Source organism: Pseudomonas nitroreducens TX1 (assembly GCF_000313755.1).
Classification (GTDB): Bacteria; Pseudomonadota; Gammaproteobacteria; order Pseudomonadales; family Pseudomonadaceae; genus Pseudomonas; species Pseudomonas nitroreducens_A.
In genome coordinates, this window is sequence record NZ_AMZB01000097.1 from 55,866 (window position 1) to 111,179 (window position 55,314).

General features: G+C 66.6%; 42 protein-coding genes and 1 pseudogene (1 of these 43 cut by a window edge). 22 read left to right on the forward strand and 21 right to left on the reverse strand.

From position 1 onward, the window contains the following. Nucleotides 1-975, forward strand: partial view of an acyl-CoA dehydrogenase family protein gene (locus C167_RS0108755; protein WP_017517894.1) — the 3' portion only. The gene continues 228 nt to the left of window position 1, outside the view; only the last 975 of its 1,203 coding nucleotides appear in the window; its start codon lies beyond the left edge, outside the window; the stop codon is at nt 973-975. 145 nt (nt 976-1,120) lie between these two features. Further along, entirely contained in the window at nt 1,121-2,332 is a 1,212-nt protein-coding gene (locus tag C167_RS0108760) for an MFS transporter (protein ID WP_037006069.1), read from the forward strand. Nucleotides 2,333-2,356: 24 nt separating this feature from the next. Here the strand turns inward: C167_RS0108760 and C167_RS0108765 are convergent, their stop codons facing one another. After that, nucleotides 2,357-3,304: a LysR family transcriptional regulator gene (locus C167_RS0108765; protein ID WP_017517896.1), complete on the reverse strand. Its 948-nt coding sequence runs from the start codon at nt 3,302-3,304 to the stop codon at nt 2,357-2,359. A gap of 315 nt (nt 3,305-3,619) precedes the next feature. On the opposite strand from C167_RS0108765, the gene C167_RS0108770 reads away from it, so the two are divergent. Genes C167_RS0108770 through C167_RS0108790 form a run of 5 tightly spaced genes read left to right on the forward strand, consistent with a single transcriptional unit; the run spans nt 3,620 to nt 8,434 of the window. Further along, entirely contained in the window at nt 3,620-5,449 is a 1,830-nt protein-coding gene (locus C167_RS0108770) for a DUF1302 domain-containing protein (RefSeq protein WP_416774862.1), read from the forward strand. Between the two features lie 14 nt (nt 5,450-5,463). Further along, nucleotides 5,464-6,816, forward strand: coding sequence for a DUF1329 domain-containing protein (locus C167_RS0108775; RefSeq protein WP_017517898.1), 1,353 nt, complete (start codon nt 5,464-5,466; stop codon nt 6,814-6,816). A gap of 13 nt (nt 6,817-6,829) precedes the next feature. Continuing rightward, nucleotides 6,830-7,195 carry a YidH family protein gene (locus tag C167_RS0108780; RefSeq protein ID WP_017517899.1) on the forward strand — a complete coding sequence of 122 codons (366 nt, stop codon included), beginning with the start codon at nt 6,830-6,832 and terminating at the stop codon, nt 7,193-7,195. 10 nt (nt 7,196-7,205) lie between these two features. Beyond that, nucleotides 7,206-7,523, forward strand: a complete 318-nt coding sequence (locus C167_RS32360) for a DUF202 domain-containing protein (protein WP_017517900.1) — start codon at nt 7,206-7,208, stop codon at nt 7,521-7,523. Nucleotides 7,524-7,525: 2 nt separating this feature from the next. Then, complete coding sequence (locus C167_RS0108790) at nt 7,526-8,434, forward strand: LysR family transcriptional regulator (RefSeq protein ID WP_017517901.1); 909 nt, start codon at nt 7,526-7,528, stop codon at nt 8,432-8,434. On the opposite strand, the gene C167_RS0108795 is transcribed toward C167_RS0108790, so the two are convergent. Next, nucleotides 8,420-9,991 carry a diguanylate cyclase gene (locus C167_RS0108795; protein ID WP_017517902.1) on the reverse strand — a complete coding sequence of 524 codons (1,572 nt, stop codon included), beginning with the start codon at nt 9,989-9,991 and terminating at the stop codon, nt 8,420-8,422. The genes C167_RS0108790 and C167_RS0108795 overlap by 15 nt on opposite strands. A 232-nt stretch (nt 9,992-10,223) precedes the next feature. On the opposite strand from C167_RS0108795, the gene C167_RS35460 reads away from it, so the two are divergent. Then, nucleotides 10,224-10,469 (forward strand): integrase core domain-containing protein, encoded by a 246-nt coding sequence (locus C167_RS35460; RefSeq protein ID WP_157791824.1) that lies wholly within the window; start codon nt 10,224-10,226, stop codon nt 10,467-10,469. 94 nt (nt 10,470-10,563) lie between these two features. On the opposite strand, the gene C167_RS0108800 is transcribed toward C167_RS35460, so the two are convergent. The 3 genes from C167_RS0108800 to C167_RS0108810 form a co-directional block, all read right to left on the reverse strand. Beyond that, nucleotides 10,564-11,388: a lytic transglycosylase domain-containing protein gene (locus C167_RS0108800; protein ID WP_026078906.1), complete on the reverse strand. Its 825-nt coding sequence runs from the start codon at nt 11,386-11,388 to the stop codon at nt 10,564-10,566. Nucleotides 11,389-11,920: 532 nt separating this feature from the next. Further along, nucleotides 11,921-12,280, reverse strand: a complete 360-nt coding sequence (locus C167_RS0108805) for a cupin domain-containing protein (protein WP_017517904.1) — start codon at nt 12,278-12,280, stop codon at nt 11,921-11,923. 11 nt (nt 12,281-12,291) lie between these two features. Next, nucleotides 12,292-13,677, reverse strand: coding sequence for an NAD(P)/FAD-dependent oxidoreductase (locus tag C167_RS0108810; protein WP_017517905.1), 1,386 nt, complete (start codon nt 13,675-13,677; stop codon nt 12,292-12,294). 153 nt (nt 13,678-13,830) lie between these two features. On the opposite strand from C167_RS0108810, the gene C167_RS0108815 reads away from it, so the two are divergent. Next, entirely contained in the window at nt 13,831-14,655 is an 825-nt protein-coding gene (locus C167_RS0108815; RefSeq protein ID WP_017517906.1) for a nuclear transport factor 2 family protein, read from the forward strand. A gap of 202 nt (nt 14,656-14,857) precedes the next feature. Next, complete coding sequence (locus C167_RS0108820) at nt 14,858-16,330, forward strand: aldehyde dehydrogenase family protein (protein WP_017517907.1); 1,473 nt, start codon at nt 14,858-14,860, stop codon at nt 16,328-16,330. Between the two features lie 529 nt (nt 16,331-16,859). Here C167_RS0108820 and C167_RS0108825 read toward each other — a convergent pair. Further along, complete coding sequence (locus tag C167_RS0108825; protein ID WP_017517908.1) at nt 16,860-17,774, reverse strand: LysR family transcriptional regulator; 915 nt, start codon at nt 17,772-17,774, stop codon at nt 16,860-16,862. Nucleotides 17,775-17,880: 106 nt separating this feature from the next. Between C167_RS0108825 and C167_RS0108830 the strand changes: the two genes are divergently transcribed. The 3 genes from C167_RS0108830 (at nt 17,881) to C167_RS0108840 (ending at nt 22,468) form a co-directional block, all read left to right on the forward strand. After that, nucleotides 17,881-19,617 carry an amidohydrolase gene (locus tag C167_RS0108830; RefSeq protein WP_026078908.1) on the forward strand — a complete coding sequence of 579 codons (1,737 nt, stop codon included), beginning with the start codon at nt 17,881-17,883 and terminating at the stop codon, nt 19,615-19,617. A gap of 93 nt (nt 19,618-19,710) precedes the next feature. Further along, nucleotides 19,711-20,790, forward strand: a complete 1,080-nt coding sequence (locus tag C167_RS0108835; RefSeq protein ID WP_017517910.1) for a C45 family autoproteolytic acyltransferase/hydolase — start codon at nt 19,711-19,713, stop codon at nt 20,788-20,790. Between the two features lie 340 nt (nt 20,791-21,130). Continuing rightward, nucleotides 21,131-22,468, forward strand: a complete 1,338-nt coding sequence (locus C167_RS0108840; RefSeq protein WP_017517911.1) for an MFS transporter — start codon at nt 21,131-21,133, stop codon at nt 22,466-22,468. On the opposite strand, the gene C167_RS0108845 is transcribed toward C167_RS0108840, so the two are convergent. After that, nucleotides 22,461-23,345 carry a DMT family transporter gene (locus C167_RS0108845; RefSeq protein ID WP_017517912.1) on the reverse strand — a complete coding sequence of 295 codons (885 nt, stop codon included), beginning with the start codon at nt 23,343-23,345 and terminating at the stop codon, nt 22,461-22,463. The two genes, C167_RS0108840 and C167_RS0108845, sit on opposite strands and share 8 nt — an antisense overlap. Before the next feature lie 330 nt (nt 23,346-23,675). Between C167_RS0108845 and C167_RS0108850 the strand changes: the two genes are divergently transcribed. Next, on the forward strand, nt 23,676-24,602 hold the full coding sequence (locus C167_RS0108850) for a cation diffusion facilitator family transporter (protein ID WP_017517913.1): 927 nt from the start codon (nt 23,676-23,678) through the stop codon (nt 24,600-24,602). A gap of 92 nt (nt 24,603-24,694) precedes the next feature. On the opposite strand, the gene C167_RS0108855 is transcribed toward C167_RS0108850, so the two are convergent. Then, entirely contained in the window at nt 24,695-25,213 is a 519-nt protein-coding gene (locus C167_RS0108855) for a ProQ/FinO family protein (protein WP_026078909.1), read from the reverse strand. A gap of 204 nt (nt 25,214-25,417) precedes the next feature. Further along, nucleotides 25,418-25,837: a group II truncated hemoglobin gene (locus C167_RS0108860; RefSeq protein WP_017517915.1), complete on the reverse strand. Its 420-nt coding sequence runs from the start codon at nt 25,835-25,837 to the stop codon at nt 25,418-25,420. Between the two features lie 170 nt (nt 25,838-26,007). Between C167_RS0108860 and C167_RS0108865 the strand changes: the two genes are divergently transcribed. Genes C167_RS0108865 through C167_RS0108875 form a run of 3 tightly spaced genes read left to right on the forward strand, consistent with a single transcriptional unit; the run spans nt 26,008 to nt 36,137 of the window. Next, nucleotides 26,008-26,832, forward strand: a complete 825-nt coding sequence (locus C167_RS0108865; protein ID WP_017517916.1) for a sulfotransferase family protein — start codon at nt 26,008-26,010, stop codon at nt 26,830-26,832. A 51-nt stretch (nt 26,833-26,883) separates the two neighbouring features. Further along, nucleotides 26,884-34,587 carry an Ig-like domain-containing protein gene (locus tag C167_RS35285; RefSeq protein ID WP_017517917.1) on the forward strand — a complete coding sequence of 2,568 codons (7,704 nt, stop codon included), beginning with the start codon at nt 26,884-26,886 and terminating at the stop codon, nt 34,585-34,587. 53 nt (nt 34,588-34,640) lie between these two features. Next, nucleotides 34,641-36,137, forward strand: coding sequence for a TolC family protein (locus C167_RS0108875; protein ID WP_017517918.1), 1,497 nt, complete (start codon nt 34,641-34,643; stop codon nt 36,135-36,137). A gap of 66 nt (nt 36,138-36,203) precedes the next feature. Here C167_RS0108875 and C167_RS0108880 read toward each other — a convergent pair whose 3' ends face one another. From C167_RS0108880 to C167_RS0108915, 8 genes are all read right to left on the reverse strand, one after another. Next, entirely contained in the window at nt 36,204-36,518 is a 315-nt protein-coding gene (locus C167_RS0108880; RefSeq protein WP_017517919.1) for an AzlD domain-containing protein, read from the reverse strand. Next, on the reverse strand, nt 36,515-37,213 hold the full coding sequence (locus C167_RS0108885; RefSeq protein ID WP_017517920.1) for an AzlC family ABC transporter permease: 699 nt from the start codon (nt 37,211-37,213) through the stop codon (nt 36,515-36,517). Before C167_RS0108885 ends, C167_RS0108880 begins: the two co-directional genes overlap by 4 nt. Nucleotides 37,214-37,285: 72 nt before the next feature. Next, nucleotides 37,286-38,779 carry an MFS transporter gene (locus C167_RS32365; RefSeq protein WP_017517921.1) on the reverse strand — a complete coding sequence of 498 codons (1,494 nt, stop codon included), beginning with the start codon at nt 38,777-38,779 and terminating at the stop codon, nt 37,286-37,288. A 106-nt stretch (nt 38,780-38,885) separates the two neighbouring features. After that, a complete protein-coding gene (locus C167_RS0108895; RefSeq protein WP_017517922.1) occupies nt 38,886-41,270 on the reverse strand; it encodes a hybrid sensor histidine kinase/response regulator in 2,385 nt (794 codons plus the stop codon). Between the two features lie 10 nt (nt 41,271-41,280). Then, entirely contained in the window at nt 41,281-41,742 is a 462-nt protein-coding gene (locus tag C167_RS0108900) for a response regulator (protein WP_017517923.1), read from the reverse strand. Nucleotides 41,743-41,759: 17 nt separating this feature from the next. Beyond that, nucleotides 41,760-44,012 carry an ATP-binding protein gene (locus C167_RS0108905; RefSeq protein ID WP_017517924.1) on the reverse strand — a complete coding sequence of 751 codons (2,253 nt, stop codon included), beginning with the start codon at nt 44,010-44,012 and terminating at the stop codon, nt 41,760-41,762. 174 nt (nt 44,013-44,186) lie between these two features. After that, nucleotides 44,187-45,203 (reverse strand): DNA topoisomerase IB, encoded by a 1,017-nt coding sequence (locus tag C167_RS0108910; protein WP_017517925.1) that lies wholly within the window; start codon nt 45,201-45,203, stop codon nt 44,187-44,189. A gap of 322 nt (nt 45,204-45,525) precedes the next feature. Continuing rightward, nucleotides 45,526-46,728, reverse strand: a complete 1,203-nt coding sequence (locus tag C167_RS0108915; RefSeq protein ID WP_017517926.1) for an NAD(P)/FAD-dependent oxidoreductase — start codon at nt 46,726-46,728, stop codon at nt 45,526-45,528. A 324-nt stretch (nt 46,729-47,052) separates the two neighbouring features. Here C167_RS0108915 and C167_RS0108920 point away from each other — a divergent pair, with 324 nt between their 5' ends. Beyond that, a complete protein-coding gene (locus tag C167_RS0108920; RefSeq protein ID WP_017517927.1) occupies nt 47,053-47,574 on the forward strand; it encodes an RrF2 family transcriptional regulator in 522 nt (173 codons plus the stop codon). Here the strand turns inward: C167_RS0108920 and C167_RS0108925 are convergent. Further along, nucleotides 47,571-48,194 carry a cell wall hydrolase gene (locus C167_RS0108925; protein WP_017517928.1) on the reverse strand — a complete coding sequence of 208 codons (624 nt, stop codon included), beginning with the start codon at nt 48,192-48,194 and terminating at the stop codon, nt 47,571-47,573. The two genes, C167_RS0108920 and C167_RS0108925, sit on opposite strands and share 4 nt — an antisense overlap. A 175-nt stretch (nt 48,195-48,369) precedes the next feature. Further along, nucleotides 48,370-49,185: an alpha/beta fold hydrolase gene (locus C167_RS0108930; RefSeq protein WP_017517929.1), complete on the reverse strand. Its 816-nt coding sequence runs from the start codon at nt 49,183-49,185 to the stop codon at nt 48,370-48,372. Between the two features lie 110 nt (nt 49,186-49,295). Between C167_RS0108930 and C167_RS0108935 the strand changes: the two genes are divergently transcribed. After that, nucleotides 49,296-50,249 (forward strand): GlxA family transcriptional regulator, encoded by a 954-nt coding sequence (locus C167_RS0108935; protein ID WP_017517930.1) that lies wholly within the window; start codon nt 49,296-49,298, stop codon nt 50,247-50,249. A 297-nt stretch (nt 50,250-50,546) separates the two neighbouring features. Further along, a pseudogene (locus tag C167_RS34095) lies at nt 50,547-50,672 on the forward strand (MgtC/SapB family protein); the annotation flags it as partial. A 50-nt stretch (nt 50,673-50,722) separates the two neighbouring features. Here the strand turns inward: C167_RS34095 and C167_RS0108945 are convergent. Both C167_RS0108945 and ampC read right to left on the reverse strand, forming a co-directional pair. Further along, on the reverse strand, nt 50,723-51,808 hold the full coding sequence (locus C167_RS0108945) for an MBL fold metallo-hydrolase (protein ID WP_017517932.1): 1,086 nt from the start codon (nt 51,806-51,808) through the stop codon (nt 50,723-50,725). Between the two features lie 139 nt (nt 51,809-51,947). Beyond that, entirely contained in the window at nt 51,948-53,090 is a 1,143-nt protein-coding gene (ampC, locus tag C167_RS0108950) for a class C beta-lactamase (RefSeq protein WP_017517933.1), read from the reverse strand. 111 nt (nt 53,091-53,201) lie between these two features. Between ampC and C167_RS0108955 the strand changes: the two genes are divergently transcribed. Then, the gene (locus tag C167_RS0108955; RefSeq protein ID WP_017517934.1) at nt 53,202-54,248 is read left to right on the forward strand and encodes an RNA methyltransferase; all 1,047 of its coding nucleotides are present in this window, start codon (nt 53,202-53,204) and stop codon (nt 54,246-54,248) included. Nucleotides 54,249-54,337: 89 nt separating this feature from the next. After that, nucleotides 54,338-55,219: a helix-turn-helix domain-containing protein gene (locus tag C167_RS0108960; RefSeq protein ID WP_017517935.1), complete on the forward strand. Its 882-nt coding sequence runs from the start codon at nt 54,338-54,340 to the stop codon at nt 55,217-55,219. Nucleotides 55,220-55,314 lie beyond the last annotated feature (95 nt).

Consider the following 55,314-nt stretch of genomic DNA (forward strand, 5'->3'; position numbering starts at 1 on the left):
CTGGGCGGGGCAGGCCTGGGCATCGTCGACCTGTGCGCGGTGAAGGAAGCTGCGGCCAGCAGCGGCGCGGTGCTGGCCGCCCACGTGCTGGGCGAGTTGAGTGGCCCGCCGCGGGTGGGGCACCTGTTCCGCGTGGCCAGCCAGGAGCAGATCGAGCACTTCCTGCGTCCGGTGTGCCGTGCGGAGAAGGCCGTGTGCTTCGCCCTGACCGAGGCCGAAGCCGGCTCCGACGCCACCGCGATCAAGACCAGTGCGCGGCTGGAAGGCGATCACTACGTGCTCGACGGCGCCAAGCGCTACATTTCCGGCGCGCCCTACGCCGACTTCGCCGTACTGCTGGCGGTCACCTCGCCCGGCAAGGGCGCTGAGGGCATCTCGGCGTTCTTCGTCGACCTCACAGCTCCCGGTGCACAGGTGGTCTCTGACTACCAGGCGATGTCCGGTCCGGGGACTCACGGCGACATTAACCTGGACGGCGTGAAGGTCCCGGCGGCGCACCGCATCGGCGAGGAGGGCAAGGGTTTCAAGCTGGCCATGGGTCGTATAACCCTGAACCGCCTGTTGCATTGCGCCACCATGCTGGGCATGGCCGCCCTGGCGCTGGACCTGTCGGTGGGCTACGCCCGCTCGCGGGTGCAGTTCGGCCGGCCGATCGGCATGTTCCAGGCGGTCAGCCACATGATCGCGGACATGGCCACCGAGCTGTATGCCGCGCGCAGCATGATGTATGCCACGGCGGCCGGCTACGACGCGGGCGGGGATATCCGCACCCAATCGTCGATGTGCAAGGTGTTCAGCTCGGAAACGGCCTTCCGCATCGCCGACCGCGCGGTGCAGGTACACGGTGGCGCCGGCCTGATCAACGGACATCCGGTGGAGTGGTTGTTCCGCGCGACCCGTATGATGCGCATCCTCACGGGCACCAGCGAAATCCAGCGCAACACCATCGCCAAGGGCATCCTGATGCCCGATTGACTGGCGGGACCTCGATGCGTGAGCACAGCACCCGACAAGAACAAGAGAGATAAGCGACATGCACGATTTCAATGCCCACAAGCATGACCCAACGAGTGCCTACCAGCCCCGGCGGGCCTGGACGGTCGCCTTCCTGCTGGCGGCGATGATGCTGGTGAACTTCCTCGACAAGGTCGTCACCGGCCTGGTCGCGGTGCCGATGATGAAGGAACTGGACCTGACACCGGCTGAGTTCGGCCTTGTCGGTGGCAGTCTGCACTGGTTGTTCTCCATATCGGCGGTGGTCGGTGGCTTCCTCGCCAACCGCCGTTCGACCCGCTGGCTGTTGCTGGGCATGGGCGCCTTCTGGGCGCTGGTGCAGTTGCCGATGCTCTATGCCACGTCGCTTTGGACGCTGGTGGCCTGCCGCGTGCTGCTGGGCGTAGGGGAGGGGCCGGCATCGCCGGTGGCTACCCATGCGCTGTACAAGTGGTTTCCCGACGAGCGCCGCAGCCTGCCGGTCGCGTTGCTGCATTCGGGCAGCGCCATGGGCCTGCTGATCGCCGGGCTGATGATCCCGTGGATCAGCACCCATTACGGCTGGCGCAGCAACTTCGCGGTGCTGGCGGTAATGGGGGCAGTCTGGTGCGTGGCCTGGTTCTTCCTCGGCCGCGAAGGCGAGCTGGTGGAGACATCCCGCGGCCGCACCGGCAGCGAAAAGCTGCCGTACCGTCGCCTGTTGGGCGACAGTACCGTGCTGGCGAACTACTTCTGCCACTTCGCCGCCAACTGGTCCCTGGCGCTGACGCTGACCTGGGTGCCGGCATACCTGGAAAGCGGTCTGGGCCTGAGCTCGATCAACGCTGGCCGGTTGTTCGGCCTGTTCGTGCTGGTGACCATGCCGCTGAGCCTGTTCATGGCGTGGCTGTCCCAGCGCATGCTGGGTGCCGGGCTCTCATCGCGGGTAGCGCGGGGGGTCTTCGTCTCGGCCTGTCTGATGGCCAGCGGCGTGCTGTCCATCAGTCTGCTGGCGGATCTGCCGGTGGTATTGCGCATGACCTACATGACGCTGAGCGGCGGTCTCGCACTGGTGATGTATTCGGTAGGCCCGGCGATGCTGGCGGAGGTCACGCCCACTGCCCAGCGTGGCAGCATCCTTGCCATCGGTAATGCGTTTTCGTCCCTGGCGGGATTGAGCGCGCCCATTGTCACCGGTTTCCTGGTGCAGCGTTCCGGCGGACTGGACGGTCTCGGCTACGCCCATGGGTTTGCCGTCAGCGGCGTACTGCTGGTGGTGGCAGGCCTGGTTGGCCTGGCCTGGCTGCACCCGCAGCGCTCGCGAGCCCAGCTGTCCGGTGAGCTGGCGACCGCCGGCTGATCGCTACGCCGGGGCCCATGGCGGTCAATCGACCCGATGGACCGCCGCCAGAGGCGAGCGTTCGATCAGCTCGCCTTTCCACGTGCCGTTCCGCACCGCCTCCACCAGCAACTCTCGCACCAGGTCGTGCACGCAGGATGCCGCGAAACTCAGTGGCTTGTGTGCCGAGTGGGCGATGGACACGGTGCGCTCGATCTGCGGCTCGACGATGCGCCGGGCCAGTGACTGGGAACCCACCTCGATCGGCGGCCAGTTGCTGATGGACGCTGCCAGGCCGCTGGTCACCAGCCCGGTGATGCCGTAGGCGGACTGCTGTTCGTACTTCACGTTCAGCTCAAGCCCCGCCGCCATGGCCGCCTGCTCGATCCTCCGGCGCAGGTGCATGCCCCGGGGCGGCATCACCAGCGGATAGCTCAGCGCCTCGGCCAGGGTGATGGTGTCGCCTTCGTTGTCCAACGACATTCGTCCCACCCAATAGAGCTGCTCCACGAAGATCGGCTCGGCGACCACACCTTCCAGTTCCTCGGCATTGGGCACGATGCCGAAATCGACCTTGCCCAGCTCGATGGCCTCGCCGCCTTCCTTGCTCAGGCCGTCGCGCACCACCAGGTCGATGCCGGCGAATTTTTCCTGCACGCGGCGAACGATCGCCGGCAACAGAAGGGCGGAGGTGGTCACCGGGATCGCCACCGACACGCGTCCGCGAGGGTCGCCGCGGCTGGATACCAGTTCGTCCTTCACCGAATCGATCTTCTGCACCACCGAGCGTGCCACTTCATAAAGGCGCCGACCGGCGTCAGTGAGATCCACGCCATCGTACTGACGCAGCAGCAGTTGCACCTCCAGTTCGCTTTCCAGCATGCCGATCTGACGGCTCAGCGCCGGCTGAGCAATGTAGGCGTTGCGGGCCGCAGCCGAGAAGCTGCCGGCTTCGGCGATGGCGATCAGGTAACGCAACTGCTTGAGGGTCATCGTCGTGCCTTTTCCGGTCATGCCGGTTTGTTATGGGGCCCATCTGAAGACGATATTTGTTTGCCGTCCAGGCGCTATTTAGTATCGGTCCATCGACGCAAATCAAGGGCTGGTAACGATAAGCCAACAATCCGAACACTATTTCGTAAGTTAAATCGAAGATTCATTCTAAATAAAAAATATCCAGTCAATTCAATCCTCTGCGCTTTAAAGCTCATGTGACCTCATGTGCTTTCGAGGTTGGATTTGTATTGCCTGAAGATCGCTCGAACAAGAATAAAGAGGATAAGAGTGATGACGCCGAAAGTTCGCATCATGGTGCGAGGCTCATGGCTGCTGGTTGCAACTTGCACCTGCCATTCCGCCTGGGGTTACAACTTCGAAGTCGGTGAAATCCAGGGACAGCTCGACTCTGCGCTGTCGCTGGGCGCCAGCATGTCCACCCACAACCCGGAGCAGCGCCTTATGCGCAGTGCGTCCGGTGATGACGGACGACGCAACTACCGCGCCGGGGATGTCTTCTCGAAGATTTTCAAGGGGCGCCATGACCTGGAACTGAAGTACAACGACAGCGGCGTGTTCCTGCGCGGCAGCTATTGGTACGACTACGCCCTGCGTGACGAGGGCCAGCGCTTCAAGGACGTCGAGGACAACGGGCGCAAGAACGCCAACAAGTCCGCCGGCTTCGAGCTGCTCGATGCCTTCGTCTACCACAACTTCCAGATCGCCGATGAGCCGGGCTCCGTGCGTCTGGGCAAGCAGGTGGTGAACTGGGGCGAGAGCACCTTCATCCAGGGGGGCCTGAACGTGGTCAACCCGACCAACCTGTCGGCCATCCGCCGGCCGGGCTCGGAAGTGAAGGACGCCCTGGTGCCGGTGAACCTGTTCTACGTCACCCAGAACCTCACCGAAAACATCTCCGCGGACTTCTTCTACCAGCTGGACTGGGAACAGACCAACCTGGACAACTGCGGCACCTTCTTCTCCAGCAACGATTACATTCCCGATGGCTGCTACGGCCTGGACGTGGGTCGCAACCTCACCGGCAATGCCGCTGCCGTTCGCGCCCTGACACCGTTCGGCGTGGACCTCAACGGCGAAGGTATCCGCCTGCACCGAGCCGCCGACCAGGACGCCCGCAACAGCGGCCAGTGGGGCCTGTCGCTGCACTGGTTCGTGCCGAGCCTGGACACCGAGTTCGGCGCCTACGCCGCCAACTACCACAGCCGGCTGCCCTACACCGGCTCGGTCAGCAGCCCCTACCTGACCAACACCAGCTTCGTGCCGCAGCTGTGCGGCAATCTCGGGCTGTCCGGCGCGGCGTGCAATGGCCTGATGAACAGCAGCGCCGGCAAGACGCTGACCGACGCGCTGCGCATGGGCACCTCCAGCTACTTTGTCGAGTACCCCGAGGACATCCGCCTGTACGGCCTGACCTTCGCCACCACGCTGTCCAGCGGTACCGCACTGCAGGGCGAGATCAGCTATCGGCCGAACCTGCCGCTGCAGTTCAACGGCCCGGACCTTATCCAGTCCGGTCTGGGCGATCCGTCGCGCACCCCGCTGTATGACGCCGGCGTGGTGGTCTATGCCGACAGCCACGCCTCCGATGGCTACCGCCGCAAGGAAGTGACCCAGGCACAGATGACCGCCACGCAGACGATCAGTCAGGTCATGGGCGCCGACCAGTTGGTGCTGGTGGGCGAGGTGGGCGCTACCTTCGTCGGTGGTCTGGAAGGTACCGGTGGCCCGCGCTACGGCCGCAACAGCACCTTCGGTTCGGGCGAGCTCGCCAACAACGCGGTGTGCATTGCCAACTCGGCGACACCAGAGAACTGCAACAACGACGGGTTCGTCACGCCCTTCTCATGGGGCTACCGCGCCCGGGCGATCTGGAGCTACGCCAACGCCATCGCCGGTATCGATCTGAAACCGGGGATTTCCTGGTCCCACGACGTGAAGGGCTACGCCCCCGCCGAGGTTTCAGGATTCAACGAAGGCTCCAAGGCGGTTGGCGTCTCGCTGGATGCGGACTTCAACAGTACCTATACCGCCGGCATTTCCTACACCAACTACTTCGATGGCGACTACGGCAACCGCGGCGACCGCGATTTCGTCTCGCTGTCGGTCGGCATCAACTTCTAAGTGGAGCCTGCCTCTTGAAACGCATCTACTGCCTCTTTTCCGCCATCCTCCTGGCCCACGCTGCCCAGGCCGCCGTACCGGCCGAGGAGGCCGCCAGGCTGGAGAACACGCTGACGCCGATGGGGGCTGAACGGGCCGCCAGCGCCGACGGCAAGATTCCCGCCTGGCAGGGCGGCCTGTCCGGCGACGGCCTGAAAATCCAGGGCAACGGCACGCCAGCCGACCCGTATTCAGCCGATCAGCCGTTGTTTACCATCGACTCGAGCAACTACCAGCAGTACCAGGCCAACCTCACGGCGGGACAGGTCGCGCTGCTCAAGCGCTATCCCGGCCAGTACAAACTGCCGGTCTACCCCAGCCATCGCAGCGTTGGCATTTCCGAACAGGTGAAGGGCTGGGTAGCGCATAACGCCACTGGCGCCAGGCTGGTCAACGAAGGCAACGGCATCGAGGGCTTCCAGGGCGCGGTCGCGTTCCCAATTCCGCACAATGGCCTCGAAGCGATCTGGAACCACATCACCCGCTACCGCGGCGGCAGCCTGCTGTCGGTCAATGACAGTGCGGCGCCGCAGGCCGGCGGCGATTATGTGATCACCACCACCGAGCAGCGCTTCACCATGGCCGACCAGGTGAGCAATTACGAGCCGGGCAAGGTGGACAACATGCTGTTCTATTACAGCCACCGCATCACCGCGCCGTCGCGCCAGGTGGGCGAGGTGGTGCTGGTCCATGAGACGCTGGACCAGGTAAGGCAACCGCGCCTGTCCTGGGTCTACAGCTCCGGCCAGCGCCGCGTGCGCCGCGCCCCGGACAACGCCTACGACGCCGCCGGTCCGACCACCGCGGGCCTGCGCACCGCCGACAGCCGCGACATGTACAACGGCGCGCCGGACCGTTACGACTGGAAGCTGATCGGCAAGAAGGAGCTGTACATCCCCTATAACAGCTACCGCCTGGCGTCGCCGAGCCTGAAGTACGCGGACTTCCTCAAGCCCGGTGTTATTGACGCTGCGCCGACCCGTTACGAGCTGCACCGGGTCTGGGAAGTGGAGGCGACCCTCAAGCCCGGCGCGCGGCACATCTATTCCAAACGTCGCTTCTACCTCGACGAGGACAGCTGGACCGTGGTCGAGAACGACCAGTACGACAGCCGTGGCGAGCTCTGGCGGATCGGTGAGAACCACACGTTCTACCGCCCGGATGCCCATGTGCTGTTGTCTGCCGCCCAGGTGTTCTACGACCTGCAGGCCGGCCGCTACATCGCCTCGAACATGAGCAATCAGCAGCCGCGCGGTTATGACTTCGGCTTCCGCGCCACCACCTCGGACTACTCGCCCGGCGCCCTGCGCGGGCTGGGCATCCGCTGATGGGGGCGTGCTCATGAGCAGCGGCCGCAGCCGCCTGGCCGACCGTCTGCTGGGTGGCGGCCAGGAACCGGACCCCCGCTTCACCCTGGCCAACGAACGTACCTTCCTGGCCTGGATTCGCACCTCCATGGCACTGCTGGCCGGCGCCATTGCCGTGGACGCCTTCGCGTCCCCCGCGCTGACGGGCGCCACACGGATGTTTCTCGCCCTGGCGCTGGCCGGTCTGGGTCTGCTCACCGCGGGGGCGGCCGGGCTGCGCTGGCTGAATGTCGAGCGCGCGCTGCGCCACGGCAGGCCCTTGCCGGTGCCGCTGCTCGTCCCGATCCTGGCGCTGGCCTGTGTGCTGCTGGCCGCCGGCCTCATCGGCTATCAGCAATGAGCCCGGCCACATGAGCGACGGCGGATTGCAGGCGGAGCGCACCACGTTGGCCTGGACGCGAACCTTGCTGGTGTTGCTGGTGCTGGCGGCCCTGCTGTTACGGCGTATCGGTGAACTGTCCGCGCTGGCCCTGGTTCCGGCGGCGCTGCTGGCCGGCTGTGCGCTGGTCTGTCTGCTTGGGCAGGCCCGCCACTACCGGCGCAGCTGCCGCGCGCTTGCCGGTGATCGCCATGGCGGTAGCGGTCGCGCCGTTGCAGGCCTTTGCCTGGCGCTGATGCTGACAGCAGGCTTGCTGCTCGGCTTGATCCTGCTGCACGACGATTACTGACGATGCACGATCTGTACGACCTCGATCTGAACCTCCTCTGCGTGTTCGATGCCATCTACCAGCAGCGCAGCATTACCCGCGCCGCGCGCTTGATGGGCCTCAGTCAGCCCGCGGTGAGCAATGCCCTGAGCCGATTGCGCAAGCACTGTGGCGACCCGTTGTTCATCAAGAGCCATCTGGGCGTGACGCCCACAGTGGCCGGACACCGCCTGGCCGATCACGTTCGCCTGGCGTTCGAGAGCCTGCGCGAGGGATGGCGACAGGTTCCGGGCCGCGAGCCGACCCGGCGGGAGCTGCGGGTCAGCTGTATCGACTGCCTGCAGCCGCTGTTCCTCGATACCGCGTTGGCGCGGCTGGGCGAAGAGTGGCGGGTCACCTTCTACCAGCCGCAGCGCCGCGTGGCCTTTGATGAACTGCGCGGCGGCCGACTGGATATCCTGCTGGATATCGAGCAGGTGGTGCCGTTCGGCTACGGTATCGAGCGCATTGCCGTGCCCGCGGATCGCTACGTCTTTGCCTACGGCGCGGCGCTGGAGCAGCCACCGATAACCCTGGCCGACTATCTGCGCCTGCCGCAGATCCAGGTGTCTGCCCGCCGTGGCGGCCTGTGCCCGGTGGATCTGCAACTGGGGCTGCGCGGGCTGCGCCGGAACATCGCCTGCCGCGTGCAGAGCGCGCTTGCCGCGCGGCTGATGCTGGACCGTCATCCGCTGGGGGTGACATTGCCCGCACGCATGGCTCGCCTGCTGGGATTAAGCCGCCGTCCCTTGCCGCTGGACGAGGCGGTGACGTTCCCCGTGGCCATCTATATCGCGCCCGGCCTCGGGGATGGCGGGCGTATCGGCGGGATGGCGCGGGCGCTGGCGTCGCGCCTTGGGGACGCCGGATGCAGCGGGCTAGGGGATGTCTGAGCTGACCACGCGATTGCGACCGGCCTGCTTGGCCCTGTAGAGGCACTTGTCAGCCAGCTTGAGCACGGCCTCCGGTGTCTGTGCCTGCGGGCCGAGCGCGGCAACGCCGACCGACAGCGTGACCAGGCCGACCTGGGGAATCTGCGTGACCGCGACGCTTTCGCGGATGCGTTCGGCAATCCCTGCTGCGGTTTCCAGGGACGTCTGCGGTAGCAGCAGGACAAACTCCTCGCCGCCGGCACGGCAGGCCAGGTCGCCAGCACGGGACGAGTCGCGCAGCACCGCTGCGACCCGGCGCAGCGCTTCGTCGCCGGCATCGTGGCCCCAGGTATCGTTGACCCGCTTGAAGTGGTCGATATCCACCGCCAGCACCGAATAGTCCAGCCCGGATTGCTGCAGCGCATCCAGCGCCACGCTGAGCGCCCGGCGATTGGCCAGGCCGGTCAGGGCGTCGCTCTGGGCCTCCTGGCTCAACTGGCCGAGCTTCTGCTGCATCAGCCCGACGCCGGTGAGCAGCGCCATGCGGATCGCCGCCGCCTCGCGGTACCAGGTCCTGATGCCCTGCAACTCGCGCGGTGTCTCCGGGTTCGACAAGCGCTCGGCGCTCAGCGCCAATTGGCGTAGCGGGCGGGTGATCAGCAGGGTGCCGGCCCAGATGGCCAGCACGCCGATCAGGCTCGCGGGAATCAGCCCGAGGAGCATGTCCTTCATCAGCAGGTGCAGTGGCGACAGGCTGAGGTCGCGTGGCTGCTGGGCGACCACCGCCCAGTTGGCGTCAGGCACCTGGGCGAAGCCGGCGAGCATGGGCACCCCCTTGTAGTTGACCACCTCCATCGAGCCGCTCTCGCCGCGCAAGGCGGCGTCCACCGTGGTGCTGTTCCTTAGCAGCTCGCCGACGCGCTTGCGATCGGGGTGATGCAGCAGACGGCGATTGGCGTCGGCGACGAAAGCAAAGGTGCCTTCCTGCTGGAAGTGGCTGCCGATGATGCTGTGCAGCACGCTGGGCTTGAGGATGTACACCGAGCCGGCGACCAGTCCCAGGTATTCGCCGCTCGGGCTGGTGATGGGCTGGGAGATGAGCACCACCAGGTTGCCGGCGATGGACTCGTAGGCCTGGCTGATCTTCGGCTGTTTCAGCCGCAGCGCTTCCTGTACGGCTTCCGAGCGCAACGTGGTGCCGACGATCTGCAGCGAGTCGGGGTAGGCCTGCAACACCTTGCCGCCGGCGTCGACGACGATGATGGAGTTGAAGTAGTTGTCCTGGGCCTTCAGGCGCATCGCCTCGGCGTGCAGCACCGGCGCCTCGCTGAAGTGATTGGCGAGTACTCCCGAGCTGTACGCCAGGTTGCGCCGGGCCGAGCCGAGGAACTCACTGATGCTCGACGCCACCTTGGCGGCATAGGCGCGGTTGGCCTCCAGGGTCGAGTGGATCAATGCGCTGCGTTGCACGTTATATGCCACCACCAGGCTGTTGCCCAGGGTCGCCAGCGCGGCGAGCAGCACGAAGACGAGGATCAGTATCCGCAGGGTCAGCGGCTTGCGGCTCCAGCGCTTCATGGGCTGGCCTGTCGGAGGGGATGTGGTCGCGTTGTCGGGGTCTGATCCATGTAAGCGCCGGCGCAAGTGAGGGGCGTGCAGCCTACCCGCCAAACCTCGACGGGGCGAGATTGAGGATAGGCAGGCTTGCGGCCCTCGTCACATCGGAGGCGATGGAACAGGCATCTGCCCTGCGCGGCTCGCCTGCACCATCGGTCGCGACCGGCTCCAGAGTGGTAGGAGTGGCGCCTGAGTGTGCTGCCGGGAGACTCAAGGAAAGCTCGGGCGGTTTCACCAGGCTCTCAAACGCGCGCTGTTGCAGGGCGCGCACTTCCGTACGCTGCTGCAACGTCAGGCCGGTATGGATTGTTGGCGCGACCTGTACAACCCACACCGTACGCGTCGGGCGCCCAGTCAGAAACCAGCGCTGTCACGGTGCCAGAGCAGCCCGCGGACCTGTCCGGAAAAGCTGCTGGAAGGGAGGCACGGGAAACAGTGACCCATGCCTCCCGCCAACCGTTAGCCATGTGTCCCGGCAGGACACGCGGCGATACCCATCCTAGGAACCATCACAGACCCAGAGGGTTAAGCCGTCAGGGATGATTGCGATAGCGCTCGGTCAGCGATTGCACGCGGGCGACGTAGGTTTGCGTCTCGGCGTAGGGAGGGATGCCGTTGTACTTGTCGACGGTCATTTCCCCGGCGTTGTAGCTGGCCAGCGCCAGCCGCTGGTTGCCATTGAAGCGCTTGAGCAGCCACGCCAGGTAGCGCACGCCGCCGCGGATGTTCTGCCGTGCATCGAACGGATCGCTGACGTTGAAGCGCTCGGCGGTATCGGGCATCAACTGCATCAGCCCCTGGGCACCGGCAATGGAAATGGCTCTGGGCTGGAACGCCGATTCGGCATGGATCACCGCGCGGACCAATGCCCGGTCGACGCCGTAGCGCAGCGAAGCGGCCTCGATCTCACGGCGATAGGAACGCGTGTCCAGGCGCAGCGTGGCGACGTTGAAATCCTTCGGTGCCATGCACAGGTAGCAGCCCTTGATGTAATACACATCGATCACATCGACCCGCGCGGCGATCCCGACCGGGCGGCGGCTCACATACTGGCGAACGCCCTTGTGGACGAAGGTGTAAACCCGAACCCGTCCTGAGCCCGGGTCGTCCCCGCGTACGGACGCTGGCGCGGCCTTTGACCTGGCGCCAGCAGTCGCACTCGCCTTGCTGGTCTGGCCGGTCTTGCCGTTCTGAAGCGTGCAGCGGGCGCCGACAACAGCGTGGCTGGTGTGGCTGACAGTCCCGTCACGGGCCTGGCACCTGAACAGGGCATTGGCATAAAGCGGAGCGACGAGCAAGGCCAGCCCGATGCAGCCAGAAAGGCTCCTGCGAGCCCATCGCCAGATTCTGGAACTCATCAAACCGCTCCGCGCCACGGGCGCCGATCAGGCCGGAGAAACCTGATCCGGGTGAAGGGAAAGAGCCATCAGGGGCAGTCATGGCTGGGTTGAACCTGCTGACCTGCCGTTTCGTTTCGCTAGTTATAGTCCTTTCAAACGGATGTGGAGCCTGGGGGGACGTACGGCTGGCTGGCGGTCCGGGACATCGCTGGCCGCGCACGCTGCGCAAGAGTCAGCTGTTGCGTAGGAGCAACTGTCTTCTTGTGAGGTCGTGCCTGCGATTTTCCCTCTCCCCAGCCCTGGCTACGCGCCCCGCTCCGAAGGGAGAGGGACCTGCCCGTGCCGGCTGACGTCAAGGTTTCATGCTGCGCCGTACCGTCCCCTCTCCCGCTTGCGGGAGAGGGTTAGGGAGAGGGGCTTTCGGGCTCGTAGGAGCGGACTCTGTCCGCGATCAACCCACCGCGACGACGATTCGTCTGGGCGTTGGGCGAAGCCAATCGCGGACGGAGTCCGCTCCTGCGAAGCCTGGTGATCCATCGCGGAGCAGGGTTCAACCGAGAATGAAATACACCTTGCGCACCGGCGTGAGGTTTTCCCAGGTGCCCTTGAAGCCCGCCGCGACCACGAAGGAATCCCCCGGGCCGAAGGTCTTCGCCACGCCGTCGGCATCGGTCAGGCGTACGGTGCCCTCGAGGATGTGGCACAGCTCGTCGTAGTCGCACTCGCAGCGTTCCAGGTGCACGCCGGCTTCCCAGATGCCGGCGATGGCGTTCTTTTCCGGCGCACTGAAGTGCCGCCAGCTGCGGCTGCGGTACGGCGCATCGACGATGGCCGGGTCGTTGATCTCGCGCTCCTGGGGGGCCAGGGCGGGGTTGGCGAAGTCGATGACGTGGCGGGGCAGGGTGGACATGGTGTTCTCCATCAGGAATCGAAACCGACGCCGAAGGCATCGAGGGTCTTGAGCAGCAGGTCGCGGCGGCCGGTGCGGTCTTCCTTGGCCAGCGAATGCTGCGCCAGGCGCACGCCGAGGTAGCGCAGCGGCTCGGGCGGGAAGGGGAAGGGCTTCTGCGAGGTCATGCGCAGTTCGGTACGCTCGGTGCGCTCGCCACCCAGTTGATCGAGCATGTTCAAGGCGGCGAAGCGGCTGGCAGAGACGCCCTGGCCGGTGAAGCCCAGCGCGTAGGCGACGCGCCCGCCGAGCACGCAACCGGTGAACAGCGTGGTGCGCGCCGAGGTATCGATGATGCCGCCCCAGGCATGGCTGAACTCCACCGGGCCGAGCTGCGGGAAGGCCTCGCGGAACTGCCCGGCCAGGCGCTGGAAGCTTTCCGGGCGCTGGGTCAGGGCTTCGTCGCGGCGGCTGCCGAAATGGTAGATGGCGTCGAAGCCGGCCCAGAGGATGCGGTTGTCGGCGGTCTTGCGCAGGTAGTGGAACTGGTTGCCGGCATCGGCGATGCCGTAGCGGTCGACCCAGCCGATGGCGCGCAGCTGGTCGTCGGAAAGCGGTTGGGTGACCAGTGAGTAGTCGTACACCGGGATCACGCTGGAATTCAGGTGGCCAAGCAGCGGCGGCGCGATGTTGGTCGCCAGGGCGATCTGCCCGGCCTCCAGCTCTCCACGGTCGCAGCGCAGCAGCAGGCGGTCGCCGCGCTGATGCAGCTCGTGTACCGGGGTGTTCTCGAACAGCTCGATGCCCTGTTCCAGGCAGGCCCGGCGCAGCTCGGCGGCCATCTTCGCCGGGTTGAGCAGCGCGTAGTTGGGCTCGAACACGCCGGCCTTGTACAGCGGCGAATCGAGTTTCTGTGCCAGTTCCGCACCTTCGAGCCATTCGCAGTCGATGCCGAAGCGCTGGTAGTTGCGCTGCATGCCACGCAAGCCTTCGACCTGCCAGGGCTGGATGGCGACGCTGAGCTTGCCGCGCCGTTCGAACTCCACCTGCATGCCGAAGCGCTGCAGGTCCGCCTCGAACTCGTCCAGGTTCTGACGGCCCAGGCGTACCAGGGTTTCGGCTTCTTCCGGCCAGCGGCGCAGGGCATTGCCTACGCCGTGGGAAATACTCGGTGCACAGAAGCCGCCGTTGCGTCCGCTGGCCTCGCCACCGCAGCGACGCGCCTCGACCACCGCGATGCTCGCGCCCGGCCAGCGCTGGCGGGCGTGCAGGGCGGTCCAGAGACCGGTGAAGCCGCCGCCGACCACCACCAGGTCGAAGCGGCGATCCGCTTCCAGCGCTGACGCGGCGGGAGCGGGATCGAGGGTATCGAGCCAGAAGGGTCGGGGAATGGCGTGCGCAAGAAGGGCGGATGTCATCGGAAAACTCCGGCAGAATGTCGGAAGAAAAAGCGGTCTTCGGACCGTATCCGAGTTTTGTAATCGCTCCGGGGGGCCCAGGCATACGGCTTGCCGCTCTTTGCGGGCACGCCCGGAGCAGGAATAGCCGGCCAAGACCGGCAGGGGAAATCCATGAGCGAAGAACAGGGCTGGAGCGCCACGCTGGAAGGCGCGACCTACCAGTCCGACCCGGCGAGCGCCGCTACCCATGCCGTGGTGCTGCGCTATCATCAGGCCTGGCGCCGCCGTGACATCGAGGCGCTGATGGCGCTGTTCGATCCGCAGGTGGAGTACACCGATTTCTTCCAGGGGCGTCGGATTGCGCCGAGCGAGTTGCGCGACTACCTGCAGACCAGCATGCCGGCGGCCGGCGATGAATCGCAGGTCTACACCGACCGCCTGCGCGTGGACGGCGACACCGCTTTCCTGCAGTACCAGGTGACCTTGCGCGGCACCCAGGGCCTGGTGTCGTTCCGCGCCACCGAGGCCTACACCGTGCGTGACGGCAGGATCATCCGGGTGAACGAGCACGCCGCGCTGGTCGGCCAGCCGGAGAAACCCGCCAGCGAGCCGCAGCCGCGCATGGCAGACAGCCGCCTGGGGCTTTCAGCCCGGCAGTTGAGCCAGCTGGGCGGCGACATCCAGCAGTATTTCCAGCAGAGCCGGCCGTTTCTCAATCCGGACCTGGACATGCCCCAGGTCGCCGCGGCCACCGGTTATACGCGCAACCAGATTTCCTACTTCCTCAACCAGGTGCTGGGCCTGAGTTTCTACCAGTACCTGAACCAGCTGCGCCTGCGCCATCTGCTCGGCCAGCTGGGCGACGCCACCAGCGTCACGCGTATCGACGAACTGGCGCGCGCGGCCGGGTTCCGCTCGCTGTCGACCTTCTACCGTTGCTTCCGCGAGGAGACGGGGCTGTCGCCCAAGGCGTATCTGGAGCAACAGCGCGCGTGACGTACCGGTAGGAGCGAGCTTGCTCGCGAACCGCCCAGCTGCGGAGCCGAGGGGCAGCACAACGCCAACCTTGCAGAGAGGCCAATCGCTCCAGCGAGGCGTTCCGCGCGTGCCCGCATGCAGGGCGCCCGCGTTATCAACCTGACGCGCATTTCCCTATGCTCGGCGGACAATCATTCCAACCCGCTCAGGAGACCTCCCCATGCGCGACCAGCTCTATATCGACGGCCAGTGGCAGGCACCCGCACAAGGCGGCCGCTTCGAGGTGTACGAACCCTCCAGCGAAGCCGTGCTGACCGACGTCGCCGCCGCCACCGGCGAGGATGTGGACCGCGCCGTGCAGGCCGCACGCCGGGCCTTCGACGAAGGCGAGTGGGGCCGCAGCACGGGTAAGGAACGCGCCGGCTACCTGCGCGCCATCGCCGACAACCTGCGGGGGCGCCGCGAGGACCTGGCACGGCTGGAAGTGCAGGACAACGGCAAGCCGCTGCCCGAGGCGCAATGGGACATCGACGACGCCATCGGCTGCTTCGACTACTACGCCGAGCTGGCCGAAGGACTGAACGGCGAGGGCGAGGCGGTCGCCTTGCCCGACGAGCGTTTCGCCTGCCGCGTGCTGCGCGAGCCGGTCGGCGTGGCCGGGCAGATCATCCCGTGGAACTACCCGCTGTTGATGGCTTCGTGGAAGGTCGCGCCGGCTCTCGCCGCTGGCTGCACCGCCGTGCTCAAGCCTTCGGAACTGACGCCGCTGACCTCCCTGGAACTGGCCGCCGCGGCCGATGCCGTGGGTCTGCCCAAGGGCGTGCTCAACGTGGTCACCGGCCTGGGCCGCGATGCCGGCTCGCCGCTGTCGGCGCACCCGGGCGTGGACAAGCTGGCCTTCACCGGCAGCGTGCCCACCGGGCGCGCGATCATGCAGGCGGCGGCCCAGGACATCAAGAACGTCAGCCTGGAGCTGGGCGGCAAGTCGGCCTTCATCGTCTTCGATGATGCGGATGTCGAAGCCGCCGTCGAGTGGATCCTGTTCGGCATCTTCTGGAACCAGGGGCAGGTGTGCAGCGCGACCTCGCGCCTGCTGGTGCAGGAGGGGCTGCATGACCGGCTGATCGAGCGCCTGGTGGAAGAAGCCCGCCGTATCACGATCGGCAATGGCCTGGAGCCGGGCGTGCTGCTCGGCCCGCTGGTCAGCGCCGGGCAACACGCCAAGGTGCTGCAGGCCATCGAGGCCGGCGTGCGCGACGGCGCGAAGCTGGTCACTGGCGGCAAGCGTCCTGCCCATCGCGAGAAGGGCTGGTTCGTCGAGCCCACGGTGTTCGTCGACGCGCCGCTGGACAGCGCTGTGTGGCGCGAGGAAATCTTCGGCCCGGTGCTCGCCGTGCGCCGTTTCAAGGACGAAGCCGAGGCGCTGCGCCTGGCCAATGACAGCCAGTTCGGCCTCGCGGCGGCCGTGATGTCCGCCGACCCGGCGCGATGCCAGCGGGTAAGCCGGGGCCTGCGCGCCGGCATCGTCTGGGTCAACTGCTCGCAGCCGACCTTCACCCAGGCGCCCTGGGGCGGCTACAAGCAGAGCGGCATCGGCCGCGAGCTGGGCGTGTGGGGCCTGGACAACTACCTGGAGACCAAGCAGGTCACCGAGTACCTCAGCGACCAGCCGTGGGGGTGGTACATCAAGTGATGTGATGGGGCGGCGGATAACCTGTTCCAGGTTATTCGCCCTACGCCGACATTCCCCTGTAGGGCGCCTGACGCGCCAGCGTTATCCGCCGTTGGCTGCGTTGTCGTTCGTTCTTCTGCGCCGCTTCGGTGCGCGCGCGGATATCGTATTTCGCCCCCTCGGGCGAGTCACCTCTTCCAAACGTCGGAAGGCCGCCCCCAAAGAAGTAACCAAGAAGGCTTGCCCCGGACATCCGGTTTTTCGCTTGGGGCGAAAAATACCCTCGTGAAGCGATGTTTCAGGGGCACGCCACGACGGGCCATCCCTGGCCCATCGTGGCTCTTGCGACATCCATGTCGCTCAACCCCTGAAACTCCGCTCCAACGAGCCCTCCTGAACGGGGCATTCGGAGTGCGCGGGTATTTCTCTGGAAGTCTTTAAGAGCCAAAGCCAGAGCAGGAATGGAATGGGTGTAGGGCTTTTCATAGGAGCGAGCTTGCTCGCGAACCGCACGGCACGGCATCCACCGGTGGAGCACCGCAGCCCCGCCTCAGACCAACCCCTTTCCCTGCAGGTGCTCGCGCAGGTAGTCGATGAACACCCGCACCTTGCGCGTGCTGCGCCGGTGCGGCAGGTAGAGCACATGCACCCAGGGCCCGAAGGCGCTCTGGTCGCGCCAGCAATCAGGTAGCTGCTCCACCAGTTCGCCGCTTTCCAGGTAGGGCAGCGCGCTCCACTGCGGCAGGAACTGCAGCCCCTGGCCGTCCAGCAGGCAGGAGAGCAGGAAGTCATAGTTGTCGCTGGCGATGCGCGGCACCGGCTGGCGGATGCGCAGGCGTTCGCCGTCCTTCTGCACCCACCAGAAATTCCGGTTCAGCAGCGGGTGGCGGAAGATCAGCCAGTCGTGCTGCTCGTAGTTCTCCAGCGTCACCTCAAGGTCCTTTTCCGCAAGGTATTTGGGGCTGGCGCAGAGCATCAGGCGGTTTTCCAGCAGGGGCTGGGCGATCACGTCGGGCAGGTCGATGGGGCCGTCGCGCAGGGCAATGTCGTAGCCGCCTTCGACCAGGTCGACGAACTCGTCCAGCAGGTCCACCTCCAGGCGCACCTGCGGGTGCTCGCGCAGGAAGCGGCAGCACACGGCGTTGAAGAAGGCCGGGGCGAAGGAGGGTGGCGAGACGATGCGCAGGCTGCCGCGCAGTTCGGTCTGCAACTGCTCGACTTCCTCGCCGGCTCGTTGCAGCTGCATCAGCGCCGAGCGCGCGCCTTCCAGGTAAATGTGCCCGGCCTCGGTCAGTGCCATGCGTCGCGTGGTGCGCTCGAACAGGCGCTGGCCCAGTTCGGCCTCCAGTTGCGCCACGCCCTTGGTAATGGCCGAAGGCGTCTTGCCCAGCTGTTCGGCGGCGCGGCTGAAGCCGCCTTGTTCGGCGGTGGCGACGAACATGGTGAGGGCGGTCATCTTGTCCATGGATTGATTCCTGATAGGAACAGAAGTTGTGCGGGAAGTCAGTGTTAAAGCCGCCGGGGCTTTTGCTTAATCTTCGTCACAGATCAACAATAACGAAGGCTCTGCGATGAAACTACTGATTCCGGCGCTGATGTCGGCGGCTTGCGCTTTTTCCTCTATGGAAACTATGGCCGCCGCCGATCTCATCTTCCACGGCGGCAAGGTCTACACCGCCGAACCCGGCCAGCCGTTGCAGCAGGCGGTGGCGGTGGAGAACGGCCGTATTCTGGCCGTCGGCTCCGATGCGCAGGTCCTCAAGCTCCGGCAGCCGTCGACCCGGGTCATCGACCTGCAGGGTCAGGTGCTGATGCCCGGATTCATCGATGCCCATACCCACCTGGTCAAGGGCGGCCTGCAGATGCTCCAGGCCAACCTGGACAACCAGGACCTGCCACTGGCCGAGTTCGAGAGCAAGCTGCGCCAGTGGCGTGACGACGGCCGCGCGCGGCGTGGTCCGTTCCTCTATGTCGGCGGTGTGCCGACGGCGTACTGGGACGAGCTCGGTGAATTGCAGCAGCGCTTCAACCAGGGCGAATGGGCAAAGCAGCCGATTCTCCTGGCCGGCGGCGACTATCACACCGGCTGGGCCAACCAGGCGCTGCTCGACCTCGCCGGGATCGACGTGGCCAAGGTCAAGTCGCTGAAGGGCGAGGAGCAGGCCACCATCGGCCACGGCGCCGACGGCAAGCCCAACGGCTTCCTGGTGGACGCCGGCTTGTACCCGGTTCAGGCGCTGTTGCCGCTGGCCAGCAACGACGAACTGCTCAAGGCGCTGAAGGGCGCGCAGAGCTACTACCATGAGCTGGGCATCACCGCCTGGATGGAACCCCTGGCGAATGAGAATCCCGGCGGCGACATCCACAACGATTCCGTCGGCGTGCTGCCAGCTTACAAACTGCTGGCAGAGCAGGGCGGGCTGACGGCACACGTCGCCGCGCTGCTGATGGCCGACTCCAAGGCTACACCGGCCGACCTCGACGAGCTGGACAAGGTGCGCCAGCAATTCATCGATGTTCCCAACCTGACGTTGCCGGGCATCAAGGTCTTCGCCGACGGCGTGGCCGAGGTGCCGGCGCAGAGTGCGGCGATGCTCGAGCCCTACCGCAATTCGAAGAAGTACGGCGAGTTGCTGATCGATCCCAAGCACTTCGGTGAGCTGGTCAGCGCCGCCGATGCTCGCGGCTGGCTGGTGCACATCCATGCCATTGGTGACCGCGCGGTACGTGAATCGCTCAATGGCATCGAGCAGGCGCGCAAGGATCGCCACAGCGGCATCCCGCATTCGATCACCCACCTGCAGATGGTCAATCCCACGGACTTCCCGCGCTTCAAGGCGCTCGACGTGATCGCCGCGATGCAGCTTTACTGGGCGGCGGCCGACGAGAACAGCGTCGATCTGGTCAAGCCCTACGTCAGCGCCATGGCCTTCCTGCACATGTACCCGGCGCGCTCGCTGCTGAAGAACGGCGCGACCATTTCCGGTGCCAGCGACTGGCCGATCACCACGCCCGATCCGTGGAAGGCCATCTACCAGGCGATCCAGCGCGTCGGCCCGAAGGGTGTGCTCAACGCCGCCGAAGACATCGACCGGCAAACCATGTTCCAGGCCTACACCCTCAACGCCGCGCGCACCCTGCGTCTGGAGCAGAGCATCGGTTCGCTCAAGCCAGGCAAGCAGGCGGACCTGGTCCTGCTCGACCGCGACGTGTTCACGGTCAAGCCCGAGGCGTTGCGTGATACCCGAGTGCTCAAGACCTGGTTCGCCGGCCGCGAAGTCTATAGTCGTCCGAGCGACAAACCCTGATCGTTGTCAACTCGTAGGATGGGTGGCGCGCAGCGATACCCATCCCACAACGCATTCTGTGATTTGATTCGATAGTTCAACAGGAGCCTTGCCGTGATTCTTCACACCTTCACCACCGACATCCGCGACCCGCTGCAGCGTGGCCGGCAGATCGGCGAAACCTTCGCCGAGCAGATCCGCCAGACCGTGGCGCTGTATCTGGACTTCTTCCCGCGCGTCGGCGTGGAGCTGGACAAGGCGCGCGCCATCGGCGAAGCCAGTCTCGCGGCGCTGGCCGACTGGTGCCCGGCCCTGGCGAAGGAGGTCGAAGGCCTGGCCCTGGGCGTCGGCCTGCCGCTTTGGCAACTGGCGGCGCTGAACGCCCGCACCGAGATTCTGGCGGTAATGCCCGAGCAACCGGTGGAAGGCGAATGCTCCACCTGCGTCTACGCCCCGGCAGGTGCTGCCGCACCGCGCAGTCTGCAGACCTGGGACTGGCACGACAGCCTGGTGCCCCACGGCCTGCTGCTGGGCTTCACGGGCAGCACCGGCCTGACTGCCAAGCTGTTCACCGAGTTCGGCATGCTCGGCAAGATCGGCGTCAACAGCGCCGGGCTGGGCGTGCACTTCAACATCCTGCACCACGCCAGTGATGACGGCAGCGCCGGCGTGCCGGTGCATGCCATCGCCCGTCGGGTGCTGGAGGAGGCCACCAGCGTCACCGAAGCCATCGACCTCGCGCGCTCGGCGCGGGTCAGTGCGTCCACCGTGCTGACCGTCTTCACCCGCGAGGACGTGCGCGCCCGTGCCGCCAGCATCGAGATGAGCCGGGCGCACACTGCCGTGGTGGTACCGCGCGAGGACGGCTGGCTGCTGCACACCAACCACTTCCTCGACGGTGAACTGAGCTGGGGCGAGCGTACGGCGGACGTGTCCACCACCTATGCGCGCCTGGAACACCTCAAGGCCGCCACCGCCGGCATGACTGGCAAGGCCCTGCGTGAACGTGCCGACGCCTTCTGCGGCGCGGACGGCGACCAGGCCGTGGTGTGCTTCCACCCGGACATGTCCGAGCCGGATACCGAGCGCTGGGAAACCCTGCTGAGCATCGGTCTGGACACCTCGAACTGCGCGCTGGAGTACGTGGCCGGCACGCCGAAGAAGCTGGCGGATGAGGGATTCCTGCGTTTCTGAAAACGTGATGCCAGCCGGTCGCACCCTCCCTCCAGCCCTGGCTGCGCGCCCCGCTCCGAAGGGAGGGGGTGCCGACGGAGTTGCCGATTGGCAAGGTGTTCCGCTTGATGCCGGACCGTCCCCTCTCCCTTAGGGAGAGGGTTAGGGAGAGGGGCGCGTCAGAGCTCCATTAGTCCGTAGGGCGCATAACGCGTCAGCGTTATCCGCCGCCGAGCCACCGGCGGATAACCCGTTCCGGCTTATGTGCCCTACGTACCACCACCTACAAACCAACGTCCCGTGACGGCCCACCCGCCGCCGCGTGGGTTTCGTGTTGCCACAAAAACAAGAGTGAACCGCCATGATCGACCACACGCCCGCAGCTCCTGGCTCGCGCTCGGCCTTTCGCACCTTCTGCGTCTCCGGCATGGGCACCGCGCTGGAATTCTACGATTTCGTCATCTACGGCTACGCCGCCGCACTGATCTTCCCGCAGCTGTTCTTCCCCGGCATGGACCGCCTGACCGCCGTGCTGGTTGCCTTTGCTGCTTTCGGCGCCGGCTTCTTTGCCCGTCCGCTGGGCGGCGTGGTGTTCGGCCACCTGGGTGACCGCTACGGCCGGCAGAAGGCGCTGGTCGCCACCCTCGTGCTGATGGGGCTGAGCACCTTGCTGATCGGCTTCCTGCCGACCCACGCCAGCATTGGCGCGGCTGCACCCGTCCTGCTGGTGCTGCTGCGCCTGGTGCAGGGTTTTGCCGCCGGCGGCGAGTGGGGCGGGGCGGCGCTGTTCGGCATCGAGGTCGCACCCAAGGGCCGTCGCGGTCTGTGGGGTAGCTTCACGAGCATGGGGATCGGCATCGGCGGCATCTTCGGTTCGGCGGTGTTCGCCATTGTCAGCTTCGCCTTCGACGATGACCTCTCCGGCATCGCCTGGCGCATTCCGTTCTGGCTGGGCGGCCTGCTGGTGCTGATCGGCCTCTACGCGCGCCTGCAGAACACTGCACCGAAGCCCGAGGCCGCGCCGAAGGTCGAGGCGCGCATGCCGCTGATGGAGGCTTTCCGCCGCCGTCCGCGCGAGTTGCTGCTGTGTATCGGCATCGCTTTCGGCTACGTCACCATCGCCTATATCGGCAGCACTTTCTTCCTCGCCTACGCGACCGACATCGGCTATAGCAGCAGCCATGCCTTGCTGTTCGACTTCTCGCTGTCGGTGGCCATCGTCGCTTCCGCGCCGTGCTTCGGGCACCTGTCGGATCGCTTCGGTCGCCGCGCGGTGATGATCTTCGGGGCGGCGATCATGGCGCTGGGGTTGTTCGCCTTCTTCCCGCTGATCGGTCTGCACAACCTGCCGTTGGCGTTGCTGGCGTACGTCGCCGTGGGCTTCTTCATGGGGGCGACCCAGGGGCCGATCCCGGCGTTCCTCGCTGAGCAGTTCCCGCGGGAAATGCGCTACTCGGGGATTTCCTTCAGCTACCAGATCGGCGCGGCACTGGGCGGCGGCACGGCGTCGAGCATCGCCACGGCCATCCTCATCGCCACGGGCCGCAACCCATTCGGCGTGGCACTTTACGGAGCGGCGGCACTCTTGCTGGTGGCGGTGTGTTCCTGGCTGCTGCGGGAAACCTCGCGCCTGCCCATGGAAGTGATCGACTGCGACGATGCGGCGCCCAGTGCGGTATCGGTGCAGGCAATCAACTGACCGCGCGCACCCTGGTGCCCGGCACGAGACCGAGCACCAGGGCGCAACCGATCAGGATGATGAGCGCACCCACGCCTTGCATCAGCGACAGGCTCTCGCCGAGCACCAGTGCACCCACCAGAACGGCGACCACGGTGACGACAAATTCCACGCTGATGGTTTTCGTCGCCCCGATACGCGCGACGAGCTGGAAGTACACGACGTAGTTCACCGCGCTGAGCACGCAGCCGCAGAGCAGCAGGAAGAGGAAGTCGATAGGCTGCGGCGTGCCGGGCACCGGCACCCAAATCAGCAGCGGAAGCGTCAGCAGCCCGCCGACCAGGAAGGCGCCGCAGGTCACTTCCCAGGGGCCGGCGGAACGCAGTTTCAGGCTCGCGTAGTTGCTGCCGAAGGCCGCACACACGGCGCCGAACACCGAGGCCGCGCTGCCGACGATGAATTCGTGGGTGATCGGCACCGCAGGGAAGCCCACCAGCAGCACCATGCCGCAGAAGCCCAGCAGTAGCCCGCCCAGGCCGCTCCAGGTAATGCGCTCCAGACCCCAGAGGCGACCGATGAGCATGGAGAACAGCGGAATGCCGGCGACGAAGATGGCTGCCATGGCCGTGCCGATGCGTGGGGTGGCGTAGGTCATGCCGATCAGTTGGCCGGCCACCGTGGTCGCGCCGACCACGGACAGTGGCTTCCACAGGCCGTCGAAGTTCAACCGGCGGCCGGACAGCCTGGCCACGGCAAACAGCGTGAAGCTGGCGATCAGCGCGCGGAAGCTGACGGCGCCAACCCAGCCGAACCCGGCGATGGCCTTGAGCAGCACAAGGAAGGACAGCCCCCAGCCAATGGCCAGGAACAGGTAGGCGGCAAGGTCGCGCGGTTGCATACGACTCCGGTGGCGCAAGGCAGAAGGGCCACCGAAACGCGGCGGCGAATGACGCTATCTTGCCGGGCCCTCGTGACGCTTGGGAAGGCGGCGCACCGACGTTGTTCTGTCCGGCAGCGGCGTTCGTTCAAATGGGTATGGCCCCGGTCCGTGTGCCAGGATGCCTGCCGCGGGTTGCCGGAGCATGCGAACTTGCACAACCACATTGCCGGGGCGCAATGGCCATGATTCAGGCCCTGGCTTATAGTCGCGCCCCCCAGCGAAACCGCCAGCGTCCTTCGGGCCTGCTCGCGGCAATGCAACCACCAAGGCGCGAGGAGCACGCCAGTCATGAAAACAGAACAGGGCATCCTGCGGCTTTCCATCATCGTCACGGTGCTGCTGGCCGGTTTCGGGATTATCGTCGGCCTGCTGTCGGGATCCTTTTCCATTGTCTTCGACGGCGTCTACTCGCTGGCCGATGCGAGCATGAGCGGCCTGGCGCTGATGGTGGCGACGCTGATCCGCCGACACACCACCGAAGGCGATGCCAGCCGGCGCCTGGCCGAGCGCTTCAACATGGGTTTCTGGCACCTGGAGCCGATGGTCCTGGCGCTCAACGGCACCCTGCTGTGCGGCGTTACGCTGTACGCCCTGATCAATGCCATCGGCCGGCTGCTAACGGGCGGTCACGCGCTGGAATTCGGCTTCGCCATCCTCTACGCGGCGGTCGCCACGCTGGTGTGTTTCTCCCTGGCGGCGGTGCAGTTCCGCGCCAACAAGCGCATCGGCTCGGACTTCGTCGCCCTCGACGCCAAGTCCTGGGTGATGTCCGGGAGCATCTCCCTGGCCTTGCTGATCGCCTTCCTGGTGGGGGATCTGGCCAGCGTGAGCGGGTACGCGCAGATCGGGCCCTATGTCGACCCGGCGGTGCTGGCACTGATCTGCCTGGTGATCCTGCCCATTCCCTTCCTGACCATTCGCCAGGCGCTCAAGGAGATCCTCCTGGTCACCCCGCCCGAGCTCAAGCAGCACGTCGATGAGGTGGCTGCGGAGGTGGTCGCGCAGCATGGCTTCACGGCGTACCAGGCCTATGTCGCCAAGGTCGGCCGGGCACAGCAGATCGAGCTGTATTTCATTGTGCCGCCCAATTGGCCGGCGCAGACGCTGGCCGAGTGGGACAGGCTGCGCGATAAGATCGGTGAGGCCATCGGCGACGAAGGTCCCAATCGCTGGCTGACCATAGCCTTTACCACCGATCCGCTCTGGACCCGCTAAGCATACCGGCCTTCAGGACGCGCCATCAGGCCCGGCGCGCGATCGGCGGTGGGCCATTCACCTCGATAGGCGACGGCCCAGGGGCGACGATCTCAGTCCGCTGTCGGCTCGGCTGCAGGTCCTGCCGTCGGAGCTGAGGAGGCAGGAGCCTGCCCCCGCGCTGCCTTCGCGCGATTGCGGCGGTCCTGGCCACGTTGCCGCGAAGCCTGCTGCTTCGCATAGGCCGCCTGGGCCGCCGTCACGGTGCCCACTGCCTCCCCGGCCAGATCGCGGCGCGGTGCATCCTCAACCATGCTTGCCCAGTAACGCGCTCCGCGGCACCAGGTAGAGATGCCCAGCTTCAGTTGCTCGTCGGTCAGCCCCAGCAGTTCCAGATGCTGCTGGGCATCCTTGAGGATGCCCTCCTTGAGCGGAACCTTGGGCGCCGGATTTACCGGAAAGGCCAACGGAAAATGCTTCTGCAGGCGCCAGATGGCTTCCACCGCAGGATCCTGCTCGGCAGGTTTCGCGCGCGGTGAGGATGGCTTCGCGCGTTTCGCACTGTCGGCCTTGGCCTGTTCTTTCTCAGCCCGCAGGCGGTCACGTAGTCCAGCTAGTTGTTCAAAACCCATCGTTCAAGTCACAGCTTCGAGTGAATGCGAAGTGCAAGGATATTCGATGTTGCAGGCAAGAACATCCGGGCAAGGTCGAATCACCTGCCGGAAAGACCGACCACCGGTCGCTCACTTCGCCTGGCGAGGCACTGGCGACCCCTGGCCGCCCTGGGGCAGGCGATAGTCCAAGCCTTGCTTTCGACCAGGGTCGGGCCAGGCGGCTCAGCCATGTCGCGCCTGGCTCGCCTGCACCACCCGGTGCGCCGGTACGCGCAGTTGCGTCAGCAGGTATTCGGCGAACTCCAGCGAGAAGGGCTGCAACGCGATGGCGCGCTCCATGCAGCCCAGCCAAGCGGCACTGCGGGCGTCGTCGATCGGCCATTGGGCGTGGAAGGACGGGATGGAGATGGAGCCGTATTTTTCACTGAACAGCCTTGGGCCGCCCAGCCAGCCGCTGAGGAAACAGGCCAGCTTGTCGCGAGACTGTTCCAGGCTTTCCGGGTGCATGCGGCGCAGTTCGGCGGCGTCCGGCCATTCGTCCATCAGCCGGTAGAAGTCGTCGACCAGGCGACGCAGGCCGTCAATGCCGCCAGCGGCCTGGTAGGAGGCATCGCCAGTGCCGAAGGGAAGGGGGCTGCTCAAGGACGTGGCTCGCTGAGGTTCTGGAAGAGATGCCCATGATACTCGGCGCGCCAGCGGATGATCAGCAGGGTTGTCGTTTGTCTCAATTGTTGGCTGGATAATCTGTACGAAAGTTCCTGAAAGGAATAGGATTCGGCAATTGCAAAATGCCAGTGGGCTGTTGCGCAGGGATGCAGAACTTTCACTTCATATCGGGTTTGCCACGTTCGGGCAGTACGCTGCTGTCCGCCATCCTGTTGCAGAACCCGCGCTTTCACGCCGGCATGTCCAGCCCCGTCGGCGGGCTGTTCACCAGCGTGCGCGAGCAATGCAGCGCCGGGAGTGAGTTCGCCCCGCTGATCAATGAGGATCAGCGCCGCCGCCTGCTCTGCGGCCTGTTTGATTCCTACTACGCCGACCAGCACGACAAATCCGTGGTGTTCGACACCAATCGACTCTGGTGCGCCAACCTGCCGGCTCTGCGCGAGATGTTCCCGCAGGGCAAGGTGATCGCCTGCGTGCGCAACGTCGCCTGGATCATGGACAGTCTGGAAAGGCTGTTCCGCGCCAATCCCTTCGAGAATACCAAGCTGTTCGCCGACGCCAGCGAGCGCAACACCGTCTACAGCCGCGTCGAGACGCTGGCCCAGCGCAACCGGCTGGTGGGCTTCTCCTGGAGCGCGCTGAAGGAGGCCTTTTACGGCGAGCAGGCCGACTCGTTGCTGCTGATCGACTACGACCTGCTGGTGCACAGCCCGGAAAAGGTGCTGCGTCTGGTCTACCAGTTCATCGACGAGCCCTGGTTCGAGCACGATTTCGACAACCTCGCCTACGACGCGCCGGACTTCGATGCCGCGCTGGGTGTGAGCGGGTTGCATCGTGTGCGGCCGAAAGTGTCGCTGCAGGAGCGCCGTACCCTGCTGCCGCCGGACCTCTTCGAGCAGTACAGCAAGCTTTCCTTCTGGGAAGACGGCAGCGCCAGCGCGGCCAACGTGATTCGCATCAAAAACAACTGACAAGAATGGACACGGCGGCAGAAGATCGCCGGTGCCGAAGAGGTGCATCGCATGCAGTGGATCAAGCGCGTGTTCGGCGAGGCTGCGTCTCGCCAGGAAGCAACCGGGGTTTCCCAACCGACGCTGATCATGGCGCTGGAGCCGCGCATGATGTTCGACGGCGCCGTTGCCGCCACCGCTGCCGAAGCGGCCAAGCCCACTGACGCCCACGATGCTGCTGCCGACAAGGCTGACGCGAGCGTCGCCAGCAAGGACAACGCCGACACCTCGCATGCCGCCACCAGCGACGCCCGCAGCGATGCGGGGCAGGGCGCGGTGGCCGGCAGCGGGCGCAACGTGGTGTTCGTCGACTCGCGCGTGGAGGATGCCCAGCAACTGCTGCAGGGCGTGGCCGCCAACACCGAGGTGGTGTTCCTCGACCGCAGCGGCAACGGCGTGCAGCAAATGGCCCAGTATCTGGCTGCGCATCCCGGCGCCGCTTCTGTCCAGATCATCGCCCATGGCAACGCCGGCGACCTGTGGCTGGGCAGCAGCTACGTCAGCGCCGAGAACATCGCCGACTACGGCAACTCGCTCAGCCAGCTGGGCGCGAGCCTGCAGGCCGGCGGCGATATCTTCATTTACGCCTGCAGCACCGCCCAGGGTGAGCGTGGGCAGGCCTTCGTCAACGAGCTGGCCGGCCTGACGGGGCGTGACATCGCAGCTTCCGATGATCGCACCGGCCAGAGTTCGGACTGGGATCTGGAAGTGACCACGGGCGTCATCGAAGCGCGCCCCGTGCTCTCGGTCGCCTCTGCAGCCGCCTATCTGCATGACCTGGCCATTATCACAGTCACCAGCAACGCCGACGGCGGCGCCGGCACCCTGCGCACCGCCATTGCCAGCGCTGCGGCCGGCGACACCATCACCTTCAGCAGCGGCATGACCATCGGCCTCACCAACGGCGAGCTGGTGATCGCCAAGAACCTGACCATCGACGGCGACCTGAACAACGACGGCGTGGCCGATGTGACGGTGGATGCCGGTTACAGGAGCCGCGTGCTCCAGGTGCAGGCCGCCAGCAACGTCATGCTCGAGGGCCTGGTAATCACCCGCGGCCTTGTCTCGGGCAACGGCGGCAATGCCGACGTCGGCGCGGCGGCAGCCGCTGGCAACGCCTTCGGCGGCGGCATCTGGAACGCCGGCACCCTCACCCTGCTCAACACCTCGGTCACCGCCAACGCGGCAGCCGGAGGCGGTGGTGGTGGCGGCAACTTCGCCTACGACGGCGGTGGCGGCGGTGGCGGCGGCGCACTGGGCGGCGGTATCGGCGGCAGGGGCGGCGAATCGGGCGTCTCCGGCAATCTCGGCACCAGCGGCAGCGCCAACCAGGGCGGCCGTGGCGGCGCCGATAGCGCCTTCCCCGGCATGGCCGGGCAGGGCGGTACCGGCGTCGGCGGCGCCGGCGGCAGCTACTTGGGCTATTCCACCGGCGGCACGGGCGGCACCGCTACCAACGGCAGCATCAGCATCGGCGGCGGTGGCGGCGGCCTGGGCACCGACGCCACCGGTGGCGCCGGCGGCTCGGCGGTGGGCGGCATCTACAACGCGGTCGGCGGCACCATCAATGTGATCGGCAACTCGATCATCAGTACCAACCTCGGTGCCGGTGGCGGCGGCGGTGGCGGCGGTGCGGGCGGCTCGCTGGGCAACCAGGACGGCGGCGCCGGTGGGCGCGGCGTCGGCGCAGTGTGGAACAAGGGCACCTTCAACATCACCGCGGCCAACAATGCGGCCATGACCGGCAACGGCGCCGGCAGCGGTGCCGGCGGCCAGGAACTGGGCACCGGCTCGCCCGGCTCCAGCCCCGCCGCGGTCACCGGCATCTACAACCAGGGCACGCTCAACACCACCTATGTCCCCAATGCACCCCCCGTACTGGGCGGCCTGCAAGGCGACAGCGTCACCTTCACCGAGGGCGACAGCGCGCAGCTGATCGACCTGGGCAGCAATGCCACAGTGTCGGACGGCGATTCGGCCGACTACAACGGCGGCAGCGTGCGGGTATCGATCACCACCAACCGCGTCACCGCCGAAGACCTGCTGTCGGTCCGCAACCAGGGCACCGGCGCCGGGCAGATCGGCGTCAGCGGCAGCACCATCACCTACGGTGGCGTCGCCATCGGCACCTTCACCGGCGGCAGCGGCAGCAACGATCTGGTGATCACCTTCAACTCGGCCTCGGCCACGCCGGCCGCAGTCGAAGCGCTGCTGCACAACTTGGTGTACAACAACAGCAACGTCGACAACCCCACCGCGTCGACGCGCACCCTGAGCGTCACCGTCTACGACGGCGACAGCTACACCACCACCAACAACACCGTCACCGTCGCCGTAGTGGCGGTGAACGACGCGCCCACGCTCAGCCCGGGCAACAGCAACACCAGCTATACCGAGGGCGGCAGCGCCGCCGTGCTCAGCGGCAGCCTGACGCTCGCCGACGTGGACAGCACCACCTTCCAGGGCGCGACCGTCACCGTCAGCGACTTCCGTGCCGGCGACGTGCTGTCCGTAGGCGCGCCCAACGGCTTCACCGTCAGCTACGACAGCGGCACCGGCGTGCTGACGCTGAGCGGTGGCGGCTCGCTGGCCTCGTTGCAAGCCGCGCTGCGCTCGATCACCTATTCCTCGACCTCGGATGACCCCACCGCAGGCGGCACCGACGCCACCCGCCAGATCAACTTCACCGTCACCGACAGTGGCGGCGCCACCTCCAACGCGGTCACCGCACAGGTGGCCCTCACCGGCGTCAACGACGCGCCCACGCTGTCCGGCGGCCCCTACACCTGGGCCGGCACCAGCGAAGACGCCATCTCGTCCGCGGTCACCGTCTCCACCCTGCTGGGCAGCACCACCCACGCCGACCCGGACGGCCCCGCCAGCGGCATCGCCATCACTGGCAGCAGCGGCGGCGGCACCTGGGAATACTCCACCGATGGCGTCATCTGGACCGGTGTCGGCGCAGTCTCCAACAGCGCCGCGCTGCTGCTGTCCAGTACCACCCAGTTGCGCTTCGTGCCGGATGGCGCCAACGGCAGCGCGGCCGGCCTCAGCTTCCGCGCGTGGGACCAGAGTGCAGGCACCGCATCCACCAACGGCACGCGCAACACCGCCGACACCAGCACCAACGGCGGTAGCGCCGCGTATTCCAGCGGCACCGCGCAGGCCACGCTCACCGTTGGCAGCGTCAACGACGCCCCGGTGCTGACCCCGGTCAGCCCGACACTGACCGGCCTGACCGATTCCGACACCAACAATCCCGGCGTAGCAGTGTCCAGCTTCCTCGCCGGCCATGTCGCCGATGCGGACACCGGCGCGGTGCAGGGCATCGCCCTGACCGGCCTGACCTCGGGGACCGGCACCTGGCAATACAGCACCAACGGCGGCGCCAGCTGGCAGAACGTCGGCGCGGTCTCCGACGCCTCCGCGCTGCTGCTGCGCAGCGGCGACCGGGTACGCTTCGTGCCCGATGGCATCAACGGCGGCAACGTCAGCCTGACCTACCACGCCTGGGACCAGAGCGGCACCACCGCCGGCCAGCAGGGCACCAAGGTCGATGCCAGCGCTACCGGCGGCACCCATCCATTCTCGGCTGCCAGCGATACCGCCACCCTGACCGTCACCGCCATCGACGACGCGCCGGTGGTCACCGCCAGCGGCGGCAGCGCCGCCTTCGTCGAAGGCAACAACGTGACCTCGACCCCGGTGGTGATCGATAGCGGCCTCACCGTGTCCGACAGCGATTCGCCGCAGCTCTCCAGCGCCACGGTAGCGATCAGCGGCAACTTCTTCGGCAGTCAGGACGTGCTGGCCTTCACCAACAATCCGGCCACCATGGGCGACATCGTCGCCAGCTACGACAGCGGCACCGGCATCCTGACGCTGACCTCGGCCGCCGGCGCGTCCGCCGCCCAATGGCAGGCCGCGCTGCGCAGCGTTACCTACAGCAACAGCTCGGATACCCCGACCAGCATCGACCGCACCATCACCTTCAAGGTCAACGACGGCAACAGCGACAGCATCCCGGCCAACCGCATCGTCACCGTCGCTGCCACCAACGACGCGCCGATCGTGTCGATGCCGGGCAGCCTGACCGCCGCCGAGGATACCGCCACCGCTATTACCGGCATCAGCTTCGCCGATGCGGATGCCGGCAGCGCCAGTGTCACCGTCACCCTGTCGGTCGGCAGCGGCACGCTGTCCGCCGTGGCCGGCGGCGGCGTCACCGTGGGCGGCACCGCCAGCGCGCTGACGCTCTCCGGTTCGATCGCCAACATCAACGCCTTCATCGCCGGTGGCGCGGTGCACTTCCTGGGCGCGCCCAATAGCACCGCCAACGTCACCCTCACCGCCGGCATCGATGATGGCGGCCACTCCGGCGGCGCGGTACAGACCGGTAGCGGCACCGTCAGCATCGCCATTACCCCGGTCAACGACGCGCCACACGTCAGTGCGCCCCCGTCGATCGGCGTCACCGAGGATGTGCCGCAGGCGCTCACCGGCATCAGCTTCAGCGACCTCGACGCCGGCTCGGGCGTGGTCAGTGTGCAGTTCAGCGTCGCCCCTGGTAGCGGCACCCTCGCTGCCACCAGCTTCGCTGGCGTCACCGTGCTCGGCTCGGGCAGCGGCACGCTCAGCCTCAGCGGCATGCTGTCGGACATCAATGCCTTCGTCAGCGGCGGCGGGGTCAGCTTCACCGCTGCGCCCAACGCTACAGGCAACGTGGTGCTGGACGTCTCGATCGACGACGGCGGCCAAACCGGCAGTGGCGGCAACCTGACTGACCACACCACCGTCACCCTGACCGTCACCGCCGTCAACGACGCGCCGGTCAACACCGTGCCGGGCACCCAGAGCGTGTTGCAGGACGGCACCCTGGTGTTCAGCACCGGCAACGGCAACGCGCTGTCGATCGCCGACGTGGACGTCGGCGGCGGCACCATGCGCGTTACCCTCACAGCCAGCAACGGTCTGCTCACCCTGGGCAATCTCAGCGGCGTGAGCTTCCTGGTCGGCAACGGCACCGGCGACGGCACCATGGTGTTCGAAGGCACCCTCAGCGCCATCAACAACGCCCTGGCCGGGCTGTCGTTCGCCCCCACCGGCGGCTACTACGGCCCCGCCTCGGTGCAGATCACCACCGACGACCTCGGCCAATCGGGCAGCGGCGGCGGTCAGACCGATACCGACACCATCCTGATCGACGTCGCCCAGCCCAACCCGTCGATCATCGGCGTGGCCGGCGGCAGTCCGGATGGCACCTACAAGGTGGGCGACACCGTCCACATCACCGTCACCTACGACCAGGCGGTGACCGTCTCCGGCGGCGTGCCCACCCTGCTGCTGGAAACCGGCGCCATCGACCGCAGCGCGGTCTACGTGAGCGGCAGCGGCACCGACACGCTGACCTTCGCCTACGTGGTGCAGGCCGGCGACCAGAGCGCCGATCTCGATTACCTCGGCAGCAGTGCGTTGTCGCTCAATGGCGCCAGCATCGCCAGCGTCAGCCTGGGCAATCCCGCCTTCAACACTCTGCCCGGCATGGGCAGCCCCGACAGCCTGGCCGGCCACAGCGACCTGCTCATCGACGGCGTGGCGCCCGCTGTGGTCAGCGTGACCGTGCCGCCACCGGGCACCTACGTTGCCGGCCAGGCGCTGGATTTCGTGGTCCACTACAGCGAAGCCGTGGTGGTCGACACCACCGGCGGCACCCCGCGCATCGCCATCACCCTGGGCAGCGGGACTGTCCATGCCGACTACCTGTCTGGCAGCGGCAGCAGCGCGCTGGTGTTCCGTCTGATCGTCGGCGCCGGGCAGAACGATGCCGATGGCATCGCGCTGGGCGGCAGCATCGATCCGCATGGCGGAAGCGTGCGCGATCTTGCCGGTAACCTGAGCCTCGCCCCGCTCAATGCGGTCGGCTCCACCGCCGGAGTGCGGGTGGATACCCAGGGGCCCAGTGCAACCATCCAGGTTGCCGACAGCGCCCTGAACATTGGCCAGACCTCGTTGGTGACCATCACCTTCAGCGAGGCGGTGAGCGGTTTCGACAACGCCGACCTTGACGTCGCCAACGGAACCCTGAGCGCGGTGAGCAGCAGCGATGGCGGCATCACCTGGACCGCGACCTTCACGCCTTCGTCGAACGTCACGGACGCCACCAACGTCATCAGGCTGAACAACTCAGGCTATACCGACGCTGCCGGCAATGCCGGAGCCGGCAGCACCGACTCCAACAGCTACGCCGTCGACACCGTGCGTCCGAGCGCCACTATCAGTCTTGCCGACACAGCGCTGACCGCTGGCGAAACGACGACGGTAACCATCGTCTTCAGCGAGCCGGTGAGCGGCTTCTCCAATGCCGATCTGAGCATCGCCAACGGTACCCTGAGTGAGTTCGGCAGCAGCGATGGCGGTATCACCTGGACCGCGACTTTCACCCCGGACGCCAACGTCCGCGTAGCCAGCAATCTCTTCAGCCTGAACAATGCCGGCTACACCGATCTGGCAGGCAACTCCGGCGTCGGCTTGACCCAGTCGGCCAGCCTCAGCATCGATACGGTACGCCCGACCGCGACCATCGTGGTGGCCGAGAATGCCTTGAGGATCGGTGAAACCTCGCAGGTGACCATCACCTTCTCCGAGGCTGTGAGCGGTTTCAGCAACGCCGACCTGACTGTCACGAATGGCACCTTGAGTGCAGTCAGCAGCAATGATGGCGGTGTCACCTGGACGGCTACTTTCACCCCGGCCAGCGCAGTCACCGACCCCAGCAACCTGATCACGCTGGACAACGGCGGTGTGCAGAACGCCGCTGGCAACAGCGGCACGGGAACCACGCTGTCCAATACCTTCGCCATCGACACCCAGCGCCCAGGTGCGACCGTGGTGGTGGCCAATACCGACCTGCGCCAGGGGCAGTCGTCGCAGGTGACCATCACCTTCAGCGAGCCGGTCACCGACCTGGAGCTTTCCGACCTGAGCGCCAGTAACGCCACGCTGTCCGGCCTGAGCAGCAGCGATGGCGGGCTGACCTGGACGGCGACGCTGACGCCGCTGCTCAACGTGGTTGGCGCGAGCAACGTGGTGACGCTGAACAACCTTGGCTACACCGATGCCGCCGGCAATACCGGTGTCGGCGTCAGCCAGTCCAATACTTACGCGATCAACAGCATCTCCCAGGGCGGCGACCCGCAGTACCTTGTCGAACAGGGTGTGCGCCCGGTGGTGGTGGGCGGCGACCTGCCGGGCAGCCTGCCGCAGGTACCGTCGGTGCTGCAGAACGCCGGCCCGCCGACGCTTGGCCAGATGCCGCTGCTCGACAGCAGCAACCGTGGCGCTGCGCAGTCGGCACTGGGCAGCGTGTTCCGCCAGGGGCCGAGCCAGACCCAGCTTGCGCTGGTCTTCTCGAACAACGGCAACAATGGCTTCGGCGACGGCGGCGGTCGCGGCTTCCTCGGTTTCGGCGGCGGCGATGGTGGCGTCTTCGCCAGCAGCACGATTGGCGCGATCTTCGGCGAAGCCCGCGAGGGCGACGAGCAGGCGTTGTCGGCCTTCGGCCCGCGCCAGGGGGACATTGGCGGTGGCCTGAGCGGTGTGTTCGCCGGCAGGGGGCTCGACCAGCAATTGCAGGAAATGAACCAGCGCGAACAGCGTCAGGTCGCCGACCTGGCACGGGCTTTCGGCGAGCTGGGCCAGGAACGGCCGGCGGGTTGAAGGTGACAGGGCTCGAAATCTTCAGAAGCCGTACAGGGGGCGGCTCGATAACAATGAACAAGCATTTTCGATTCTTCGGCGTCAGCCTGCTGGCGCTGGCCATCAGCGGATGCGCCGTGACCAGCGAGCCGATCAGCCGTGCCGACAGTGAACAGCGTGCGCGTGATGACCTGGCCGGCATGTTCCGGTCCCAGGAGCCGCTCAGCGGCCCGCTGACGCTCAACGACGCGCTCGCCCGCGCCATCAAGTACAACCTCGAGGGCCGCCTGAAGGTCATGGAGCAGGCCCTGGCCTCCCGCCAGGTGGACCTGGCGACCTTCGACATGCTGCCGCGCATGGCGCTGGAAGCCGGCTATGCCGGGCGCAACAACGTCAGCGCGTCCTCCAGCAAGAGCGTACTGACCAACCAGCAGTCCCTGGAGCCGTCCACTTCGCAGGACCGTGATCGCGACGTCGCCGACCTGACCATGGTGTGGAACGTGCTCGACTTCGGCGTCAGCTACGTCAGCGCCAAGCAGCAGGCCGACCAGCGCCTGATCCTTGACGAACGTCGGCGCAAGGTGCGCCAGACCATCGTCCAGGACGTGCGCTCGGCCTATTGGCGAGCGGTGGCAGCCGAGCGACTGCTGGGCCGCATCGACAGCCTCACCGCCCGCGTCGAGCAGGCGCGCAAGGACAGCCAGAACCTCAGCAGCCAGCGTATCGGCGACCCGGTCCAGGCGATGAGCTATCAGCGCTCGCTGATCGAAGCCACGCGCCAGCTGGAAGTGCAGCGCAAGGCCTTGTCGCTGGCCAAGACCGAGCTGGCCACCCTGATCAACCTGCCGCCGGGCACCGATGTGAAGCTGGCGATGCCGGCCGAGGGCTACCCGCTGCCGGAACTGAAGGTCAGCATGGACAGTCTCGAGCGCGAAGCACTGGCCTCGCGCCCCGAGCTGCGCGAACAGGACTACCAGAGCCGGATCAGCGCCGCCGAAACCAAGAAGGCCATGCTGCGCCTGCTGCCGGGCCTGGAGTTCTCCGCCGGCGGGCATTACGACAGCAACTCCTACCTGGTGAACCAGAGCTGGGCGGACTACGGCGTCAAGGTCACCTGGAACCTGTTCAACGTGATCTCCGCCCCGGCGGCGATCAAGGTCGCCAAGGCCGGCGAGGATGTCGCCGCGGCGCGCCGTCAGGCACTCTCCATGGCGGTACTGGCGCAGCTGTACGTGGCCCAGGCGAACTATCAGGAGGCCCGCCGTCAGTTCCAGACCAGCCAAGAGCTGGCCAGCCTGGATGGCCAGATCACCCAGGAACTGCGCAATCGCCACCAGGCCCAGGGCATTGGCGAGCTCGAGCTGATCCAGGGCGAGCTGAACAACCTGCAGGCCGACCTGCAGCGCGACCTGGCCTACGCCGAGTTGCGCAACGCCTACGGCCAGGTATTCGCCAGCGTCGGCCTCGATCCGTTGCCGGCGCAACTGAAATCCGACTCGCTCAGTGACATCGGCCAGGGCCTGGCCAGCCGTGAGGAGCAGTGGCAGCGCGGCGAGATCGCCACGCCCTGACGACTCGCCCCAGAAGAAAAAGCCCCGGCCAGCTGCCGGGGTTTTTTTCGGGCTCACGTTACGGGGCTACAACCACCAGCGCAGCAAATAGAATGCGCCCATGCTCAGGAGCACGCTGAGCAGCACGTTGCGCGTCCACAGCACCAGCGCCACGGCAACCGCGGCGCCGAGCAGGTAGGGATTGTCCAGGTGCAGGTTCAGCTGGTGTTCGGGGAGGAACACGATGGGGCCGCAGATTGCCGTGAGCATCCCCGGCACGGCGAAGCCGAGGAACTGCCGCACGTTGCTGCCCAGGCGGATCGGCAGGCGCGGTTCAAGGAACACGTAGCGGTTGAAGAAGACGATCAGTCCCATGCCGAAGATCACTGCCCAGGCCATCATGCGCGCACCCCCGAGAATTTCTGGCAGAGGAAGCCGGCGAACATCCCCGCCAGCCCGGAAAGCACCAGCGCCGAGCCCACCTGCCAATAGCTGAGCAGCACCGAGCAGAACAGCGAGACGGCGACGCAGACGACGGTGGGGACGTTTTTCACCACCGGCACGATCAGTGCGACGAAGGTGGCGGCGATGGAGAAGTCCAATCCCAGGTGTTCAAGCCCGGGGATGCTGGAACCCACCAGTACGCCGACGAGGGTGAAGAGGTTCCAGGCGATGTAGAAGGTCAGGCCCACACCCAGGGCGTACCAACGGTTGAAGGCCTCGCGGTCTTGCCCGCTGACCAGTGCGAACAGTTCATCGGTGAGCAGAAAGCCCAGCCCGGCGCGCCAGCGCCCCGGCAGCCCGGAGATCACCGGGCGCAGGGTCATGCCGTAGAGCAGGTGCTGCGAAGTCAGCAGCAGGGTGGTGATCATGATCGAGAAGAACCCGGCACCGCCCTTGAGCATACCGATGGCCACCAGTTGCGCGGCGCCGGCGAAGACGATGGCGGAAAGGCCCTGGCCATGCAGCGGCGAGAGACCTGCGTCGATGGCCAGGGAGCCGGCGAGCAGCCCCCAGGGCAGGACCGCGAGCGACAGCGGCATGATGTCGATGGCGCCCCGCAGGAAGGCGCGTGAGGGAAGCGGGTGGTGGGACATGAACGTTTCTTGCAGGCCGATGAGTGCCTCAAGCGTGGCAGAGAAACTTACCGCCTGGCTTGAACAATCTTGCTACGGATCCTGATCGGCGTTCACCTGCGACGACCTCACCTGAGAAAGCGGCGCCGCCACCGATTCCAGCGAACGCCGTTCCGCCGCGACGCCCCAGATCGCCTGGACCACGCCCGCCACCAGCATCAGCGTGGCGCCGATCAGGTAGCCGAGAAACAGGTTCCAGCGGCTGGCGGACTCGATCAACTGGCCGAACAGCAAGGGCCCGGCGATGCCGCCCAGCCCGGTGCCGAGGGCGTAGAAGAGGGCGATGGCGAGGGCGCGGATTTCCAGCGGGAAGGTTTCGGCCACCGTCAGGTAGGCGGAGCTGGCCGCCGCCGAGGCGAAGAAGAAAATCACCATCCAGGCGATGGTCTGCCCGGTCGCGTCGAGCAGCGCGCGTTCGAACAGCCAGGCGCTGGTCAGCAGCAGGGCCCCGGATATCAGGTAGGTGGTGCTGATCATCAGGCGTCGGCCGAACCGGTCGAACCAGTGCCCGAGCAGCAGCGGCCCGCAGAAGTTGCCCAGGGCGAAAGGCAGCAGGTACCAGCCTGCGCGGTCGGCGGCGATGCCGTAGAAGTCGGTCAGCACCAGCGCGTAGGTGAAGAAGATCGCGTTGTAGAAGAACGCCTGCGCGGTGAGCAGCGTCAGCCCGACCAGCGAGCGGCGGCGGTGGCTACCGAGCAGGGTGGCGATGACCTCGCGCAGAGGTGTGTGGTGGCGACTGCGCAGGAGCAGCACGGCGTCCGTCCCGACCGGTGCGATGCGATGCCCCTGCTGGCGCAGGCGTTGTTCGATGCCTTCGACGATTTCCCGCGCGGCTTCCGGCTGGCCGTGGATCAGCAGCCAGCGTGGGCTCTCCGGCAGCCACAGGCGCATCGCCAGGATCACCAGGCCCAGCGCCGCGCCGATGGCGAAGCACAGCCGCCAGCCCAGTTCGGGACCCAATAGCGCCGGGTCGAGCAGGATCAGCGAGCCCACCGCGCCCATCGCGGCGCCGAGCCAGAAGGTGCCGTTGATGGCCAGGTCCACCCAGCCGCGAAAGCGCGCCGGGGTGAATTCCTGGATGGTCGAGTTGATCGCCGAGTACTCGCCGCCGATGCCTGCGCCGGTGAGGAAACGGAACAGCAGGAAGCTGGCCAGGTTCCAGGACAGCGCCGTCGCCGCCGTGGCGCCGATGTAGACCGTGAGGGTGATGAAGAACAGCCGCCGGCGGCCGAGACGGTCGGTGAGCCAGCCGAAGAGCAGAGCGCCCAGGACCGCACCGCCGATGTAGACGCTGCCAGCCAGCCCGATATCGGCGCTGGACAGGTGCAGCGCGGGGCTCTGCCTCAGCGCACCCGCGACAGCTCCGGCCAAGGTCACTTCCAGGCCGTCGAGCAGCCAGGTGATGCCCAGCGCGATCACCAGCAGCGTGTGGAAGCGCCCCCAGGGCAGGCGGTCCAGGCGCGCCGGCAGGTCGGTGCGCTGGATATCGCCGGGCAGGCGCTGGCGTGAAGGTGCGAGCAGAGTCATCGGGCCGTCTCTTGCGTGGCGTACGTCCGGGCAGGACGTCGGCACGACGGTAGAGCCGGCCAGGCGCGGTGGAGTTCAGCCGGGCCGAGCAATGACACCGATACGCCTACTCGGTGCCCAGCAACTCGCCGAGCGCGCGCGCCAGGTCCTCATGGTGCACCGGTTTCTGGATGACCACGCTGCCGGGCAGCTCCAGCCCCTGCAGTTCGGCATAACCGGTGAGGAACACCACCGGCAGGTAGGGGAAGCGCTGGCGGGCGATCTTCGCCATTTGCGCGCCGTTGAGTTCGGGCATGGCGAAGTCGGTCAGCAACAGGTCGACGTCGCCATCGAGCATGCCCAGCGCCTGCTGCCCGCTGCTGGCCTGGCGCACCCGGTAGCCATAGAGGCGCAGGGCGTCCCCGAGCAGCTCGCGGACCAGGTCGTCGTCGTCCACCAGCAGGATGTTGCGGTCATGCCCGCTGTCGGCCGGCGTCGCCACCGGATCCTGCGGGCCGTCCACGGCGGAGGGCGAGTGCTCCACGGCCGGGAGGTAGACATTCACCTGGGTACCCCGCCCCGGCTCGCTGTCGATATGCACGCCGCCGCCGGACTGCTTGGCGAAGCCGAACACCTGGGCCAGGCCCAGGCCAGAGCCCTTGCCGATGTCCTTGGTGGTGAAGAAGGGTTCGAAGACCTTGCCCAGCACGTCCTCGTCCATGCCGCAGCCGGTATCGCGGATCGACAGCACCACGTAGTTCCCCGGCTCGGGATGCTCCGGGCGGCTGGGCTTGTGGGTGATGCGGGTGTTGTGGGTGGAGAGGATCAGCTGGCCGCCGCCGGGCATGGCGTCGCGGGCGTTGATCGCCAGGTTGAGGATGATCATCTCGGTCTGGGTCGGATCGGTCAGCGCCTGCCAGATGCCTTGGTCAAGCTCCAGGCGCACCGAGATGTTGCCACCCAGTGACCGGCGCAGCAGCTCCTCCAGCCCGGCGAGGGTGTCGTTGAGGTTCAGCGGTACCGGCTCCAGGCGCTGGCGGCGGGAGAAGGCGAGCATCTGCGAGGTCAGTTTGGCGCCGCGCTCACCGGCTTCGCGGATGTGCTGAAGGCGCTTGTTGGCCTTCTCCAGGTCGCCCTTTGCCAGGTCCCGCTCGAGGAAGGTCGCGCCGCTGAGGATCACCGTCAGCAGGTTATTGAAGTCGTGGGCGACGCCGGCGGTCAGCTGGCCGACCGCTTCCAGGCGCTGCATCTGTTGCAGGGCGGCCTCGATGCGTTCGCGCTCGGCGATCTGCTCGCGCAGCCGCGAATTGGCCTCGGCCAGGTCCAGCGCGGCTTCCCGCTCGCTGGTGATGTCGCGGGCGACCACGTAGAGCAGGGTGTCTTCGGGCACCACCACCCACGACAGCCAGCGCTGACGCCCGCTGGCGTGGCGGATGCGGCCGTCGAAGCGTGCGCTGGTGCCGCCGTGGGCGAGGGCAGCCAGCTCGGTGAGGAAGGACTCCTGGTCCTGCTCGGGCAGCAACTGCAGCAGCGACATGCGCGAGAGCATCTGGCGCTTGAAACCGAGGATGTTTTCCCAGGCCGGGTTCAGCGCTACCGGCGTGAGATCGCTGTTGAGCACGGCCAGCAGGTCCTGGGACAGGTCCCAGGAGCGGTCGCGTTCACGGGTGCGGCGTTCGACCCGTTCGCCGAGCATCTCGTTGAGCTGCTCCAGCGCCTGGGTGGCCTTGCGCTGCTGGTGGATGTCCTGCAGCACGCCGGAGAAGCGCACGCAGCGGCCATCGACGAACTGCGCCTGGCCGTTGCTGAGCAGCCAGCGCGGCTCCAGGCCGTCGGGCTGTTCGATGCGAAACTCCACGCGGTAACGGCCATCGCCTTGCGGGTCCATGGCGCGCTGCACGGCGTCGCGAACCCGCTGTCGATCCTCGGGATGGATCCCGGCAAGGAACACGTCCATGCTCATCTCGGTGTCCGGCTGCAGGCCGAACAGCGTCTTGCAGCGATCATCCCAGAGCAGCAGGCCGTCCTCCGGGCGCAGGTCCCAGGTGCCCATGCCAGCGGCGTCGATGGCGATCCGCGCGCGCGCCTCGACGTCGGCCAGGGCCTCTTCGGCACGCCGACGACGCTGGCGTTCCTGCACTTCGGTGAGCGCCCGGCGCACGGCCTTGGGCAGCAGCGACAGGTTCTTCTTCAGCACATAGTCGGTGGCGCCGAGGCGGATCATTTCCACCGCGTGCTCTTCACCGTAAATGCCCGACAGGAAGATGAACGGGACGTCCGGCGCCAGGCGCTGGGTGATCGCCAGCACGTGGGTGCCGGAGGAGCCGGGCAGCACGCAGTCACAGAGGATCAGGTCGAAGCGGTCCTCATGCAGGGCGTGTTCGACTCCGATGTGGTCGAACACCTGCCGTGCGTCGACCTTCATCCCGCTGCGCTCCAGGCGCAACAGGGTCAGCTCGGCATCCATCGCGCTGTCTTCGACGATCAGCAGTTTCAGCGCTACCTCGGGCATCAGCGCTCCATCACGGGTTACGTCTACGGTTCAGACGCAGCGAGCCGGGCGGAGGTTCATTGAGAACCGCCCAGAAGATGCCCAGATCGGAAATCGCGGTGACGAACTCCTTGAACTCCACGGGCTTGACCACGTAGGCGTTGACGCCCAGCTCGTAGGCGCGTTGCAGGTCCGGCTCCTCCCGCGAGGACGTCAGCATGACGGTCGGGATACTGCGCAGGTCCGGGGTGTCGCGTACCACCTTGAGCACTTCCAGGCCGTCGACCTTGGGCAGCTTCAGGTCCAGCAGCAGCACCGCCGGGTTGCCGTCGTCGCGGTGGGCATGGGCGCCGCGGCGCAGCAGGTAATCCAGGGCGTCGGCGCCGTCGCGCATGACGATGACTTCGTTGGCCAGCTGGCTGCGCTCCAGGGCCACCAGGGTCAGTTCCAGGTCCCTGGGATTGTCTTCCACCAACAGGATGGGTTTGAGCATGGTGCGTGTGGCTTCCGTTAGTTGAGCTGGGGGTGACGGGGCAAGGCGAAGTGGAAGGTGGCGCCGCGGTCGACCTCGCCCTCGGCCCAGACCCGCCCGTCATGGCGCTCGACGATGCGCCGGACGCTGGCAAGGCCGATGCCGGTGCCCTCGAATTCCTCCATCCGGTGCAGGCGCTGGAAGACGCCGAACAGCTTGTTGGCGTAGGTCATGTCGAAGCCCACGCCGTTGTCGCGGATGAAGACCTGGGTTTCCTCGGGCGTCTGGCGAGCGCCGATCTCGATCCGCGCCGGGTCGCGGTCGCGAGTGTACTTGATGGCATTGGCGATGAGGTTGCGCAGCGCAAGATTGATGAAGGCCGGGTCGCCGATCAGCTTGGGCAGCGCCTGCACCTCCCAGACGATGTTGCGGCCGGCATAGTCGGGCTGCATTTCGACGCGGATGGTTTCCACCAGCGCGTTGAGGTCCACCTCCGACAGGCGCAGCGCGGAGCGGCCCATCTGCGAGAAGGCGAGCAGGTTGTCCACCAGGGTGCCGGCAAAGCCCGCGGCATCCTCGATATGCTGAAGGAAGCGGCGGCCGCGTTCGGTCAGCGCCGCACCCTCGATCTCGCCCAGCAGCTCGGCGTAGCCGGCGATGTGCCGCAGTGGCGCGCGCAGGTCGTGGGAGACGCTGTAGGAGAAGGCTTCCAGTTCCTTGTTCGAACGGCGCAGTTCGCCCGCCAGTTGCGCCAGTTCCTCGGCCTTGCGCAACACGATACCGAGCACGGCGGTGCGCAGTTCCAGCACGGCGTCGACGATCAGCGGCTCCCAGGGCGCGGAGAAACCGCGCACTTCCTCCTGCCAGCGCTCGAAGCTGTGACGCGGGCTGAGCCTGCCCTGCGGGTCGAGGTCCTTTTTCGGACGGCCGGCCCAGTTCACCGTGCGCGCCTGCTCGGGGCGGAACCACAGCAGGTAATGCGAGTGGATCTGCGAGATGGCGACGGCGAGTACGCCGGCGGCGTGCTCGGTGAGTTCGGGCAGCTCCTCGATGTCGCGCTGGATGTTGTCGGTGTGGAACACCGTCCCGTCGCCGCGACTGGACAGCCAGTGCACCAGGGCGTTGACCTGCGCGGCAGGCGGGGTGTCGCCGATCAGTTCGCAATGCTCGGCGGAAATGATCGCCGCGCCTGTGGCGCCGGCGAAACCGAGCATCACTTCGGGCAGTTCCAGCAGGCCCTCGCTGATGCTGTCGTGGTCGGCCATGGCCGCGAGCATGCGCACGATGCGCTGGCGCAGGTCGAGTAACTGGCGGGTGCTGGCGTGGGACTCGCGGGATTCGATCTGCAGCGACAGCACGCTGCCCAGCAGCTCGCACGCGGTACGCGTCTGGAAGCCGACGGCGCGGGGTTCGCTGTGATGGCAGGAGATCAGGCCCCAGAGACGGCCGTCGACCACGATCGATAGCGACATGGACGCCAGCGTGCCCATGTTGCGCATGTATTGCAGGTGCACCGGCGACACGCTGCGCAGGGCGGCGAAACTCAAGTCCAGCGGTCGGCCGGTGTACGGATTGTCCGCCGGGACCAGCGGCGAGGGCTGGTAGTTGGCATCCTCGATCACCCGGATGCGATTGATCCGGTACAGCTCGCGGGCCTGGCGCGGGATATCCGAGGCGGGGAAGCACAGGCCCAGGTACTGCGGGTAGCCAGTATCGGCCGCCTCGGCGATGACCAGACCATTGCCCTCGGCGTCGAACCGATAGGCCTTGACCCGGCCGAAACCGGTGATGCGCTTGATCTCCCCGACCGAACGCTGCAGCAGCTCTTCGATGCTGTCGGCCGTATGCAGGCCGCTGACGAAGGCGCGCACCAACGGGTAGAAATCGACATTGGGAACACCCTCCGGACGCGGCCTGCGCGGCTCGAACTCGACGATCAGGACCTGATCGTAGCGATGCACCAGCACCGTGGTGCGCTCACCGGCCGATGGTCCCAGGCGCAGTCGCACATCGCCGATGTGGAAGGGAAAGATTTCCCCTTCGGGCAGCCGCTCCAGGTGCGCGCGCAGGTCGAAATCCTCGGCGATCAGGGCGGCGAAGTCGCGCCCGAGCAATTCGCGAGCGGCGAGGCCGAGCCAGCGCTGGGCGTTCTCGCTGGCCTGGAGGATGCGCAGGTCGGCTTCGTCCAGCACCAGCAGAAAGCCCTGAGGCTGGATGCTCCCCGGCAGCTGGATCGGTTCCTGGGCACAACGCTCGATGGCTTGGTCGAGGGCGGTGTCGGCGGCGGGCAAGTCGGGCACTCCGGTTGGGCCCGGCTCGCGAGCCGGGCGGGCAGAGAGAAATTTCTGACGACATCGTATGAAAGTACGTCAGTGTGGCTGTCTTGAGCGTTTTTGGCACTAGTGGCCGTGGGCCATTTTTCGTTCCGTTACGCTCTGGACCGCCTTTTTCGCGCCCGGTTCCCGTCAAGGTGCGGCCAGGAATGCCAGCAGGGTGGCTTCCTCGGCGCTCAGGTGCTTGCGCTTGCGGGCCTTGCGCAGGTTGACCAGCTCGCCGGCGAGGAACGCTTCGATCACCCGCGGATGCACATAGCATTTGCGGCAGATCGCCGGGGTGTTGCCCAGCTCGCTGGCGACCTGCCCGATGATCTCCTTGAGCTGGCGGCTGGCGCTCTTCTCGTCCTGCCAGGGCGCCTCGCGGCAGTACTCCAGCGCCAGGGTGCTGCCAGCCCAGGTGCGGTAGTCCTTGGCGGTGAAGCCTTCGCCGGCGTGCTCGCGCAGGTAGGCGTTGATGTCGCGCGAGTCGATCATGCGCCGCTGGCGTTCCTCGTCCAGGTACTGGAACAGCTGCTGGCCGGGGAGCTCCAGGCAGCGCCGGAGGATGCGCGCCAGGCGCGGGTGCTCGACGTCCACGCTGTGCTTCACGCCGCTCTTGCCGCGGAAGGCGAAGCGGATATGCGAGCCCTGCACCTCGACGTGGCGGGTGTCCAGGGTGGTGAGGCCGAAGGAGCGGTTCTGCTTGCGGTAGCGCTGGTTGCCGATGCGGATCAGGGTGCGGTCAAGCAGCTCGACCACGGTGGCCATGACCTTTTCCGCGCCAAGGCCCGGCAGCGCCAGATGCTGCTGGATCTGCGCACGCAGCGTCGGCAGGGCGGCGCCAAAGCGCAGCAGGCGTTCGTACTTCGCGCTGTCGCGCACTTCGGTCCAGCGTGGGTGGTAGCGGTACTGCTTGCGCCCGCGCACGTCGCGCCCGGTGGCCTGCAGGTGGCCCAGCGGGTCGAGGCAGATCCACACGTCGACGTAGGCCGGTGGGATCGCCAGGCGATTGATGCGCTCGATCTCCGACTCGACGCGGATGCGCTCGCCGCCCGGATCGAAATAGGCGAAGCGTCCGCGCAGAAGGCGCCGACTGATGCCCGGCAGGCTGTCATCGACGTAGTGCAGGTCGGGGGGCAGGTCCAGCAGCTCGGGCGGTGTGCTCATGCAGGGCTCCTCGGCGGCTCTTGCTGAAATGGATCACCGAAGGGCCTTTCGAGTGCCGTCTTTTTTGTCGCCTGCCGCCAGGTGCGCGCGTCCTCGGCTGCGATCGGTGCGGCGGCGTGGCCTCCGATTGCTCCGCGGCGGATAACGCTGGCGCTCTATGCGCCCCAGAGGTTCGCGCCAGACGTCACCTGCAGGAGCGAGCCATGCTTGCGACTCGCCGACAGGGCCGGCGCCTCGGAAGCATCGCCACGGTTCCCCGGGCGGGTTTCAGACCCCGCTCGGAGGATTCGCGGACACGGTCGGCTCCTGCAGGTCCGGGCGATCAGGCCACGACCGGGATCATCGGGTCGGCAGCCGCCAGGGCGATGGTGCGGTCGGCAGCCGGCGGGTAGATCCATACAGTGTTGATCTCGGTCTTGATCTTCTTGCCTTCCTCGCGCTGGAAGCGCACCTGGCGGTCCCAGCCTTCGGTGAACAGCGCGCCCCAGGCGCCGAGGTCCAGGCAGGTCACGTACTTGGGCTGGCTGTAGGGAATGGGCGCCACGCCCAGCAGGTCGGCGGCGGCGTTATTGCCGGCCGAGCGGCCCAGCGAGATGGCATGCTGGCAGGTCATCAGCGCGTAGTTGCCGGCATCATCCACCGCGGCGTACGCGACGTCGCCTGTGGCGAACACCGCGTCCTGGCCGATCACCTGGAGGTTGCGGTCCACGTGCAGGCGACCCTGGCGATCGCGCGCGGCGGGAACCTGCTCGGTCAGTGAGCTGGCGCGCACGCCCGCGGTCCAGACCACGGTCTTCGCGTCGATGCGCTCGCCGCTGGCGAGTGTCACACCGTTCTCGTCGATGGATTCCACCGAAGATTTCAGGCGCCATTCAACGCCCAGCTCGGCAGAGGCTTCGGCCACCACGGATTGCGAAGTGACGCCCAGTGCGCTGCCAATCTCGGCACCGCGATCGACCACGATGACCCGCACCTTGGCGTCCGCGCCCAGCACTTCCCGCAGGCGAGCCGGCATTTCGGTGGCGGTCTCGATACCGGTGAAGCCGCCGCCGGCAACGACCACGGTATTGCGCGCTGCGGATTCCGGTAGCTGGTGCAGCGAGCGAATGTGCGTCTCAAGGCGCACGGCCTGGTCGATGTCGTCCACGTCGAAGGCGTGCTCGATGCCCGGCAGGGCGGGGCGGGCGACCTTGCTGCCGCTGGCGAGGATCAGGCGGTCGAAACCCAGGGTGGCAATGTCGCCGCTGGCGTTGCGGTAGTCCAGTTGACGGCCATCGACGTCGATCTTCTCGGCGCTGCCCTGGATGAAGGTGACGCCCACGGCGGCGAACAGCTCGCCCAGCGGCGCGGCCATCTGGTGCACGTTAGGCTCGTAGAAGCGCGGGCGGATGCGCAGTTCGGCCTGGGGAGCGAGCACCGCGACTTCGACGTCGCCGCGCTGGTGCAGATCGAGCAGTCGCGTGGCGCTCAGGGCGCTCCACATGCCCGCGAAACCGGTGCCGACGATCAGGATGCGTTGTTTCATGGTGGTCTCCGACGAAAAGGATGAATCCAGGGAGTGGGTTTCCCGAGTGCCCGACATCGGAGCGCTTCGCTTCCCGGCTTGCCTCGGATAACTGCGACTATATTGGTCGTAGTTATCCGAGGCAAGCGGTTTCTGCATCAAACTCCGACCGCTGGTCACGACTGTGTTCCGTGAGAAGGCGCTGCTTCTGCTCATTGGCGAAACGCCGGGAAGTGCCGAGATGCCCGTGGCGTGGGTGACAGCTCGTCAGGATGCGTGCTTAAGTGCTTGCCGGGTGCCCGGTGTGGCTTGAAAATAGTGCGACTGAATTAGTCGGAGTTTGTAATGGCTTTGTACAGTGCGGGGGTGGAGTACGGCATTCACTGCCTGCTCTTTCTGACCGACGAGAAGGGCGACGGTCGCGACTCCAGCGTGCGTGCGCTGGCAGAGTTGCAGGGCGTGCCCCAGGAACTGCTCGCCAAGGTCTTCACCAAGCTGGCCAAGGCCGGGCTGGTGGCAGCCACCGAAGGCGTACGCGGCGGTTTCCGCCTGGCGCGGCCGGCGGACGAGATCACCGTGCTGGATATCGTCAAGGCCATCGACGGCGACAGGGTGATTTTCGAGTGCCGCGACATCCGTGGGCGCTGCGCGGTGTTCGAAGGCTCGCCGCCGGAGTGGGCAACCTGCGGCACCTGCTCGATCCATGCGGTGATGCTCACCGCGCAGAAACGCATGGAAGAAGCCCTGGCCCAGCACACCGTGCTCGATCTTGCACGCCGCGTCGGGCGCAAGGCGCCGCCGGAGTTCGGCGAAGCGCTGGTGCGCTGGATGGACGCCCAGCGTGACGGTCCCGGCTCCCTCAGCTAGCGCGCATCGCCGCCGCGCGGCTTGTAGAAGACGAACTCGTCGGTTTCCGTCGTGCGGATGTACTTTTTCGCCCAGGACGGCGAGGCGTGGCGGTCATGGAAGTACATGGCGCCGCGCGTGCGGTCGTTCAGTTGCTGGTTCAGCGCCCGGCGGGCGATTTCCTTGGCGATGTCGTAGCGGTTCTTTTCTTCCACCTGATCGGGGCGCCCATCGCACCACCAGGAGAACTGACAGTGCCTCTGCGCCTGGCCCTGCATGACCACGCCGCACACCGTGTCGGGGAAGCCACCGTGGCCCATGCGGTTGAGCACCACGTTGGCCACTGCCTCCATGTCCGCCTGGCCGCCGCCCTTCGCTTCCCAGTAGATGGTCCGCGACAGGCACGTGAGAGCGTCGTCCAGCGGCGCCTGGCCGGCCGGGTCCACTGCCTTGACCTCGGATTTTGTGATGGGCGCCGGGCTGGCCACGGCGTTGGCCGGGTGGGCGACCTGCTGCTCCAGCACTTCGGCCTTGTTCACCGCGGCCTGGGCTTTCTCGTCGGTTGAGGTGCCGATTGAGGCGGCGGGGAAAGAGGTCGTCCAGCAGGCGAACAGCAGCAACAGAAGCAATTGGCGGTGCATGGTCGAACCTACCTGCGCAGCGAAGCCTGTCCGGCCGTCGACAGCCTGCGTCAGGCCTTTGCGACGGCGCCCTTGAGGCCGCTCCCGAAGTGGGAAAAGCGAAGCGACTGCGCCTGCTGGATGTGACTGTACGCGGTGAGTTTTGATTCAACTTTCCAGCCAGGCGGTAACGCCTCTAAGCCCCGGATGCCGTGACCTGCAGCAGGTGGAGCTGAAAGAACTCGGTAACAGCCTGCAATACCGCCGGCTGCTGCTCGCGGTGTGGCACGTGGCCGCAATCGGGCAGCAGCCGGAGCATGGTCGGCACGCCGGGGACCGAGGTGAAACGCTCCGGGTGCGCCGCCGAGCCGTACTCGTCCTGTTCGCCATGCAGACTGAGGATCGGACACTTCACCTGTGCCAGCTCGGCGTCCAGGTTCCAGTCGCTGAAATCGTCGGACAGCCAGGTATCGACCCACGCACGCAGCACCCAGAAGGCTTTGTCGCCGTGGTATTTCTGCAAACGCTCCAGTTGGCCTTCGCGAGCGAACTCCACTTCGGCGGCGCGGATGCCATCGCGGGTCTGGTGTTCGACGAAGGCCTGGGCCGACTCGGTGACCAGCGCCACGCAGGTTTGCTGGTGCTGCGCCACGCAGGCCACGGCCATGGCGCCGCCGACGCTGTGGCCGAACACCACACAGCGCTCGAAGCCGAAGTGCTGTTGCAGCAGAGGGAAGAAGCTGCGCGCCTCGTCGTCGATGAAGTCCAGGGGCAGGGCGCCGGGATAGCGATCGGAACGGCCGAAACCGAGACGGTCGTAGGCGATGACCTGGCGCCGCGTGGTGCGCGCGAGCTGCTGCGGGAAGTCGCGCCACAAGGTCACGCAGCCCAGCGAGTCATGCAGCAGCAGGATTGGCTCGCCGGTGGTTGCGGCGGGCGTCCAGTCCTGGGCGAACAACTGGCCCTTTTCGCTGCTGATCCAGTGTTCCCGGGTGGTGACGGGCAACGACATGACACGCTCCTGTACTGACTCGCTGTGGGTTCGGTCATAGTATTCCCGGCAGGTGAGCGAGGCGATGTTCGGATGGGCTCATGCATAGTCCGATCGGGCCAGGAGGAAGTTTGGAACAGGTAGCGATACTGGCCTACGACGGCTGTTGGGCGATGGGGCTGTTCTCGGCCGCGGATTTCTTCCGCATTGCGGCTTTGCTGGAGAAGCACCTGGGAATGCAGCCGTCCTTCGCGGTGCGGGTGGTATCGGTCGATGGCGCGCCGGTGTCTGCAGCAGGCGGCCACGTCATTACACCGGCTGCTGCGCTGGAGGACGTCAGGGCGGCTTCTCTGATCGTCCTGCCGGCCATCGAAGGGCCGCGCCTGGCCGGCTTCGAAGCGGATGCGCGAGTGCTGGAGTGGTTGGGCCAGCACATCGACGCCGGCGCGCGGGTACTGGCATTGACCACGGGGGCCGCCTGGCTGGCAGCCAGTGGGCGCCTGGACGGCGGACTGCTGGCCACGCACTGGGCCTTCGTCCGGCAGTTGGGCAAGCGCTACCCGGCGTGCCGCTTCGTGGCGCGGGAGTCCTTCCTGCAGGAGAATGGGCTTTACAGCACCGGCTCGCTCAACGGCTGCTTCGACGCCTTGCTGGACATTCTCGCGCGCGACCGCGGTGATCGCTTCGCCCAGCTCTGCGCCACCCACCTGCTGGTTGCCGATCCGCACCGCCTGGGGCCGATCCTGCCGGGCCATCGCAACCATCGCGACGACACGGTACTGCGGGTACAGGACTGGATCGAGAGCCACCATGCCGAGCCCCTGACCATCGAGCGCATGGCGCGCCAGGCCGGTGTCAGCCAGCGGACCTTCAAGCGCCGCTTCAGCGAGGCGACGAAACTGCCGCCGAATCTCTATCTGCAGCAGGTACGCATCGACAAGGCGAAGAAGCTGCTGCTGGCGACCCAGCTGTCGGTACGCGAGATCGCCACCGGGGTCGGTTACGAGAACGTCAGTTTCTTCGTCCGCCTGTTCAAGGCGCGCGTCGGAACCACCCCGGCGCGCTGGCGCGAAGGCGCTTCCTGAGGGCCGCTAAGGAAACCTTAAGGCAGCTCGGGGATGATGACCACTCGCGGCCGGAGCTGTCCCGGACAGTGCTCACACCGGGTCCGGTCGCTTTTTTTGAATCACAGAGGAGTCCTGCCTTGGACACTTGCCCTGGTCGATTGCGACAGGCCTGAACAGCGAGCCGTCCGGCAGAACCCTGCCGCTGTCTCGCTGCGTTGCGGACAGTGGCGATACGCATCCCGCCAAGGGATGACGTCTCACCATTCCCCTGCGGGGCCAGCCTGGCCCTTCGCACTCTCGCAATCCATCCCCCGAATGCGCGCCGAGCTGCTCGGCGGCCACGGCGCCGCCGGCCAGCTGGAACGCATGGTCTGCCGCATCAGCCTGGAGAAGGGCGTCAGTTCGGTGCGCTGGCAGCTGTTCGAGCTGGCCAGCGATTGAGTCTGCCAACGCGGTAATTTCCCGGAAACCCATCCTACAAGGGCGTGTACTCAACCCTCGCGGGCAGTGCGGCAACCACAACGCGGCGCTGGCGCGCGCGCTTCCTCGGCCACCACGCCGCGCCACCAGCGTTCACCCTGATGGGGCGCCTCGATGTCGATGCGCTCGCCCATCATCGGCGTGGTGACGGTGAGCCCACGCTCGCCGGCGATCGCCAGCACGCGCTCGAAAGGTTCGTACCAGGCATGCATGGCCAGGTCGAAGGTGCCGTTGTGGATCGGCAGCAGCCAGCGGCCGTTCAGGTCCTGGTGCGCCTGGACGGTCTGTTGCGGGTGCATGTGCACGTAGGGCCAGTGTTCGTTGTAGGCGCCGGTTTCCAGCAGTGTCAGGTCGAAGTGGCCGAAGCGCCGGCCGATCTCGGCGAAGCCGTCGAAGTAGCCGGTGTCGCCACTGAAGAAGATGCGCAGGCTGTCATCCTCGATCACCCAGGAACACCACAGGGTGCGGTTGCCATCGCGCAAACCGCGGCCGGAGAAATGCTGCGCCGGGGTTGCGGTGAGGCACAGGCCGTCCACCGTAGTGCTCTGCCACCAGTCCAGCTGGCGGATCTTCTCCGCCGGTACGCCCCAATCCAGCAGGCGGTCGCCCACGCCCAGCGGAGTGAGGAAGACTTCCGCGCGCTCGGCCAGCACGGCGATGGTGGTGCGGTCGAGGTGGTCGTAGTGGTCGTGGGAGAGGATCACCCCGCGGATCGGCGGCAGGTCCCGCACGGCAATGGGCGGTGCGTGGAAGCGCTTGGGCCCGGCGAAGCTGAACGGCGAGGCGCGTTCGGAAAACACAGGGTCAGTCAGCCACCAGCCGCCGCGCAGCTTGAGCAGCAGGGTGGAGTGCCCGAGGCGGTACAGGCTGCGGTCGGGCACATGCTCCAGCTCGTTGCGGTTCAGCGCCCGCACGGGCACCGGGGCGCGCGGCACGGTGCTCTCAGGCTTGTTGAACAGCACATCCCAGAGCACCTTCGCGCTCGGTTCGGGCATATCGGCCGGGCGCGCCTTGAGATTGCGGAACCTCCCGGCGATGTAATGCGGCGAATGGCTGTAGTCGTCGATGGGCGCGCGTTGCAGTCGGAGGCGGGGCAAGAGACTGATCCTCAGTGGCGGAATGCGTCAGTCAGGCACGCTACAGGTTCCGCCGCCAGGGATCATTACCGGAATCTTGATTCAGAACATCACCGAAATCGATAGGGCCCTGCCGAGGCCTGGTCGACGAGAAACCGGCTCAGTCCAGCCTCGACAGGATGTCCCAGGCCAGCTTCACCCTCACCTCGTTGGGATAGTTGCGGTTGGCAAGGATGACGATGCCGCGCTGCTTCGACGGGACGAACGCCACGTAGGCGCCGAAGCCGCCAGTGGCACCGGTCTTGTTCACCCAGACCGCCTGCTGCGGTGGCGACGGTTTGCGCAGCGCCGTTACCGGCTGACTCTGCAGCACCATGTTGCTGCCATTGTACTGCTGCAGTTCGGCGAGCTTGGGCGGGTAGGCGTATTGCTCCCAGACCAGGTCCTGGGTCATCGGCCCGACCTGGTAGTAGCCGGTGCGCGTAGCGTCCACAGCCGAGCGCAGCTTGTCGCCAAGCTTCACCTCGCCCAGCTGGATCTGCACGAAGCGCAACAGGTCGCGGCTGCTGGACTTCACGCCGTAGGCCTCGTCGGCGATCTGGTCGGGGTTGACCCGTACGGGGGTATCGTCCTTGTCGTAGCCCTGGGCGTAGATGCCCTGGCGGGTCACCGGCACGTCGATGTGGGTGTTGCTCAGGCCCAGCGGCGCGAAGATGTTGCGCTGCATCGCGGTCTTGAACGGCACGTCGAGGGCGCGCGCGGTGGCGATTCCGAGCAGGCCGATGCTGGGGTTGGCGTAGGTGCGCTGGGTATCGGCGGGATACTGCGGCTGCCAGGTCCTGTAGTAGTCGGTGAGCTGCCGGGGCGTCTTCACCGGGTCGGGCAGTTGCAGCGGGAAGCCACCGGTGACGTGGGTGGCGAGCTGGATCAGTGTCACCTTGTCCAGGGCGCTGCCGTGCAGTTCCTTCAGGTAGCGCGTCGGGCTGTCTTGCAGCTTGAGCCTGCCGGCGGCCTGGGCGAAGCCGGCCAGGGTGGCGGTGAAGGTCTTGCTCACTGAGCCGATCTCGAACAGCGTGTCGCTGCTCACCGGCTGCTTGCTCTCCTTCGAGGCGACGCCGAAGTTGTAGAAACGTTGTTCGCCATGGTCGGTTACGCCGATGGCGAGGCCGGCGATGTTCTGTTCGCGCATGACCTGCTTGGCGAGCTTGTTCACCTTGGCGTCGAAGTCCGGCGGGGCGGCCTGGGCGAGGCCGGCGAAGAGAAGGGCGGTGAGGCTGGATGCGAGCGGTGCGGTCCGGTGCATGACGAATTCCTGGGCAGTCAATGGGCTGACCCTAGCATCGCTGCGCTCAGGTCTCCAGCCAGACCGGCAGCGCTACGCCTGGGCCTGCGCTGATGGTAGGATTCGCGCCCCATGCGAATCTCCGACCTCGACCAACGCCTCGCCGACCTTGGCGCGCTGCCCCTGCACCGCGGACGGATGCTGCGCGCCTGGCTGCAGGGCCGGTCGCTGGATGCCGGTACCAAACGGCAGGCCACCGAGGACTTTCTGCCGCTGAGCGTGCGCAACGCGGTAGCGCAGATCGCCGCCGAGCTGGATGCGCTGGCGACTCTCCATTCCCGTCATCCTGCGGGCGACCATTCCGAACGCCTGCTGGTGCGCCTGGCCGACGGGCAGATGGTGGAGAGTGTGCTCTTGCCACGCGGCGGCGTGTGCGTATCGACCCAGGTCGGTTGCGCAGTCGGCTGCCGCTTCTGCATGACCGGCAAGAGCGGCCTGCTGCGTCAGCTTTCCACCACCGAGATCGTTGCCCAGCTGGTGCTGGCGCGGCGCGTGCGGCCGGTGAAGAAGGTGGTGTTCATGGGCATGGGCGAGCCGGCGCACAACCTCGACAACGTGCTCGAGGCCATCGACCGCCTCGGCACCGACGGCGGCATCGGCCACAAGAACCTGGTGTTCTCCACCGTAGGCGATCCGCGCGTCTTCGAGCGCCTGCCGCTGCAGCGGATCAAGCCGGCCCTGGCGCTCTCGCTGCACACCAGCAATGCCGAGCTGCGCGAACACCTGCTGCCCCGCGCACCGAGGCTGACGCCGGAGGAACTGGTGGAGCAGGGCGAGGCCTATGCGCGCGCCACGGACTACCCGATCCAGTACCAGTGGACGTTACTCAAGGGCATCAATGACAGCCAGGAAGAGCTCGACGGCATCCTGCGCCTGCTCAAGGGCAAGTTCGGCGTGCTCAACCTGATTCCCTTCAACGCGCTGGAGGGCGACCAGTACCAACGCCCGGACGGCGAACGCATCGTCGAGATCGTCCGCTACCTGCACAGCCGTGGCGTGCTGACCAAGGTGCGCAACAGCGCCGGGCAGGAGGTCGAGGGCGGCTGCGGGCAGCTGCGGGCGCGGGCGACCGGGTTGATCGCCACGTCCGGTCGGCGGATTTCTCGTCCGGGCGAGTAATTCCCGCGTGCCTTTGCTGTTCGAGATCTTGCACGGGGCGAGCACCGGTTGTTAGCCTTCCCCATCTGAAAAAACCAGCAGGGCTGGGTATGGCGATCCGGGTTGTCGAAGCACAGGAAGTAGACCAGCAGCGCATAGCCATTCCTGGTTGGGAGCAGCAGTACACGCAGATGTCCGCCGGGCGGTTCGCCGGGCGCATCCTGCATGCGGAGGTCGAGGGCATCGAGCTCTACGAGGAGCAGATGAACCTGCGCGTGGAGCAGGAGTTCCACGCCCCGCCCGGTGCGCTGGTGTTCAGTTTCGACATGTCCGACAACGCCCTCTATCTGCTCGACGGGGACACCCGCAACGCCTGGGTCACGCCGGAGAACTACCGCGAGGTGGCGGTGGTGATCAAGGACGCGGCGAACTGGGGCCCGCCTGCCGATACCTTTGCCGGCCTGGTGCTGACGCCGCTGCGCTCGGGGCACTGCCAGTCGGTGGCGACCTCGCTGAGCAACCTGCTCACCGGCGCGACCAGGGGCGGCGATCCGACGGAGGCGCCGGGTGTGGCGCAGAGCATCGTCTCCCATTGTTTCTCGCTGCTCTGCGAGGCGCCGCTGGAAGAGGAGCGCCGCGCGCGCTCCATCGTCCAGGCCAAGCGCGTGGTGCAGCGGGTCAAGGAAGTGGTCAACGACTGCCCCGACGAGCAGTTCGGCATGGCCGAGCTGGCCGCCAAGGTGGGCGTCTCGCCGCGCACGCTGCAGCAGTCGTTCCTGCATTACGCCGGCATTCCGCCCATCGTCTGGCTGCGCAACCGCCGCCTGAATGCGGCGCGGCGCGACCTGCTGGCCGCCGCCGAGTCCGGCATGAGCGTGGCCGAGGTAGCGATGAAATGGTCGTTCTGGCACCTGGGGCGGTTTTCCCAGTCGTATTTCGCGCTGTTCGGCGAGTATCCGAAGACCACGGCGAAGCAGGGTGGGCGAGGCTGACGCCAGGCTTTGCGTTTCGCCTCTAACCCGCTCGATGCCGGCGTGTCGGCTGAAACATCGCGGACAAGGTCCGCTCCTACGAGCCCGAAAGCCCC

What these genes read in the sequence shown, in the direction of transcription:
- C167_RS0108790 (WP_017517901.1), top strand. Translation starts at nt 7,526, where the DNA reads ATGCACGATCTGTACGACCTCGATCTGAACCTCCTCTGCGTGTTCGAT.
- C167_RS0108865 (WP_017517916.1), top strand. Translation starts at nt 26,008, where the DNA reads ATGCAGAACTTTCACTTCATATCGGGTTTGCCACGTTCGGGCAGTACG.
- C167_RS0108930 (WP_017517929.1), bottom strand. Translation starts at nt 49,185, where the DNA reads ATGTCGTTGCCCGTCACCACCCGGGAACACTGGATCAGCAGCGAAAAG.
- C167_RS0108955 (WP_017517934.1), top strand. Translation starts at nt 53,202, where the DNA reads ATGCGAATCTCCGACCTCGACCAACGCCTCGCCGACCTTGGCGCGCTG.
- C167_RS0108810 (WP_017517905.1), bottom strand. Translation starts at nt 13,677, where the DNA reads ATGACATCCGCCCTTCTTGCGCACGCCATTCCCCGACCCTTCTGGCTC.
- C167_RS0108800 (WP_026078906.1), bottom strand. Translation starts at nt 11,388, where the DNA reads ATGAGTTCCAGAATCTGGCGATGGGCTCGCAGGAGCCTTTCTGGCTGC.
- C167_RS0108875 (WP_017517918.1), top strand. Translation starts at nt 34,641, where the DNA reads ATGAACAAGCATTTTCGATTCTTCGGCGTCAGCCTGCTGGCGCTGGCC.
- C167_RS0108815 (WP_017517906.1), top strand. Translation starts at nt 13,831, where the DNA reads ATGAGCGAAGAACAGGGCTGGAGCGCCACGCTGGAAGGCGCGACCTAC.
- ampC (WP_017517933.1), bottom strand. Translation starts at nt 53,090, where the DNA reads ATGCACCGGACCGCACCGCTCGCATCCAGCCTCACCGCCCTTCTCTTC.
- C167_RS0108850 (WP_017517913.1), top strand. Translation starts at nt 23,676, where the DNA reads ATGAAAACAGAACAGGGCATCCTGCGGCTTTCCATCATCGTCACGGTG.
- C167_RS0108925 (WP_017517928.1), bottom strand. Translation starts at nt 48,194, where the DNA reads ATGCACCGCCAATTGCTTCTGTTGCTGCTGTTCGCCTGCTGGACGACC.
- C167_RS0108840 (WP_017517911.1), top strand. Translation starts at nt 21,131, where the DNA reads ATGATCGACCACACGCCCGCAGCTCCTGGCTCGCGCTCGGCCTTTCGC.
- C167_RS0108805 (WP_017517904.1), bottom strand. Translation starts at nt 12,280, where the DNA reads ATGTCCACCCTGCCCCGCCACGTCATCGACTTCGCCAACCCCGCCCTG.
- C167_RS0108760 (WP_037006069.1), top strand. Translation starts at nt 1,121, where the DNA reads ATGATGCTGGTGAACTTCCTCGACAAGGTCGTCACCGGCCTGGTCGCG.
- C167_RS0108910 (WP_017517925.1), bottom strand. Translation starts at nt 45,203, where the DNA reads ATGAGCACACCGCCCGAGCTGCTGGACCTGCCCCCCGACCTGCACTAC.
- C167_RS0108915 (WP_017517926.1), bottom strand. Translation starts at nt 46,728, where the DNA reads ATGAAACAACGCATCCTGATCGTCGGCACCGGTTTCGCGGGCATGTGG.
- C167_RS0108830 (WP_026078908.1), top strand. Translation starts at nt 17,881, where the DNA reads ATGAAACTACTGATTCCGGCGCTGATGTCGGCGGCTTGCGCTTTTTCC.
- C167_RS0108920 (WP_017517927.1), top strand. Translation starts at nt 47,053, where the DNA reads ATGGCTTTGTACAGTGCGGGGGTGGAGTACGGCATTCACTGCCTGCTC.
- C167_RS32360 (WP_017517900.1), top strand. Translation starts at nt 7,206, where the DNA reads ATGAGCGACGGCGGATTGCAGGCGGAGCGCACCACGTTGGCCTGGACG.
- C167_RS0108820 (WP_017517907.1), top strand. Translation starts at nt 14,858, where the DNA reads ATGCGCGACCAGCTCTATATCGACGGCCAGTGGCAGGCACCCGCACAA.
- C167_RS0108885 (WP_017517920.1), bottom strand. Translation starts at nt 37,213, where the DNA reads ATGTCCCACCACCCGCTTCCCTCACGCGCCTTCCTGCGGGGCGCCATC.
- C167_RS0108880 (WP_017517919.1), bottom strand. Translation starts at nt 36,518, where the DNA reads ATGATGGCCTGGGCAGTGATCTTCGGCATGGGACTGATCGTCTTCTTC.
- C167_RS0108780 (WP_017517899.1), top strand. Translation starts at nt 6,830, where the DNA reads ATGAGCAGCGGCCGCAGCCGCCTGGCCGACCGTCTGCTGGGTGGCGGC.
- C167_RS0108765 (WP_017517896.1), bottom strand. Translation starts at nt 3,304, where the DNA reads ATGACCCTCAAGCAGTTGCGTTACCTGATCGCCATCGCCGAAGCCGGC.
- C167_RS0108855 (WP_026078909.1), bottom strand. Translation starts at nt 25,213, where the DNA reads ATGGGTTTTGAACAACTAGCTGGACTACGTGACCGCCTGCGGGCTGAG.
- C167_RS0108960 (WP_017517935.1), top strand. Translation starts at nt 54,338, where the DNA reads ATGGCGATCCGGGTTGTCGAAGCACAGGAAGTAGACCAGCAGCGCATA.
- C167_RS0108845 (WP_017517912.1), bottom strand. Translation starts at nt 23,345, where the DNA reads ATGCAACCGCGCGACCTTGCCGCCTACCTGTTCCTGGCCATTGGCTGG.
- C167_RS0108895 (WP_017517922.1), bottom strand. Translation starts at nt 41,270, where the DNA reads ATGCCCGAGGTAGCGCTGAAACTGCTGATCGTCGAAGACAGCGCGATG.
- C167_RS0108770 (WP_416774862.1), top strand. Translation starts at nt 3,620, where the DNA reads ATGGTGCGAGGCTCATGGCTGCTGGTTGCAACTTGCACCTGCCATTCC.
- C167_RS0108900 (WP_017517923.1), bottom strand. Translation starts at nt 41,742, where the DNA reads ATGCTCAAACCCATCCTGTTGGTGGAAGACAATCCCAGGGACCTGGAA.
- C167_RS35285 (WP_017517917.1), top strand. Translation starts at nt 26,884, where the DNA reads ATGCAGTGGATCAAGCGCGTGTTCGGCGAGGCTGCGTCTCGCCAGGAA.
- C167_RS32365 (WP_017517921.1), bottom strand. Translation starts at nt 38,779, where the DNA reads ATGACTCTGCTCGCACCTTCACGCCAGCGCCTGCCCGGCGATATCCAG.
- C167_RS0108825 (WP_017517908.1), bottom strand. Translation starts at nt 17,774, where the DNA reads ATGGACAAGATGACCGCCCTCACCATGTTCGTCGCCACCGCCGAACAA.
- C167_RS0108795 (WP_017517902.1), bottom strand. Translation starts at nt 9,991, where the DNA reads ATGAAGCGCTGGAGCCGCAAGCCGCTGACCCTGCGGATACTGATCCTC.